Origin of the sequence: Streptomyces sp. NPDC093546 (assembly GCF_044765045.1) — a bacterium.
Classification (GTDB): Bacteria; Actinomycetota; Actinomycetes; order Streptomycetales; family Streptomycetaceae; genus Streptomyces.
Genome location: NZ_JBIWJG010000011.1, coordinates 170,465 through 225,161 on the forward strand (window position 1 = coordinate 170,465; position 54,697 = coordinate 225,161).

Here is a 54,697-nt window from a genome sequence, read left to right on the forward strand (position 1 = left end):
GTCGTACCGTTACCCTGCGCCCGGGCCCCGCGGTCGTGATCCGTCAGTAATCAAAGGCGCGCGCCGTGTTGACGCCGATCGCCGTCGACATGGCCTCCTCGTCGATGCCCTTCACGGCCGCCATCGCGCGGACCGTGATCGGAACGAGATACGGCGCGTTGGGCCGTCCGCGGTACGGCGCGGGCGTCAGGAAGGGCGCGTCCGTCTCCACCAGGACGAGGTCCAGCGGGGCGACGGCGAGGGCGTCGCGCAGCGGCTGGGCGTTCTTGAAGGTGACGTTCCCGGCGAAGGACATGTAGTACCCGGCTTCGGCGCAGGTGCGGGCCATGTCGGCGTCGCCGGAGTAGCAGTGGAAGACCGTCCGCTCGGGGGCGCCCTCCTCGGCGAGGATGCGCAGCACGTCGGCGTGGGCCTCGCGGTCGTGGATGACGAGCGCCTTGCCGTGCCGCTTGGCGATCTCGATGTGGGCGCGGAAGGAGCGCTCCTGCGCGGCCATGCCCTCGGGGCCGGTGCGGAAGTAGTCGAGGCCGGTCTCGCCGACGGCCTTGACCTCGGGGAGGGCGGCGAGCCGGTCGATCTCGGCGAGCGCGTCGTCGAGCGCCGCGTCCCCGCCGCCTTCGCGGGCCCCCTGCCGGGACCACCCTCCCCCAGAGCCTGCGGCCTGGGAGGTGCCCCCAGGGTCGCCGTGCACGATCCGCGGGGCCTCGTTGGGGTGCAGGGCGACCGCCGCCCAGACGGTGTCGTACGCGGCGGCCGTCTCCGCCGCCCAGCGGGACCCCTTGAGGTCGCAGCCCACCTGGATCACGGTCTCGACCCCGACGGCGGCGGCCTTGGTGAGGGCCTCCTCCACGGTGCCGGACTGCATGTCGAGGTGGGTGTGGGAATCGGCGACCGGCACCCCGAGGGGCTCGGGCAGCGGCGGCGGGGCGTCCTTCGAACTCATGCCCCGATCGTACGAGCAGCCCTGTGGCCCCCGGGACTAGCTACGGTGCCAGTGGCGCAGGAGGTCGCCGAGGTGCCAGTGGTGCGGTTCGCGCCGCGTCTGCTCCTCCGGGCCGCGCTCGGTCTTCGGCTCCTCGGCCTTCTGGCCCGTGGGCCCGGCCGCCGCGATCGGCTCCGCCTCCTGCCCGGTCTCCTTCTTCCTCTCCGTCGTCACGTACGCCTGCGCCATCAGGTCCAGCACGGACGACACCCGGCCGGACCGCATGATGCGGACGCGGTGGGACTCGCAGTTGGGGCACGTGGGGTTGGAGAGCGGCGAGGGGACCCGGCGCCCCTCGGCCTTGTAGACCACGAACTCGTGTCCGCGCGCGTCCGTGTAGTGCTCGATGTCGTAGGCCTCCTCCCAGCCGTATCCGCACTTCATGCAGGCGAAGGAGTAGGCCTCGTGGGCGACTGGAGGAGTGCTGGTGGTCTCGCTCATGCTGGCTCCTTTCCACTGCTGCCAGTGGACGCCTTTACGGGCGGGAGCGCATCGCCGCATGCCGGAAATTGGTCCGGCTTTGGGGCATCCCATGCCGAAAGGCCTGCCGAGCGGTCGGGGCTTTGCTTTTTACGATAGTCCTTTACTCCCCCGCGGGCCCCGCCGAGCTTCCGCGTGGGGCGTTCTTTGCCGCCACGACGGCATCGAACACCTCCCGCTTGGGCAGGCCCGCCTCCGCGGCGACCGCCGCGATGGCCTCCTTGCGCCGCTCCCCCGCCTCCTCGCGCAGCCGCACCCGGCGCACGAGCTCGTCCGCGTCGAGGTCGCCGGGCGCGGGCTCGGGGGCGCCCTCCACGACGATCGTGATCTCGCCGCGTACGCCGTCGGCGGCCCACGCCGCGAGCGCGCCGAGGCCGCCCCGCTTGACCTCCTCGTACGTCTTGGTCAGCTCGCGGCAGACGGCGGCGCGCCGCTCGCGGCCGAAGACCTCGGCCATCGCGGCGAGCGTGTCGTCGAGGCGGTGCGGGGCCTCGAAGTAGACGAGGGTGCGCCGCTCGGCGGCGACCTCGCGCAGCCGGCCGAGCCGCTCGCCGGCCTTGCGCGGCAGGAACCCCTCGAAGCAGAAGCGGTCCACGGGCAGCCCGGACAGCGCGAGCGCCGTCAGCACGGCGGACGGGCCCGGCACGGCGGTCACCCGGATGTCCCGCTCGACCGCGGCGGCGACCAGCCGGTAGCCGGGGTCGGAGACGGACGGCATGCCCGCGTCGGTGACCAGCAGCACGCGCGACCCGCCCGCGAGCGCCTCGACCAGCTCGGGGGTACGGGCGGACTCGTTGCCCTCGAAGTACGACACGACCCGCCCGCGCGTGTGCACGCCGAGCGCCTGCGTCAGCCGCCGCAGCCGCCGGGTGTCCTCCGCGGCGATGATGTCGGCGCTCTCCAACTCCGTGGCCAGCCGCGGCGGGGCGTCCGCCACGTCACCGATCGGGGTCCCCGCGAGGACGAGCGTTCCGGTTAGCGTTCCCGTTCCTGTCACAGGTGCCATCCTCGCAGCCCGGAGAGGCGACGCGCACAGGCGCGTTCCCTACGATGGCGCGGTGACCAGTACTGCTCAGAAGGCCCTGCGCGGACAGGGCGCCGACGGCATCGGGAGTCAGCCCTCCTGGCAACGGCGCCTGCGCCGCTTCGGCTACGCCCCGCGGCCGGTGCCCGGCCTGCGGGAGCGGCTGGTTCCCCCGTACACGCGCCCCTCGGGCCGGATGTGGACGGTCCTCGGGGTGCCGCCCACGGCGGCGGACGTGCTCGTGCGCCTGACGGCGTGGGGCGGGCCGCTGCTGGTGGCGCTCGTGGCGGGGGTGCTGCGGTTCTGGAAGCTGGGCGAGCCGCACGCGGTGATATTCGACGAGACGTACTACGCCAAGGACGCCTGGGCGCTGATCAACCAGGGGTACGAAGGGGCCTGGCCGAAGGACGTCGACAAGTCGATCCTGGCGAACCCGGACGCGGTGACCGTGCCGACGGACCCGGGCTATGTGGTGCACCCGCCGGTCGGCAAGTGGGTCATCGGGCTCGGCGAGTGGATCTTCGACTTCACGCCGTTCGGCTGGCGCTTCATGGTGGCGCTGCTCGGCACGCTGTCGGTGCTGATGCTGTGCCGGATCGGGCGGCGGCTGCTGCGGTCGACGTTCCTCGGGTGCCTGGCGGGCGCGCTGCTCGCGGTGGACGGGCTGCACTTCGTCATGAGCCGGGCGGCGCTGCTCGACCTGGTGGTGATGTTCTTCGTGCTGGCGGCCTTCGGCTGCCTCCTGGTCGACCGGGACCGGGCGCGGGCGCGGCTGGCGGCCGCCCTGCCGGTCGACCCGGACGGGGTGCTGCGGCCGGACGTGCGGATCGCGGAGACCGTGCGCCTGGGGTGGCGGCCGTGGCGGATCGGCGCCGGGGTGCTGCTGGGGCTGGCGTGCGCCACCAAGTGGAACGGCCTGTACTTCCTGGCGGCGTTCGGCGTGATGACGGTCCTGTGGGACGTGGCCGCGCGCCGTACGGCGGGTGCCTTCCGCCCGTACGTGGCGGTGCTGACGCGCGACCTGCTGCCCGCGTTCGTCTCGACGGTGCCGGTCGCGGTCGTGACGTACATCGCCTCCTGGTCGGGCTGGATCTTCACGGGCAAGGGGTACTTCCGGGACTGGGCCGCGAAGGACGGCAAGGACAGCATGTGGTCCTGGCTGTTCCCCGACTGGTGGCGCAGCCTGTGGCACTACGAGACCCAGGTCTACGACTTCCACATCCAGCTGACCTCGGGGCACACGTACCAGTCGAACCCGTGGAGCTGGATGGTGCTGGGCCGGCCCGTCTCGTACTTCTACGAGGACCCGGCCCCGGGCACCGGCGGCTGCCCGGCGGACGCCACGGAGAAGTGCGCGCGCGAGGTGCTGGCGATCGGTACGCCGCTGCTGTGGTGGGCGGCGTGCTTCGCGGTGCTGTACGTCCTGTGGCGCTGGTTCTTCCGCCGCGACTGGCGCGCGGGCGCGATCGTCTGCGCCTTCGCGGCCGGATGGGTGCCGTGGCTGCACTACGAGCACCGCACGATCTTCCTCTTCTACGCCGTGGTGTTCGTCCCCTACCTGTGCCTGGCGGTGGCGATGATGGCCGGCGCCCTGCTGGGCCCGCCGGGCCGCGACGGCTCGGCGGAGCGGCGGCGCACGGTGGGGGCCGTGGGGGTGGGCGTGCTGGTGCTGCTGATCGTGTGGAACTTCATCTACTTCTGGCCGCTGTACACGGGGCAGGCGATCCCGATGGACGAGTGGCGGGACCGGATGTGGCTGGATACGTGGGTGTGAGCCGGGGAACTGACGTTCCGTTCGGATAACAACCGGCACCGCTGTCAGTACCGTCCCGTAGGGTTACTGCCGTTTACGGGCGGAGGGGGGCTGCACGGATGCGCAGCGGAGCGAAAGTGGCCATCGTCGGCGGGGTGTTCGCCGTGGTGGCGGGGGGCGTGGGGTACGGCGGTTACAACCTCTGGAACGGGGTGATGGGGACGACCGCCGCGCCGTCGACGAAGGCCGCGCCCGGGGTGCGGAAGGCCGGCAGCGGTCCGGTCACCGCCGACGAGGTGGAGCGGACGGCGAAGGACTTCCTCGCGGCGTGGGCCGAGGGGGACGCGGACACGGCGGGCGGACTGACCAACGCCGCCGGCACCGCGGGCCCGGCCGTGCGGAGCTTCCGCGAGGAGGCCCACATCTCCAAGGCGGTCATCACGCCGGGCAGGGCGGTGGGGCCGAAGGTGCCGTTCACGGTCGACGCGACGGTGACGTACGAAGGCGTCTCCAAGCGCTGGACGTACGCCTCCGAGCTGACCGTGGTGCGGGGTGTCACGACGGGCATGCCGCTGGTCGACTGGCAGCCGGCGGTCATCCACCCGAAGCTCACCAAGGACGCCGCCCTGCGGACGGGCGAGGCGCCCGACCCGCCGGTGAAGGCGGTCGACCACCAGGGCCGCGAGCTGACGAAGGAGAAGTACCCGTCGCTCGGTCAGGTCCTGGACCAGCTGCGCGAGAAGTACGGCTCCGAGACGGGCGGCAAGCCGGGCGTGGAGACGTGGATCGAGCCGGCGGGCGAGGGCGCCGGTGAGGGCGCGGCGAGGGAGACGCTGCTGACGCTCGCCAAGGGCGAGCCGGGCAAGCTCCAGACCACCCTGGACGCCGACGTGCAGGCCGCCGCCGAGCAGGCGGTGGGGCGGTACGGCGAGTCGTCGGTGGTGGCGATCAAGCCGAGCACCGGCGAGATACGGGCGGTCGCCAACAACCGCAAGGACGGCTTCAACGCCGCGTTCCTGGGCCTCCAGGCGCCCGGCTCCACGATGAAGATCGTGACGGCGGCGATGATGCTGGACCAGGGCGTGGTCTCCGGACCGGGCGACCGCGTCGAGTGCCCTGCGACCGTCACGTGGGACGGGCGCCCCTTCCACAACCTCGACGACTTCGCCATCCAGGGCGGCACCTTCCGGGACAGCTTCCGCCGCTCCTGCAACACCGCCTTCATCAAGGCCGTCAAGCCGCTGAACGACAAGGGCGTCGCCGGTACGGCGCTGGGCGCCACGGCCCGTACGTACTTCGGCATCGGCGAGGAGTGGAACACCGGCGTCCGCTCCCTCGACGGCAGCGTGCCGCAGTCGGCCGGGGCCGAGACCGCGGCCTCGTACATCGGCCAGGGCAAGATAACGATGAACGCCCTCAACGTCGCGTCGATCGCCGCGACCGCGAAGAACGGCTCCTTCAAGCAGCCGGTCATCGTCCCGCGCGCCCTGCTCGACCGCGCGCCGGCCACCGCCCGGCCGCTTCCCGGCTCCATCGCGAGCGCCCTGCGCGACATGATGCACGCCACGGCGACCAACGGGACCGGAGCGCGGGCGATGTCCGGGCTCGGCACGAACGACAAGGGCGCCAAGACCGGCTCGGCGGAGGTGGACAACCAGGGCTCCTCCAACAGCTGGTTCACCGGGTACGCCGACGACCTCGCGGCCGCGGCGGTCGTCGAGTCCGGCGGCCACGGCGGCGACGCGGCGGGGCCGCTGGTCGCGTCGGTGCTGAAGGCGCGGTAGGGGGGCGGGGCGGCGTGACGCCGCTGAAGCCGGCCGAAGCAGTTGGCTGGAGTACGACCCGGCCCGCGACTGGCTGCCCGAACCTCCCTACGGGCTCCCGGCCCCGTTCCCGTCCACGGTGTCCTTCGCGACCAGCCTCCCGCCCGAGTAGCACAGCCGGTACAGGTCGACCTCCTCCAGCAGGTTGCCGTTCGAGCGGTAGAAGTCGCAGGTGGCACCGGGGGTGTCGGGCGCGTACGGGAAGGGCCGCGCCGGGAGGAGGTGCGTCAGCTCGGCGCGCGGGGTGCCGACCCGGAGCTCCTCGTAGCGCGACGGCGGCAGGACGCTGCCCGTGAGCTGGTACGCGAGGTACACGGCGCTCGGCACGAAGACGGCTGCCGCCGCAGCGGGGGCGGCGAAGACGGCCGCGAAGCGCCAGCGGGTGATGCGGCGGATGCGGGCGCGCCGCCGCACGGATTCGGGTACGGGGGCGGCGCACGGCGTGCGGTCCGCGTCAGGGGGCGCCGCCTGGGCGGAGGCGTGGTGCGGAAGGGTCGCGGCGACCTCGAAGCCGCCTTCGTACGGGCCGGCCCGCAGGGCGCCGCCCAGGACCGTCACCCGCTCGCGCAACCCCGCCAGACCGTGGTTGCCGCCCACGGCGTCGCGAGGCGGCGGCCCCGTCGGCGGCTCCGCGTTGACGACCCGTACGCGCGTGGCGTCGCCGGTGTGCGTGATGGTGACGCGGACGGCGCTGCCCGGCGCGTGCTTGGTGGCATTGGTGAGGGCCTCCTGCACCACCCGGTACACGGCCCGTTCGACGAGGGGCGATCGCGCGGGCGGCGGCCCGCTGCGCTCCCACCGCACCGGGACGCCGGAGGCGACCGCACGCCCCAGAAGCTCCTCCACCGTGTCGGCCGCGCCCGCCCGCGGGTCGGACCGCAGCACGGTGACGGTCTCCCGGAGGTGGTCGACGGCGTCGGATATGGTCCGCCGGAGCTCGGCGACGTCCTCGCGGTCCCTCGGAGTGAGGGTCGGTGACAGCTCCAGCGCCCCGGCGCGCAGCGCGACCAGGCTCAGGACGTGCCCGAGCGAGTCGTGCATGTCGGCGGCGATGGCCGCGCGTTCGGTCAGGCGGGCCCGCTCGGCGGCGAGGTGCTGCCGTTCCTCCAGGCTGCGGGCCAGCTGCCAGCCGCCCTCGGCCAGCTCCCGGCGCCCGCGCCAGTAGCGGCCGGCGAGCCAGGGCAGCAGGAGCACGGCGGGCAGCACGGTCATCGCGTAGAACCACCACACCGCGGGGGCCCGCAGGGCGGCGCACACGGCCAGGTCGGCCGTCAGGCAGCCCGCGAGCACCAGCAGCGGCGTGCGTGCCGTGGCGCTGCGGACCCCCAGCAGGAAGCTCATGCAGGCCAGCGTCAGCGCGTAGACGTTCGCCGGGCTCGCGGTCCCGGCGAGTCCCAGCGCGCACGGGACGTCGGCCAGGAGGACGGCCGTCCCGGGGCGGCGCCGGGCCAGCGGTACGGCCACGGCCAGCGCGAGCAGGGGGAGGACCAGGTCCCGGGTGGTGGACGGGGCTCGGGTGTCGCCGAACCAGAGGGCGCCGGCGGTCGCGAAGACCGCCCACAGGGCGATGTCGGCGACCGCCGGCCTCAGCGGTGCGTGAAGGCGCCGCATCGTCGGTGGGGGTTCCTCTCCTGGGGGCGCGGTGCGTGCTCTCACCGGGCCGACGCTACGTCACCCGTACGACGCCTGATCCGGTACCGGTACCGGATCAGGCGTCCCGGCGGCGCAGCACGTACAGCCCGGCGAGATGCGCGGCGAGCGTCCACGCGAGCATCACGAGGACCGCGGTGGCGGGGCCGTAGGGGGCGTCGGTGCCGCCCCGCATGAAGGCGGCACCGGCGCTGTGCGGCAGCCAGTCGTTGACCGCGAGCAGCGCCGGCCCGCCGAGCCCCACGAGCATGCTCGGCAGGGCCCACAGCAGGGTGACGAGCGCCATCAGCGCCCCGGCCGCGTTGCGCGTGGCGAAGGAGACGCCCACGGTCATGACGGCGATGAAGGCGTAGTACGCGCCGACGGCGAGCACATGGCCCGCCGTCTCGCCGGCGTCGAACGAGGCGCGGCCGGCGAACGGGTCCCACGCGACAGCCGTGCCCAGTGCGGCGCACACGGTACCGGCGGTGACGGAGACCAGCGCGGTGACCAGGGCCTTGGCGGCCTGGACGCGGCGGCGCACCGGTACCCACAGCAGGGACGAGCTCATGCTGGTGGTCGTGTACTCGCTGGTGACGGTGAGCATGGCCAGGATGACCACGGCGAACTGCACCAGCACCGTGGAGGAGATCGCCGCATGGCCGACGGGCTGGACGGGATGGTCGTTGATCCGCGCGATCGAGCCGTAGTAGAAGGTGAACACGCCGGTCACGGCGAGGGCCGCCGCGAGGCAGAGGTACGGGGCGCGCACCGACCACAGTTTGGTCCACTCGGCGCCGACCGCACCGCGGAACGGCCGGGCAGGCGGCCGGACCGGCGCATGAGCCGTGGCCGTGGCTGTGGTCGTCGTCGTGGTCGGGGTCGTGTCGTGGGCCGTCATCGTGTCTCCTCGTCGGTCCGTGCGCCGGTCGCGTACTCGACGCTGCGCGCCGTCAGGTCCATGTACGCCTGTTCCAGGGACACCTGGACGTCGCTCAGCTGGTGCAGCCGGACGCCGCAGCGGTGGGCGAGGTCACCGACCTGTCCGGCGGTCCGGCCCGTGACGACGAGCTCGTCCCGGGCCGCCGTGTCGACGGTCACGGTGACGTCCGCGTGGTCGGCCGCCAGGCGGCTTACGAGGGCGGCCCGTTCCTCGGGATCCGGTACGCGCACCCGCACGGTCGCCCGGGAGCTGCCCGCGAGGAAGTCCGCCATGGAGGTGTCGGCCAGCAGCCTGCCCCTGCCGATGACGACGAGGTGGTCGGCCGTCAGCTGCATCTCGCTCATGAGGTGGCTGGAGAGGAACACCGTGCGGCCCTCCGCGGCCTGGGCCCGGACGAGGTCCCGCATCCAGCGCACGCCGTCGGGGTCGAGGCCGTTGACCGGCTCGTCCAGGATCAGCGTGGCCGGGTCGCCGAGCAGCGCTCCGGCGACGCCGAGCCGCTGGGACATGCCGAGCGAGTACGTGCCGGCGCGGCGCCGCGCCGCCTTGGCCAGGCCCACGGTCTCCAGGACCTCGTCCACCCGGCGTAGGGGGATGCCGTTGCTGCGGGCCTGGGCGACGAGGTGGCTGCGGGCGGAGCGCGCCGGGTGGAGCGCCTTCGCGTCCAGCAGGGCGCCGACCTCGCGGACCGGGTGCCGCAGGGAGGCGTAGGGCCTGCCGTTGACGAGGGCCCTGCCCCGCGAGGGGTGGTCCAGGCCGAGGATCATCCTCATCGTGGTGGACTTCCCGGCCCCGTTGGGGCCGAGGAAGCCGGTCACCTTTCCTTCCCTGACGTCCAGCGTCAGGTCGTTCACGGCGACGGTCTCGCCGTAGCGCTTGCCGAGCCCTCTCAGGGTGATCACACCGGTTCCCTCTGTCGACTGGTCTGTTCCGAGGTACGGCTTCGACGCTAAGAGGGCTCCGTCCAGGGGCACATGGGCCGATCGTCAGGTCCTTCCTTCCGTTCGTCGGGGGTGGCGCTGCGCCCCCGGTCGGATTTCGGCGGGGGCCGGGCCGCGCGGCCCGGCCGGGTCCGTACGCTCGCCGTGTGGAAGAGACGACACCAGGTCAACGGCCGGTCCGCGTCCTCGTGGCGGACGACGAGACGATGGTGCGGGCCGGTATCCGGGCCATCCTGGCCAGGGACCCGCGTACGGAGGTGGTCGCCGAGGCGGCCGACGGGGCGGAGGCGGTCTCCCTGGCGCGCCGTCACCGGCCCGACGTGGTCCTCATGGACATCCAGATGCCGGGCCTCGACGGCATCGCGGCGGCGGCCCGCATCCATCAGGCCGTGCCGACGGCCGGCGTGGTGATGCTGACGACGTTCGGCGAGGACCACTTCATCCAGCGGGCTCTGGAGGAAGGCGCCAGCGGTTTCCTGCTCAAGGCGGACGACCCCCGGGAGCTGCTGAACGGGGTGCAGGCCGTGGCCGCCGGCGGCGCCTACCTGTCCCCCAGGGTCGCCGCCCGCGTCGTCGCCGGACTGCGCGCCCACCGGGCCGCCCGGCCCCGACGCCCCCTCGACCACCTGACGGGCCGCGAACGGGAGGTCCTGGCCGGCCTCGGCGCGGGCCTGTCCAACGCGGAGATCGCCGCGCAACTCCACCTGGTCGAGGGCACCGTGAAGGCCCACGTCAGCGCCGTGCTGGCCAAGCTCGGCGCCCGCAACCGCGTGGAGGCCGCCATCGCGGCGCACGAGGCGGGCCTGGTCCCGGGCCGGCCGTCCCGGCCCTTGTCCCTGCCTTTGTCCCCGCCCTTGTCCCCGCCCTCCCCGCACGAGAACTGAAGACGCGACAGTCCACCGGAAAGGACCATGAGTTCATGAGCCCCCAGGCCCGCGGTCTCCCCCTCTGGATACCCCGGCTCGTCCACGCCGCCGCCGCGGCGCACCTTCTCGTCGGCGTCGCCGCCGCCCGCTCCCACTGGAGCGGCATCGTCTCCGAAGGGCTGTGGAACACCGTCGCCAACGACGACGAGGGCCGCATGATGGCCCTCTGGTTCATGGCCGCCGGCCTCGCCTTCGTCGGCCTCGGCCTCCTGGCCCGCAGGTCCGTGAAGACCACCGGAGCACTGCCCCCCGAGCTCGGGTGGATCCTGCTGGCGCTCGGGATCCCGGTGTCCCTGCTGGAGCCGGTCTCCGGCGGCTGGTCCCTGATCGCGATCGGCCTGCTGGCGGTCGTGTCCTCGCGCCGGGACCGTGCGGCGTCGGCGTCGGCATCGTCATCGTCATCGGCGCTGTCGACATCAGCGGGAAGCCGTCAGGAGAGCCGCCCCGCCCCAGGCAACCCCGCACCCCGATAATCCGTCTAGATGATCGCGGCGCGCGGCTCCGCACCAGCCCCGCCGCCGCCATCGGGGACGACGTGACGCAGGCGGGGGCACCGCTGCGGGGGAAGCGGACGGGGAGCACGACGAGTGGACGAGATACGGGGGGCGGGGCTGCGCCCTGCCATCGGACGGGTGGCGACGCACGTGCGGCGGCGCGGGGTCCTCGCCGGGATGGCCGCCATCGGGGCGGCGGTGGCCGCCGGGATCACCGGGTGCACCGTGCCGACACCACGGCGCAGCGGGCCCACCGCCGATCCCGCGCCCGGCATGCCGATCGCCGGCTCGCGCCGCGCGCAGCTGATGCTGATCGCCGCGCACCCGGACGACGACCTGTACTTCATGAACCCGGACACCCAGCGGATGGTCGACGCCGGTGTCCCCCTCGTCTGCGTCTACGTCACCGCGGGCGAGCACGACGGCAAGAACCACATCCCCGGCCGCAAGGACATCACCGCCGACAAGTCGGCGTACTCCTCGGCCCGGCACCAGGGGCTGCGGCAGGCGTACGCGCAGATGCTCGGGCTCGACATGTTCACGCCGTGGCAGAAGGGCGTCCTCACCCTCCGCGGTGACCGGCGCGCCGAGATCAACACGCTGAGCCACGGCAACCGCCGCGTCGAGCTGGTCTTCCTCAACCTCGCCATGCACACCCCGCGCCGCTGGATGGCGCTGCCCAGCCTGTGGCACGACCGCCAGCTGGGCCTGCGGACCGTCGTCGCCGACGACTCCCCCGTACGCAAGGCCGACGACTACGACTACGACCGGCTCATCGACGTCCTCGTCGGGCTCATGGAGCAGTACCGGCCGACCGTCGTCCACACCCTGGACCCGGATCCGGACATCCAGCACAGCGACGAGAAGACCCGCAAGAAGGACTCCGAGCAGCCCGGCTACTCGGACCACGCCGACCACACCGCCGTCGCCTCCTTCAGCTGGGCGGCCATGGTCCGCTGGGTCGCGCACGCGACGGAGGGCGGCGGCTCGATACCGGCCTTCGTGGCGACGTCCTTCCGCGGCTACTACAACCGGCACTGGCCCAAGAACCTCCCCGAGCCCGTCCTCCGCGAGAAGGCCGCGCACCTCGTGCCGTACGGCGGCGACCCGTCCTGGCAGTGCGGCAACAGCGGCGGCTGCGGCGACTACAACGTCGGCGGCGTCCGCCCCCTCACCAACAAGAAGGGGTGGGTGCGGGCCACGCACTACCGCTACCCGGACCCCGGCCCGGTCGTCGTCACCGAGCCCGACGGGCGGCTCGCCGTGTACGGGGTGCTCGGCCTGCGCGCGGTGCGCTGGCGCGAGACCGAGCGCGGCAGCGGCCAGTGGGGCGACCCGGACGACCTCGGTGGCGGGCCGCTCGCGCCCGGGCTCGGCTCGGCGGCCCTCAAGGACGGCCGGCGGCTCCTCTTCGGCCTGCGCTTCTCGGCGCTCGGCGGGCACGGCGGCGCCAACAAGCGCGAGGTCGTGGTGCTGGAGCAGCGCACGCCGGGCGGGCCGTTCCTCGCCTGGCGCGGGCTCGGCAACCCCGAACAGGGCGACGACCGCGGCCGCCGGCTCGGCGTCCCGGTCGCCGTCACCGACGGCACCGACCGCGTCCATCTCTTCGTACGCAACGCGGAGAAAGGCGTCAGCACGCGCGTCCGGGAGCCCGACGGCACCTGGGGTCCCTGGCGGGACCTCGGCGGTGAGGAGATCCAGGACGGCCTGGCGGCCACGGCGGACCGCACCGGGCGCGTCCACCTCTTCGCCACCGCCCGGGACACCGTCCACCACTGGGAGCAGGTCGCGCCGGGCGGGCGGGTCACCTTCCGCCCGGACAGCGGGCTGCCCGCCTCCGGCGACCCGGTGGCGGTGGCCGCGGCGCCGGACGGCGGCCTGGAACTGTACTACCGCGCACCGACCCGCGAGCGGCTGACGGCGGTACGCGTCGACGGCGCGGCCGCGAGCCGTATCGCCTTCGACGGGTACGGGCCGGTCGGCGCGGTCGCCACCCCCGAGGGGCCGGTACTGGTCGGCAAGGACCTGAAGGGCCGCGTCCAGATCCGCACCGGCGGCGGGCGGCTGTCCACCCGTACGCAGGGGGCCGTGGCCCTGGAGTCGGCGACGCTGCACGCCCACCGGGAGCACGGCGTCATCGCGGTCGGTCTCGGCGCGGACGCCCACCCGTGGACCTGGGCCCCGGAGCCGCGTACGCAAGGCTGAACGGATACGCCGAAGGGCCCCGCACCTCTCGGTGCGGGGCCCTTGGCTTGCAGCTCAGCGAGCTACCAGGTCAAACCGTCAGAGTTACTTGACGATCTCGGTGACCTGGCCGGCGCCGACGGTCCGGCCACCCTCACGGATGGCGAACTTGAGGCCCTCCTCCATGGCGACCGGCTGGATCAGCTGGACGGTCATGGCGGTGTTGTCGCCCGGCATGACCATCTCGGTGCCCTCGGGGAGGGTCACGACGCCGGTCACGTCCGTGGTACGGAAGTAGAACTGCGGGCGGTAGTTGTTGAAGAACGGCGTGTGACGGCCACCCTCGTCCTTGGACAGGATGTAGGCCTGCGCCTTGAACTCGGTGTGCGGGGTGACCGAGCCCGGCTTGATGATGACCTGGCCGCGCTCGACGTCCTCGCGCTTGATGCCACGGAGGAGCAGACCGACGTTCTCACCGGCCTGGCCCTCGTCGAGCAGCTTGCGGAACATCTCGATGCCGGTGACCGTGGTGGTGGTCTTCTCGGTCTTGATGCCGATGATGTCGACGGTCTCGTTGACCTTCAGGACACCACGCTCGATACGGCCGGTGACGACCGTACCGCGACCGGTGATCGTGAAGACGTCCTCGATCGGCATGAGGAACGGCTTGTCGACGTCGCGCTCCGGCTGCGGGATGGCCTCGTCGACGGCGTTCATCAGGTTGAGGACCGACTCGGCCCACTCCGGGTCGCCCTCGAGCGCCTTCAGAGCGGAGACCTTGACGACCGGCAGGTCGTCGCCCGGGAACTCGTACTCGGAGAGGAGCTCACGCACCTCGAGCTCGACGAGCTCCAGGATCTCCTCGTCGTCCACCATGTCGGCCTTGTTCAGGGCGACGACGATGTACGGAACGCCGACCTGGCGGGCCAGGAGCACGTGCTCCTTGGTCTGCGGCATCGGGCCGTCGGTGGCGGCGACCACGAGGATGGCGCCGTCCATCTGGGCCGCACCGGTGATCATGTTCTTGATGTAGTCCGCGTGACCCGGGCAGTCGACGTGCGCGTAGTGACGCGACTCCGTCTGGTACTCGACGTGCGCGATGGAGATGGTGATACCGCGCTGACGCTCCTCAGGAGCCTTGTCGATCTGGTCGAAGGCCGAAGCCTCGTTCAGGTCCGGGTACTTGTCGTGCAGCACCTTGGTAATGGCGGCCGTGAGGGTCGTCTTACCGTGGTCGATGTGACCGATGGTGCCGATGTTGACGTGCGGCTTAGTCCGCTCGAACTTCGCCTTCGCCACGGGGGTCCTCCTGAGAGTGGTTCTGGTACGCCTTACTCATCGGCGCCAGGTGATCTTTGCTGGGTGGCCACCCGCCGGGAACTCTGCCTCGGGTTCGGGGCCGAGCCCCGGCGGATGGTGTCAAGCCTAAAGCGTGAACCGGTGAGAGTTACTCGCCCTTGGCCTTCGCGATGATCTCCTCGGCGACGTTCCGCGGAACCTCGGCGTAGGAGTCGAACTGCATCGAGTAGCTTGCGCGACCCGAGGTCTTGCTGCGGAGGTCGCCGACGTAGCCGAACATCTCCGAAAGCGGCACCAGGCCCTTGACGACCCGGGCACCGGCCCGCTCCTCCATGGCCTGGATCTGGCCACGGCGGGAGTTGATGTCACCGATGACATCGCCCATGTAGTCCTCGGGCGTGGTGACCTCGACGGCCATCATCGGCTCGAGGAGCACCGGGGACGCCTTGCGCGCGGCCTCCTTGAAGGCCTGCGAACCGGCGATCTTGAAGGCGAGCTCGGAGGAGTCGACCTCGTGGTAGGCACCGTCGAGAAGCGTGACGCGGACGCCCGTCATCTCGTAGCCCGCGAGGATGCCGAACTGCATGGCCTCCTGGCAGCCGGCGTCCACCGAAGGAATGTATTCCTTCGGGATGCGGCCACCGGTGACCTTGTTGACGAACTCGTACGAGGCGTCGCCGCCCTCGATCGGCTCGACCGCGATCTGCACCTTGGCGAACTGACCGGTACCACCGGTCTGCTTCTTGTGGGTGTAGTCCACGCGCTCGACGGCCTTGCGGATCGTCTCACGGTACGCGACCTGCGGCTTACCGACGTTGGCCTCGACCTTGAACTCGCGCTTCATGCGGTCGACGAGCACCTCGAGGTGAAGCTCACCCATACCGCCGATGACGGTCTGGCCGGTCTCCTCGTTGGTGTGCACCTGGAAGGAGGGGTCCTCCTCCGCGAGACGCTGGATGGCGACACCCAGCTTCTCCTGGTCACCCTTGGACTTGGGCTCGATCGCGACCTCGATGACCGGGGCCGGGAAGTCCATGGACTCCAGGATGACCGGGGCCTTCTCGTCGCACAGCGTCTCACCGGTCGTGGTCTGCTTCAGACCCATGACGGCGATGATGTCGCCGGCGCCCACCGACTCGATCTCCTCACGCTTGTTCGCGTGCATGCGGTAGATCTTGCCGATGCGCTCCTTCTTGCCCTTGACGGAGTTCAGCACCGAGGTGCCGGACTCCAGGCGGCCGGAGTAGATCCGGACGAAGGTGAGCTTGCCGAGGTGCGGGTCGCTCATGATCTTGAACGCCAGCGCCGACAGCGGCTCGTCGTCGGACGGCTTGCGCTTGACGACCGTCTCCGCGTCCTTGACGTCGTGGCCCTCGATGGCCTCGATGTCAACGGGGGAGGGGAGGTAGCGCACGACCGCGTCGAGCAGGGGCTGGACGCCCTTGTTCTTGAACGCGGTGCCACAGAACACCGGGGTGACCGTGGTGCCGGTGCCCTTGCCGGAGGCGATGGTGATACGACGGATCGCGGCGTACAGCTGCTCCTCGGACGGCTCCTGGCCCTCCAGGTACAGCTCCATGATCTCTTCGTCGTTCTCGGCGACGGTCTCGACGAGCTTGCCGCGGTACTCCTCGGCAGCCTCGGCGTGGGTGTCCGGGATGTCGACGACGTCGTACATCTCGCCCTTGGCGGCCTCGGCGGACCAGACCAGCGCCTTCATGCGGACCAGGTCGATGACGCCCTTGAAGTCCGCCTCGGCACCGATCGGGAGCTGCATGACGATCGGCTGCGCACCCAGGCGGTCCGAGATCATGTCCACGCAGCGGTGGAACTCGGCGCCCGTACGGTCGAGCTTGTTGACGAAGCAGATGCGCGGAACGCCGTAGCGGTCCGCCTGACGCCACACGGTCTCGGACTGCGGCTCCACACCGGCCACACCGTCGAACACCGTCACGGCGCCGTCGAGGACGCGGAGCGAACGCTCCACCTCGACGGTGAAGTCGACGTGACCCGGGGTGTCGATGATGTTGATGGTGTGATCGACGTCCTCGAGCGACCAGTGGCAGGTCGTCGCGGCGGACGTGATCGTGATGCCGCGCTCCTGCTCCTGCTCCATCCAGTCCATCGTGGCGGCGCCGTCGTGGACCTCACCGATCTTGTACGAAACGCCGGTGTAGAACAGGATCCGCTCGGTGGTGGTCGTCTTGCCCGCGTCGATGTGGGCCATGATCCCGATGTTGCGGACCCTGGCCAGGTCAAGCGAAGTGGTAGCCATAAGGCTTCAGTCTTCTCTCGGTCTCGATGTGGGTGCGACTACCAGCGGTAGTGCGCGAAGGCCTTGTTGGACTCGGCCATCTTGTGCGTGTCCTCACGCTTCTTGACCGAAGCACCGAGGCCGTTCGAGGCGTCCAGGAGCTCGTTCATGAGGCGCTCGGTCATGGTCTTCTCGCGACGGGCGCGGGAGTAACCCACGAGCCAGCGCAGCGCGAGCGTGGAGGCGCGACCGGGCTTGACCTCGATCGGCACCTGGTAGGTGGCGCCACCGACACGGCGGGACTTGACCTCGAGGGACGGCTTCACGTTCTCGAGGGCGCGCTTCAGCGTGATGACCGGGTCGTTGCCGGTCTTCTCGCGGAGGCCTTCCATGGCGCCGTAGACGATGCGCTCGGCGGTGGAGCGCTTGCCGTTCAGCAGAATCTTGTTGATGAGCGAGGTCACCAGAGGAGAACCGTAGACCGGGTCGATGATGACCGGGCGCTTCGGGGCGGGGCCCTTACGAGGCATTCTTACTTCTCCTTCTTGGCGCCGTAGCGGCTGCGGGCCTGCTTGCGGTTCTTGACACCCTGGGTGTCGAGCGAGCCGCGGATGATCTTGTAGCGAACACCCGGCAGGTCCTTCACACGGCCACCACGCACGAGCACGATGGAGTGCTCCTGCAGGTTGTGTCCCTCACCCGGGATGTAAGCCGTGACCTCGATCCCGCTGGTCAGACGCACACGCGCGACCTTGCGGAGGGCCGAGTTCGGCTTCTTCGGGGTGGTCGTGAACACACGCGTGCAGACGCCGCGGCGCTGAGGGGAACCCTCGAGTGCGGGCGTCTTGTTCTTCTCGACCTTGTCCTGCCGGCCCTTGCGGACCAGCTGCTGGATCGTAGGCACTACTTCTCCGGTTTCTGTGTGCCGTGTAGTAAAGCTAACCTGGAACGTTGCCGACCCACGCGGTCGGGTGTGTCGAATACTGCGGACTTCCGCCGCGAGGCGGAAATGGGCGCAGATTGCGGTGGCCGATGCTCGACTCGCCGTGCGGTTGAGGACACGCACAGGAGCCCAGGCACACCCCAGGCACAAGGTCTGAGCGTACCTACCGTATGGAGCTGGGTCAAAACAAATGACCTCGCCCGCCAGGCCCCGGCCGGCCTGTGCGAAAGCCCCTCGACCCGGGCCCGGGTCCGGCCGGGCGGGGGCGCCGTCTCAGGGGTGGTCGCCCGGCCTCCGGCGGCGCGCCGGCAGCCGCGGAATCGTGGGGACGCGGGAGCTGCGGGACTTGGCGACCAGCTTGGGCGCGCCGGCCCCGGCGCGGGAGGCGTCCGGGGCCTGATGCTGTACGTCGTCCTCGGGCGCGCGGGCCTGGTCCGGGACCTGGCGGTCGGGGCGGTCGCGGGGGTGCCGCGAGCCCTGGGGAGCCGTGGCGCCGTCCGGTGCCGCCGCGTCGGCGTTCGTTGCGCGCGAGCGCGAAGACGTGGGGGCCGGGTCCCTCCCGGCGTCGTCGGACGCGCTGCCGCGCCCCCGCTTTCCGCGGGCGGCCGAGGCGCTCACTTCGGCGCCGGGTCCGGGGGATTCCGGCGGGGTGTCCGGCCCGGCCTCGGCGGATTCGCCGCCTTCCGCCGGGCCCTCGCCCTGCGGGAAGGGGATGACCGCCGCCTGGCCCGGCGTACGGCCGACCAGCCGCAGGCGGCGGGACTGGGCGATGCGGCGCGCCTCCTCCAGGACGGGTTCGTACTCGTCGGCGGCGTCACGCCAGCCGTTGACGTACGCCTGGAACTCGCGGCGCGCCAGCTCCTCGCGCAGCAGGACCACGACCTCGTCGGGCGCGTGGCCCTCCAGGTAGCGGCCGAGGGTGGCGAGCAGGGCCGGCAGGTCGTCGGCCGGCTCGGGGAGTCCGCGGACGGGACCCCTGCCGGCCTTGGTCGGGCCGGCCTCGTCGTCGCACGGGTCGCCGGTCGGCCGGGAGCACCCCTCGCCCTCGACCATGACACTCTCTTTCGCAACCCGTCGCCGTCGGTTCCGCCGAAGACGCCGGTTCACGCTCCGCGCCGACGACGCCCATACCTACGGCGGTGCCCCCGGAGGCTCGGCCGCCGCCGGGGCAATGAGCCTGCGAAATCGTGGGGACAGGCGCGAACAAGCTTACGAGAAAGCGTACTCAGGCCTCACGGACACCCTTCGCGTCCGCCTGCCGGGCCCCCGGGTGCCCCTCTCTCTCGGGGCGGCCGGCGGGCCACTCCGGGAGGAACTGCCCGGCCACCCGGATGAACATGTCGCGCTGGTCGGGCGGGATGCCGAGCCCGGCCGCGGCCTGTTCGAGGGTGAGGGAGGGGGCTGCCGCCTCCTCGGCGGGCGGCACGTCACCGGGCAGGCCGGGCAACGGCAGGTCCTCCTCGGTGAGCCTGCCGGACTTGATCAGCATGTCGCGCACCGGGACGCGGAGCACGTGGGCGAGACGCCGCATGGTCTCCAGGTCCGGCATGCTCTGGCCCTGGAGCAGGCGGGTGATGGCCGCCCGGTGCACACCGGCCTCGTCCGCGAGGCGGGATTTTCCACCGCCGCGCGGGCTGTCGATGTCGTACCCCTGCCGCCGGATCACCCCTTCGATCCAGGCCGTGAACTCTTCCAGTTCGCTGACGGACATGGGTACGCCCTCCCTTCGAGGCGGCCACCAGACTATCGCGCTTGCGCGCACGGATTGCGCGCTTACGCGCACGCAATTGTGAAGGTTGCGTCGAGAAGTGGATATGCCCGCTTTCACTTTTAGTTGCGCGCTCGCTCGCAACATGTCAGTGTGCTGCCTCGCAACATACGTTTCGCTCACGCGTTCGCAGCGCACCAGGGGGGCCGCCGTCATGTCCGTACCGCCGTTCAACGCCCGTTCGTCGTCGTCCGCCGCGGAGCTGCGGGAGTACCTCGGGTGGCGGATGGACGCCGCCTGCGCGGGCCTGCCGCCGCAGGTCGTCTTCGCCCGGCGGCCGGCCGACGCGGCGCCCGCGCTGCGGGCGTGTGCGCGCTGCCGGGTGACGCGGGAGTGCGAGGAGACCGTGGACCCGTCCCGTACGTGGTTCGACGGCGTCAGCGCCGGGCGGCTGTGGCACAACGGGCGGCCGGTCGACCTGAACCGCGGCAACCGGGCCCGCGCCCAGGCCGCCTGACCTCCGCCGCAGCGCAAGACCCGCACCCGCGCCCGCACCACGCACCTCACGCGCCGCCGGAAGCGACCAGAACCGCCGAGCCGGCCGCAGCCACCCCTTACGTCCGCCACCGTCACGCCGGACCCGGGCACCTCCCGGTCGGTCCGCGCCGGCGGTCGCTCCGCGCCGACGCCCTCGCGGGCGCCCCGCAGGAGGGAGCACTCCATGTCCGCTCACCAGCCCACCACCACCCCCACCCCCGCCGCCGCCGCCGACGTCGTACGGGATGCCGCACTGTGGACCGCCATGCTGGTCCGCCAGTTCCCGGAACTGCTCACCGAACTGGCGCCGTCGCCGGGTCGCGGCGCCGCGCCCGGCGACCGTCCGGCCCCCGGGGCCGCGCAGCTCGCCGCCCGCGCCGCCCGGCTGCGCGCCGAGCGGCAGGAGGCGCTGCTGAACGAGCAGCGGCACGGCCTGTCCGTACCGGGCCACGTCGCCTCCCCCATCCGCCTCCACGTGTCCGACGCGATCCGGGACATCACCGACGGCGTGGTCGAACTGGAGGAGGCGGTGTACGACCGGCTGGGCCTGGGCCGGCCGCGCCGGGCCGACGTCGCGCAGCGGCTGCGGCGCATCACGGGGCTGCTCGGCCTCATCGCCGTCGACCCCACGCTCGCCGGCCACGTACGGGACGAGATGCGCCGCATGGCGAGGCGCTGCGCGCGGGCCCTGGGCGAGGCCGAGACGATGGTGCGCGTGTCCGGGCGCTGCCCGTGGTGCGACTCGGTGTCGCTGCGGGCGTTCCCGACGAGCCGGGCCGTGGTGTGCGTCAACCCCGGGTGCCGGTGCGGCCTGCCGGACTGCGACTGCGTGAGCGACCCGGCGTTCCGGCACCTGTGGGCGGAGGACGCCTGGCAGGACCTGGCCCGGGCGGCGGAGGTCGGCGTGGCGGAGATCGCCGCGCACATGGACGAGGCCGCGCCGGCGGCGGTGACCGCCGCGGTGCGCGACGGAGGTGCCCGATGAGCCGTACGCCGACCATGCCCCGCGTCCCGGTCCCGGTCCCGGCCGGAGCCGCGCTCGTCACCGGGCAGATGGCCGCGCAGGAGGCGGGGGTCGTGCCCACCACCATCCGCAAGTGGGTGCAGCTCGGGCACCTGGCCCCCGCGGGGCGGCAGGGCCGGGCGCAGCTCTACCGGCTGGAGGACGTCTTCGCCGCCGAGCGCTCCACGCGCCGCAAGCCGCGGACCGACCGGGCCTGAGCCGCACGTCGTACAGACGTCGTACGAGCGTCGAACGAACGGACGCCGGGGCGGCCACTCCTTCAAGGGAGTGGCCGCCCCGGCGTCTTCGTGCGTTCGGCCTGCGCGTCCCGGCTCGTCAGCCGTGTTCGCCGTCTTCCGCCCGGTCCGGCGGGCCGGGGATGCGCACCACGGACGCGTGCTGCGCGGGCATCTGCTGCGCGGGCGCGGGCGGCTCGGGGGTCAGCGTGGCCACGGCCTCCTGCCAGCCGCTGGAGAAGCCGCGCAGTTCGGCGTCGACCGTGAGGCGCGCGCCGACCTTGGCGATGACGGCGGTGAGGGCGCGCCCCACCCCTCCGGTGTACGTCCCCGCCGCGGCGCTCTCGACCGCGACCTCGACGACGGCGGCGGCGACATCGGCCAGTCGGTCCTGCGGGCTGTTCCTCATCGGCCCTCACCGCCGGCCGCCCGCCCGCTCCTCGTGTTCGTCTCCTGCACGCCCCACCACTCCTCACGCCCGCCCGGGTGCTCCGTACCTTCCGCGTCCGCGTCCGATCGACTCTTCTCGAACTCATGTTCGGTTAGCGAGCGTAGCGCAGATGAGGGAGGTCGCGGCGGACATACGGAGCGCGCGCCGCCGGAGCCCGGAGCAAGTTGGTTGCGGAGCCCGCGGGGCTCGATCACACTTGGAGCAGCGGCAGAGCTGCGCCCTCCACCAGGGCGGCGGTCCTGCCGCTTCGTGTTTTCCGCACACCTCTCCCGAAGGGAGCGTCCATGTGAGCCCTCTCGCCTTCCCCGACGCGGAACGACTCGTGGTCGACCACCTCAAGAACCGGGCGGAACTGACCGGTGTCGTGGTCGACAACCGGCCGCCCGCCGGATTCGACGGCACCCAGAAGGCCGTCCTCGTCTCCCGCGTCGGCGGCGCCTGGGTGGACGACCTCCACCTCGACCATCCGCTGCTCGACCTGGAGGTCTACGGGCCGGACAAGACCACCGCCCACACGGTGGCGCTCACCGCGCGCGCCGCACTGCTCGAAGCCGCCGGCACGGTGTACGGCGGCGCCGCCGTCACCGAGGTGGCCGAGGCGGACGGCCCGCGCTGGCTGCCCGACTACAACCGGCCGAACGCCAACCGCTACCTGTCGACGGTCCGGCTCTCCATCCGGCCCGCGTAACAGGACCGCGTAACAGGCAACACCGCAGCACCAGCACCACCCATGAACAGGCCCTGCCGCACCCGCGGCGGGGCCTTCTTCCTATCCGCAGCACCCTTCACTGAGGAGTTCTCATGCCCGCCAACAACGGAAACCAGATCCGCGTCGCCGGCACCGGCCGCATCCTCGTCGCCGCCGCCGGCGCCACCGGCCCGGCCGCGCCGAAGCACACCGCCGACGAGTGGGTGACCGGCTGGACCGAGCTCGGCTACACCAGCACCGACGGCATCAAGTTCAACAAGAAGGACAAGATCGACCCGGTCGACACCTGGCAGTCGGTCAGCCCGGCCCGCTTCATCTACTCGGACCGCGACCTGACGGTGAAGTTCCAGCTCCTGCAGTTCAACAAGGACACGCTGCCGTTCTTCATGGGCGGCGGCGCGGTCACCGCGGTGACCGCCACCGGGGCCGTCGACACCTACTCGTACGCGATGGGCGCCGAGCCGCAGAAGGACGAGCGCCAGCTCGGCATCGAGTTCAAGGACGGCTCGGACGTCACGTACCGCTTCATCATCCCGCGCGGCCAGGTCACGGAGACCGAGGAGATCGGCCTGACGCGCACCGGGGCGCTGAAGCTCGGCATCACCTTCACCGCCCTCGCGCCGGAGGGCAGCTCCACGCTGGCGACCTGGATCATGAAGGACAAGTCGTACGCGTAAGGGAGCGGCGCTCCCCCGGCGCCCGCCCCTCCCCCACGCCGGTGTCCGGCGCGCGGTCCCCCGTGGCCGCGCGCCGGGCGCCGGCGCCTTCGTTTCCCCCTTTCATCCCTCAAAGGAGCCCACGCATGTCCTCCTTCAACGTCAACGCCGCCCGCGCCCAGCGCCTGGAAGCACTCGGCCGTGCCTGGAGCTTCGAGCTCGACGACCAGACCTTCCAGCTGCCGACCGAGCTGTCCCGCTCCACCGCCCGCAAGCTGCGCGAACTCGACGACAACGACGTCGACGGGCTGCTGCGGCTGCTCCTGGGCGAGCAGCAGTACGCCCGCTTCGACCGCCTCGAGGTCACGATGCAGGACATCGCGGCGATCCTGGAGGCGTACGGCAAGGAGACGGGGCTCGGCCTGGGGGAAGGCTGAGCCTCGGCGTGCTCGTCGAGGAGCACGCCGAGGCCCTGGAGGCCGACCTGCTGCGCCACTACGGCGTGGACCTGCTCGACTGGCACCGCGGCCGGCTCTCCTCGCGCCGGCTCGCGGTGCTGGTCCGGCACATGCCGCGTGACAGCGCGCTCGCGCGCGCGACGCACGGCGAGGCGGCGGAGTGGGGCGTGAGCGACTACCTGCTCGCCGCCGCGGTGGACCATCTCGCCGAGTCCAACTGGATGTTCGCCACGGTCAACCAGGACGAGGACGCGGAGCCGCTGGAGTACCCGAAGCCGGTACCGCGGCCCGACGACAGCGACGGCGGGGAGGCCGAGGAGTCCGCCCCGCCGGAGGTCGTCGGCCCGACTCCGGAGGAGATCAGCCGCTTCTTCGCCTGACCCGGCCCGACGCGGACCTCGGCCGCCGGGCGCCCGGTGCGCGTCAGCTCTCGAACATCCCGACGGCCAGAAAGGCGCCGCCGAGAATCCCCAGGACGAGCTGTACGAAGAGATAGGCGCCGATGCTCACACCCGCCCAAGGAACCGGGCGCCTCAACTCGTACTGAGTGCGCGAACGCTTCGGGCGCTTCGGGTCGTAGACCACGGACACCTTCCGGCCCCGCTCCGGTACCGGCAGGGGATAGGGCTTCTGCCGGTATTCGTAATGCGACACCCCGGCGCTGTCGACATAACGGTACGCGCACGCCCAGAGCCCGTTGTTCCGGAAGGCTCGATCGCACGTCGCTTCCACCGGCACCCCCTTGCGGCGCAAGCGCAGGTGCACATAGAGCGAAGCCGCGGCCACGGGTGCGACGACCACGGCGGGCGAGAGCAGCAGAAGCCATGCGATCCACGGTCCGACGGACATGGTCTCCCCGAGGAAACGGCGGGCGTCAACCTCCCGCAACGGAAATAGAGGAAAAATGCCGCAACAAGGATCAGATAAACCGGTACTCGGCACCCCGCCATGGATCGATCCCAATGAGTCGCTGCGCTACAAGGAGATGTACCGCGAGCTCAGCCACACTGTCAACGGCTTGGCCACGAGTCTGGCCGTCATCAAATTCGACGTCACAGCGCTCGCCCTGGGGCTCACCGTGGTGAAGGCGGATTTCACGCTCTTCAAGGTGGACGAGAAGGGCATGACCTTCCGCGGAAAGCAGATCGCCACCTTCCCGTGGGCCGACCAGAAAAAGCACCTGGAAAACCGCATCGAACAGGCGGAGAGAACGGAACACAAGAAACTCAAGGCGCTCAACGAGGAGGTGGAGAAGCTCAAGGCGATCCGTCAGCGCGTAGACGAGAAGAACACCGAGGCACGGGCGTCGAAGGACAAGACCGTCGTCTACGAGACGCGCGCCGAACTGAGCAAGCTGATGCGCGATGCGGAGCGCACCGAAAAGCGCATACGCGAGAAGGTGGCCGAACTCGGCAAGACGAACGCCTTGCAGATGAAGCTCAACCGGATCAAGGAAATGGAGAAGAAGGCGGAAGAGGCCCGTAAAAACGTGGCGACGGACGCTCGCAAGACTCGGTCGGAAATGAACGGCCTCATACGCGAGATGCGCTCGGTACAGAACGGACTGCGCAACTTGTCCGGCTCCCTCTGATCAGGAAAGGTGGCACCCGACGTGTCATTGACCAGCAAGCTGCGCAGTGCGGCTTCGGCGACCCAGCGGTTGTCCCAGGTACTGGCGCAGGGCGGCAAAGCCGTCTCCGGCATGAAGACTTCGGCCCAACAGGGCACCGACGCCGTGGCGAAGCTGCGCGGCGGCGCCGACAAGGCCGGCTCGTCCCTCGGCAAGCTCCGCACCTCCGCGAACAATGGCAACAGCGCCGTCGGCAAGCTCCGGACCGGCCTGAACAACGCCAACACCTCCTTCGGCAAGGCCAAGGGCGGCACGGACAAGTTCAAGACCTCGCTCGACAAGCTCAAGGGCTCCGCCGACAAGGCGAAGAACGCCCTGCGTGACGTCAAGCGCCAGGCGGACGCCGTCGAGAAGTCCGTCGGCAAGGCCGGCAAGAACGCGGACAAGACCGGCAAGACCATGGGCGGCGGGCTCACCAAGGGCCTCAAGGGCGCGAGCCTCGCGCAGAAGGGCCTCAACCTGGCCATGGCGGCCAGCCCGTTCGGCCTCATCATGACGCTGCTCGCCCCGCTCATCGCCAAGTTCGTCAACGTCGACAAGATCGTCGCCGTCGTCACCAAGGGCTTCAAGTCCGGCATGAAGGCGATCCAGAACGCGGTGTCGACGGCGATCAGGGTGATCACGCCGATCCTCAAGGGCGTCGGCAACGTCATGCTCGCCCCCTTCCGAGCCTTCGCCACCGCCATCAACACCATCATCGGCGCGCTCAACGGCTTCAAGGTCTCGATCCCGAGCTGGGTGCCGAAGTTCGGCGGCAAGAGCTTCTCCATCAACCTGCCGAAGATCCCCGTCCCCCACCTCGCCAAGGGCGGCATCGTCCAGCCCCGCAACGGCGGCACCCTCGCCGTGATCGGTGAGGCCGGCGAACACGAGGCCGTCATCCCGCTCAGCAAGCTGGAGCGCATGATCGGCCCCGGCGGCAGCCGCGCCCAGATCGCCCGGCTCGCCGAGGCGGTCGAGCGGCTCGCCGACCGGCCCGTCCACGTCCAGGTCGACGGCCAGACCATCGCCCGCGCCGTGATCGCCGGCCACCGCCAACTCGCCCGCCGCTAGGTCGTGTCCGCACGGCCCCGGTAGTCACGACCAAGGAAGGAGGCACGTCCCATGCCAAGGAATCTCTGGGTCGGCCTGCCCGGACAGCTCCGGGAGATCAGCCAGGCGGCCACCGCCTTCGAACGCGGAGCGGACCTCGGCGTCTCCCAGTTCACCTCGCTGAGCGGCCAGATCACCACGATCGCGCCCAGGCGCGCCCCCCGCCGGATCAAGCTCACCTTCGACCGGCTCTCGCAGGACGACGCGACCCACCTGGACCGGCTGGCCCGCCGCATCGACGGCCCCGGCCCCGTCGACCTGCTCGACCCGGTGACGCGCAACCTGCTCGACCCGCTCCAGGCGGAGGGGCGCATCGCGTCCAGCAACCCGTACAGCGTCTGGTACACCTCCGTCAGCGGCAGCGGCAGGCTCGAGCTGTCGACGGCCGCCGGGGCGCTGCCCCAGACGTACGTCTGGAAGGCGGAGACCACCACGGCGCAGCTGAACTGGCAGCGCCGACCCCGGGCCGGCTTCCCGGTCGTGCCCGGCATGCGGGTGCGGTTCACCCTCCCGAAGTCGTGGCGGGTCGGCCCCTGCGCGACCCGCCTGCACTGGCGCGACGCGGCGGGCACCTATCTGTCGTCCGCGGCCGACACCGGGCACACCCTCGTGGCGACGGTCCCCGCGGGTGCCGCGCTGGTCACCCCGTCGGGGGTCGCCGGCGAGATCGGGACGTACGGTCTCGACGGTGCCGTCCTGACCATCGACGACGACCACGTGCCCACCGCCCCGGTGAACCTGCTCTCCGCCGACCAGGCCGCCGGCAAGGGGGCGCTGACGCAGTGGTCGGCGACGGGCATCACCCTGTCGACGGACGCCTCGGGGTACGCGGTCGCCTCCCTGGCCGCGTCCACCGCCGGAACGCTGACCTTCGTCAACGGCGCCCAGAAGGGGCACGCGCTGCCGCCGGGGGCCGGGCTGGTCGGCCTGGTGCTGCCCTCCGCGGTCCGCACCCGCGCCCAGAGCCTCGCGCTCACCTTCCACGACGCCGCCGGCGCGTCCCTGGCGACCGTCACCGGCTGGGCCCCGGCGGCCGTGCCGGCCGGTGCCACCCACGTCTCGGCCACGGTGTCCTTCGCCTCGGCGGCCACGGCGTTCCAGTCGCGGATCGGCCCGGCGAAGCTGCTGCACATCGACCCCACGGTGCCCCAGCTGCCGGGCGACGGGTGCCCGGTGATGGCCGTCACGGCCTTCACCGACTCCCCGGCCCGCCCGCTGCCGTACCGCAACGTCTCCATCGAACTGGCGGAGGTGGCCGGTGCGAGCAACTGACGAGAAGCTGACCGGCACGCTCGAGTCCGGCTCACGCGTCACGAACCACACCACCCGCCTCGGCGGCCAGGACGTGTCCGAGCAGGTCCAGTCGTGGCAGCTGGAGCGCAGCTTCAGCACCGATCTGCCGGACGCCATGCGCGCGTTCTCCGGCAGCTCCTCGGCGCAGCTGCAGCTCCAGCTGTCCGGCACCGGCGGCAAGTCGGCGCCCGCGCTGTACTCGCCGTGGGCGCCGCGCTCGACCGGTGACATCGCCCGACCGGGCCAGTCCGTGGTCCACCTGTACGGCACCGACGCCGGCGTCCTGCCCGCCTTCCGCGGCACCCTGCGCAACCGGTCCGCCGCCTCCGGCACGGACAGCGTGCAGCTGACGGCGCTCGACGGCGCGGAGCGGCTGCACGGCCCCGCCGAGCTGCCCAAGCCGTACGCCGGGTTCTACTGGAGGCGTCCGGTGGCCACCGCCACCTGGTGCGTCGACGAGCTGCTGCGGCAGGCCGGCGTCCACTCCTGCCCGCCGCCGCGCTACCCCGAGTTCGACCCGGACGCGCCGCTCACCCTGGTGTACGCCTCGCTGCACGGCGGGTTCGCCGCGACCTACGGCCAGCCGGAGGTCGTGCCCGACCCGCGGCACTACAGCTGGACCCGGCAGGGCGCCCCGCACGAGATGGCCCTCGTGCCGCACGCCGCCGCGCCGGACACCAACGCGATGACCGCCACCTGGTTCCCCCGCAGCCGGGTCACCGTTCCGGGCAGCCGGCTGTTCGCCGAGGCGTGGGTGAACAGCGCGGTCGGCTTCGGCAGCACCGTCGCCCTGGAGCTGGACCTCAACCGCACCGGCACCCAGACCGGCCGGCTGCGGCTGGCCGTCGACTTCTCGACCGGCCAGGTGTTCATGCACTCCGGGACCCGGGAAGGCGGCGGCTACTACTACTCCTGGGGTGTCTCGGCACTCAAGGAGAAGCCCGGTGTCTGGCACATCGGCGGCCTGTTCGACACCACGTCGACCGGGACGTCCGTGCAGCCGACCGTGCAGCCGTTCCTGACCGCGCCGGACGGGACGCACTACCCGTGCAAGCCGGTGACCTTCTCGCACGCCTCGTCCGAGCAGCCGGCCGCCGAGCTGTACCAGCTGCGGCTGGTGACGCAGCTCGCCGCCGAGGCGGTCCAGCTCACCAGCGGGCTGCCCGGCACGCCCACGGCCACGGAGTTCGACCAGAAGACGTGGGTCAAGGAAGCCGAACTGGACGACGCGGTCCTCCCGCTGTACGCGGTCCCGCGCGTGTCCGGCTCCCAGTGGGACGTGATCACGCAGATCGCCAAGGCGAGCATGTCGACGGCCGAGTTCGACGAGCGGGGCATCTTCCACTGGCGCAACTACACGCGCTTCGCGAAGGCCCCGACGTCGGCCGACCTGACCCTGACGTCGGTACGGGACATCGCGGCGCTCACCGTCACGGAGGAGATCGACGCCTGCCGCAACTACTGCGTCCAGCCGTTCAAGGACTGGTCGTCGGTGAAGGTCACCAGCGGTACGACCTACAACGACACCGTGGTGCGCGAGGTCCCCGGCAACAGCTCGGTGACGCTGAAGTACGTACTCGCCGAGGAGGAGTTCGACGTCGGTCCGCCGAACGTCGACGACGACCAGAGCGTCGCCCCCGGCTTCTCGGTGCGCTTCGCGGCCTCCAACGCGGCCGGCGCGGACGCCGTCAAGGGAGCCGTGGACATCCTCGCGCGGCGGGAGGAGGGATGCCTGGTCCTGCGGTTCACCAACCGCACCGGTCGGCGCCTGTACACGGTGACGGAGGACGGCAAGCCGTCCGTCCACATCCAGACGCTCAAGCCGTCGACCGAGGCGGTGGAGCGGCGGGCGACCTCGTGGATCTCCGGCAGCACCAGCGAGAGGTACCACGGGCGCCAGGAGTTCTACGCCGAGGCCAGCGACTGGATCCAGGACTACCGGGCGGCGCAGGAACTCGCCGACGCGATGCGGGTGGCGGGCCAGTACCCGGTGCCGGTGCTCGGCGAGGTGGAGGTGCTGTACGACCCGCGCATCCAGCTCGGTGACGTCGTACGCGTCGTGGACTCCACCGGCGCGGCGCTGGACACCCTCGCCTGGGTCGTCGGGATCAAGACCGGCTCCACGGCCGCCGGAACCGTACAGCAGACCCTGACGCTGCGCGGCACCAGGACGAACGGCATCCCGGCGGACGCCGGGCTGACGCCCGACACCGCCTCCGACCGCACCCCCGTCCCGGCGGGCGCCACCTACGCGGCCGTCGCCGCCGCCCATCCCACGCTGGGAGACCTCGCCGCCAGCGGTCTGACCTGGCGGCAGGTCAAGGAGAACTCGTGATGACCGAGAACACCGACACCGCGCCGGACCCGGTGGAGATCAGCACCGAGGCGCCGGGAGACCCGACCCACCCGATCGAGGTGCTCCTGGAGGAGCACGACCCGACCCCCGCTCCCCCGCCCCCCGTCCCGGAGGCCCCGGAGCCCGGACCCGACACCGCACCCGCCGTCCCCGTCTCCGGCGGTGGCCAGGAGGAGATCGCATGACCACCCAGTACACCCAGCTCAGCAACCTCCCCTACCCGCAGCCGAGCGACCCGGCCGACCTGCCCGCGCACCTCCAGTCGCTCGCCCAGACGCTGGACGGGCGCGCGGTGATGCGGTTCGGCACCGCCTCCGAGCGGGACACCAAGGTCACGGCGCCGGTGGCCGGGATGGTGGCGTGGATCGCCTCGCCGGGGCGCCTGATGTACTACACGGGCTCCGCCTGGGCGCCCGTCGGTCCGGTGCCGGTCTTCCGGGTCAACCTCGACGGCGGCAACACCACCAGCACCACCTGGGTCGAGACCCTGACCGGCGCGACGGGCGATCCGATGAACGCCACGTTCACCGTGCCCGCCTCGGGCCAGGTCATCATCACCGTGGGCTGCTACATGCACGGCACCGCCACCAATGTCGGCTGCTACATGTCGGCGAACGTCCGCAACTCCGCCGGGACCGTGGTGGTCGGAGCGTCCGACGACCGGGCGGCGCTGGTCAACACCCCCAACCGGTCCTCCGTCTCGACGCAGTTCCTGATCAGCGGCCTGGCCGTCGGTACGACGCACACCGCCACGCCCGCCTACCGGACGGCGAACTCGACGAGCACCGGCAACTACGACACCCGCTTCATCCGCATCGACCCGGTGATGTGACTCCCGCGGCCGCCGGCCCCCCCCCGCGCGCGGCCGGCGGCCCCCGGGGCCACCGGGCTCGCACGCCCCGCCCCCGCACGACGAGGAGACCCAAGCATGGCAACTCCCCTCTCCCCCGACCGGCTCCTCGCCGCCCTGCGCGCCGAGGGCGTCCGCGTCGTGGAACACCCCGGCTGGCGCACCCGCAACCGGAACCACAAGGGCGCCTGGGGGCCGGTGCACGGCGTGATCGTGCACCACACCGTCTCCAGCGGGTCCGCCGCCTCCGTGGCGCTGTGCCGCGACGGCTACGCCGCCCTGCCCGGCCCGCTCTGCCAGGCCGTCATCGACAAGGAGGGCACGGTCCACCTGATCGCCAACGGCCGCGCCAACCACGCCGGTACCGGCGACGGCGACGTCCTGCGCGCGGTCAGGGCGGAGACCGCCCCGCCGCCGGCGGCCGCCCAGGACACCGACGGCAACGCCCACTTCTACGGCTTCGAGTGCGTCAACCTCGGCGACGGCAAGGACCCCTGGCCGGCCGCCCAGCTGGACGCCATCGAGCGGGCCTCCGCCGCCCTGTGCCGCGCCCACGGCTGGTCGGCCGGCTCCGTGATCGGCCACAAGGAGTGGACCCGCACCAAGACGGATCCGCGCGGCTTCGAGATGCGTACGATGCGCTCCCGCATCGCCGCGCGGCTCGGGAAGCCGGCCGGCGGCCCGGGCACCCCGACCCGTCCGGGCACCCCCGCCACGCCCCGCTACCAGCCCTTCCCCGGCTCGTCGTTCTTCACCTCCGCCACCAGCTCCCCGGTGATCACCGCCATGGGCCGCCGGCTGGTCGCCGAGGGCTGCTCGGCGTACGCCGTCGGCCCCGGCCCGCGCTGGTCGGAGGCCGACCGCCGCAGTTACGCGAAGTGGCAGCGCAAGCTCGGCTTCACCGGCTCCGACGCCGACGGAGTGCCGGGCCGCGCCTCCTGGAACGCCCTGAAGGTCCCCTACACCCGCTGAGGAGCCCCCGATCATGACCGACGCCGCCAAGCGCACGGCCCGAACCATCCTCCAGACCGCCGTGGGCATCGCCGTCGTCCTGCCCGCGATCGTGGACGCCTCCGGTGTCCCCGCGACCCTCCCCTGGGTCGCCGGCGCCCTCGCCGTCGCCGGCGCGCTCGCGCGAGTCATGGCCCTGGAGGCCGTACAGCAGCTGCTGCCGTCCTGGCTGAGCAGCCCCTCGCCGGGAGCCGCCGATGACCGAGACTGACCGGAACGACCCCGTCGCGGTCGCCCTCGAACTGGAACGGCTGCGCGGCACGCTCGAAGCCGGGTTCGCCCGCGCCGACGGCTCACTCGCCCTGCTGGTCCAGCGCAGCGACCAGACCGACAAGCAGCTCGCCGACCACGAGGCCCGCCTCGACGCGCTGGAACGCACCCGCTGGCCCCTGGCCAGCGTCACGGCGCTCACCGCCGGAGCCGGTTTCACCCTCGCCCTGTGGCAGGCGGCGGGCCGCTAGGGAACGCAGGAAACGCCGAAGGGCGGCCACCCCGTACGCAACGGGGTGACCGCCCTTCGGTCGATCAAGCGACTCGCTTACTGGTTGTACGGACCGTAGTCGTAGTCCTCCAGCGGAACGGCCTGGCCGGAGCCGGTGCCGAACGGCGAGTAGTCGATGTCGTCGTAGCCGACGGCCGAGTACATCGCGGCCTTGGCCTCCTCGGTCGGCTCGACCCGGATGTTGCGGTAGCGGGACAGGCCCGTACCGGCCGGGATGAGCTTACCGATGATGACGTTCTCCTTGAGGCCGATCAGGGAGTCGGACTTGGCGTTGATCGCCGCGTCCGTCAGGACCCTGGTCGTCTCCTGGAAGGAGGCCGCGGACAGCCACGACTCCGTCGCCAGCGACGCCTTGGTGATACCCATCAGCTGCGGACGGCCGGAGGCCGGGTGGCCGCCTTCCTGGACCACACGACGGTTCTCGGACTCGAACTTCGACCGCTCGACGAGCTCGCCCGGCAGCAGCTCCGCGTCGCCGGACTCGATGATCGTCACGCGGCGCAGCATCTGCCGGATGATGATCTCGATGTGCTTGTCGTGGATCGACACGCCCTGCGAGTTGTACACCTTCTGGACCTCGCCGACCAGGTGGACCTGGACGGCACGCTGACCCAGGATGCGCAGCACGTCGTGCGGGTTGGTGGCACCCGCGGTGAGCTTCTGGCCCACCTCGACGTGGTCGCCCTCGGAGACCAGGACCTTGGCGCGCTTCGAGATCGGGTAGGCCGTCTCGTCGCTGCCGTCGTCCGGAGTGACGACGATCTTCTTCGTCTTCTCCGTCTCCTCGATCCGCACGCGGCCGGAGGCCTCGGAGATCGGGGCGACACCCTTCGGCGTACGAGCCTCGAAGAGCTCGACGACACGGGGCAGACCCTGGGTGATGTCGTCACCGGCCACACCACCGGTGTGGAAGGTACGCATCGTCAGCTGGGTACCGGGCTCACCGATGGACTGGGCGGCGATGATGCCGACCGCCTCACCGATGTCGACCAGCTTGCCGGTGGCGAGCGAACGGCCGTAGCAGAAGGCACAGGTGCCGACCGCGGACTCACAGGTCAGGACCGAGCGGGTCTTGACCTCCTCGACGCCCGCGTTGACCAGCGCGTCGATCAGGACGTCACCCAGGTCGACGTTGGCCGGCGCGATGACCTTGCCGTCCACCACGACGTCCTCGGCGAGCATCCGCGCGTACACGGACGTCTCGACGTCGTCCGCCTTGCGCAGCACGCCGTCCTCGCCGCGCTCGGCGATCCGCAGCTTGAGGCCGCGCTCGGTGCCGCAGTCCTCCTCGCGGATGATGACGTCCTGCGAGACGTCCACCAGACGACGGGTGAGGTAACCCGAGTCGGCGGTACGCAGGGCGGTGTCGGCCAGGCCCTTACGGGCACCGTGGGTGGAGATGAAGTACTCCAGCACCGACAGGCCCTCACGGAAGGACGCCTTGATCGGACGCGGGATGGTCTCGTTCTTCGCGTTCGACACCAGACCACGCATACCGGCGATCTGCCGCATCTGCATCATGTTTCCTCGGGCACCCGAGTCAACCATCATGAAGATGGGGTTGGTCTTGGGGAAGTTCGCGTTCATCGCCTCGGCGACCTCGTTGGTCGCCTTGGTCCAGATCGCGATGAGCTCCTGCGTGCGCTCTTCCTTGGTGATCAGACCGCGCTCGTACTGCTTCTGGACCTTCTCGTCCTGCTCCTCGTACCCCTTGACGATCTCCTTCTTCGCCTCGGGAACGACGACGTCGGAGATGGCCACGGTGACGCCGGAACGGGTCGCCCAGTAGAAGCCGGCCGCCTTCAGGTTGTCGAGCGTCGCCGCCACGATGACCTTGGGGTAGCGCTCGGCGAGGTCGTTGACGATCTCGGAGAGCTGCTTCTTGCCGACCGAGTAGTCGACGAAGGGGTAGTCCTCGGGCAGCAGCTCGTTGAAGAGCGCGCGGCCCAGGGTCGTCCGCAGACGGAACGAGTCACCCTGCTGCCACTCGGGCTCGCCCTCCTCCGCCACCGGCGGGGTCCAGCCACGCGGCGGGACGGTGCCGATCGGGAAGCGGATGTCGACCTTCGCCTGGAGCGAGAGCTCGCCCATGTCGAACGCCATGATCGCTTCGGCGGAGGAGTTGAAGGCGCGGCCCTCACCCTTGACCTCGCGCTCCTCCTCGTCCGTGGTCAGGAAGAAGAGGCCCAGCACCATGTCCTGGGTCGGCATGGTGACCGGACGGCCGTCGGCCGGCTTGAGGATGTTGTTCGAGGACAGCATCAGGATGCGGGCCTCGGCCTGCGCCTCCGCGGAGAGCGGCAGGTGGACGGCCATCTGGTCACCGTCGAAGTCCGCGTTGAACGCGGTGCAGACGAGCGGGTGAATCTGGATGGCCTTGCCCTCGACCAGCTGCGGCTCGAAGGCCTGGATGCCGAGGCGGTGCAGCGTGGGCGCACGGTTCAGCAGCACCGGGTGCTCGGCGATGACCTCTTCGAGGACGTCGTACACGACGGTGCGGCCGCGCTCGACCATGCGCTTGGCCGACTTGATGTTCTGCGCGTGGTTCAGGTCGACCAGGCGCTTCATCACGAACGGCTTGAAGAGCTCCAGCGCCATGGCCTTGGGCAGACCGCACTGGTGCAGCTTCAGCTGCGGGCCGACGACGATGACGGAACGCGCCGAGTAGTCGACTCGCTTACCGAGCAGGTTCTGACGGAAGCGACCCTGCTTGCCCTTCAGCATGTCGCTGAGGGACTTCAGCGGGCGGTTACCGGGACCGGTGACCGGGCGGCCGCGGCGGCCGTTGTCGAACAGCGCGTCGACGGCCTCCTGCAGCATCCGCTTCTCGTTGTTCACGATGATCTCGGGGGCACCGAGGTCAAGGAGACGCTTGAGGCGGTTGTTGCGGTTGATGACACGGCGGTACAGGTCGTTCAGGTCGGAGGTCGCGAAGCGGCCACCGTCCAGCTGCACCATCGGACGCAGGTCCGGCGGGATCACCGGGACGCAGTCCAGCACCATGCCCTTGGGGCTGTTGCTGGTCTGCAGGAAGGCGGAGACGACCTTCAGGCGCTTGAGCGCACGGGTCTTCTTCTGGCCCTTGCCGGTACGGATGATCTCGCGGAGACGCTCGGCCTCCTCCTCGAGGTCGAAGGACTCCAGGCGCTTCTGCAGCGCCGCGGCACCCATCGAACCGTCGAAGTACGTGCCGAAGCGGTCACGCAGCTCGCGGTAGAGCAGCTCGTCACCCTCCAGGTCCTGGACCTTGAGGTTCTTGAAGCGGTTCCACACCTCGTCGAGACGGTCGATCTCGCGCTGGGCGCGGTCGCGCAGCTGCTTCATCTCGCGCTCGGCACCCTCGCGCACCTTGCGGCGCACGTCGGCCTTGGCGCCCTCGGCCTCCAGCTCGGCCAGGTCGGTCTCGAGCTTCTTGGCGCGGGCCTCGAGGTCGGCGTCGCGGCGCTGCTCGATCTGCTGGCGCTCGACGGAGACATGGGCCTCCAGCGAGGGCAGGTCGCGCGTGCGGCGCTCCTCGTCGACGTACGTGATCATGTACGCCGCGAAGTAGATGACCTTCTCCAGGTCCTTCGGGGCGAGGTCCAGCAGGTAGCCCAGGCGGGACGGCACGCCCTTGAAGTACCAGATGTGGGTGACGGGAGCGGCCAGCTCGATGTGGCCCATCCGCTCACGGCGCACCTTGGCGCGGGTGACCTCGACGCCACACCGCTCACAGATGATGCCCTTGAAGCGGACGCGCTTGTACTTGCCGCAGTAGCACTCCCAGTCCCGGGTCGGACCGAAGATCTTCTCGCAGAAGAGTCCGTCCTTTTCGGGCTTCAGGGTGCGGTAGTTGATGGTCTCCGGCTTCTTGACCTCGCCGTGGGACCACTGACGGATGTCGTCCGCGGTGGCCAGGCCGATCCGCAGCTCGTCGAAGAAGTTGACGTCGAGCACTATGCGTCAATCCCTCTCAGGGTTTGAGTCTCAATCATGGTCTGTACGGGTCCGGGGCAGGGCCGGGGCCTCACGAGGAGGCCCCGACCAGACCCGTCAGACCTCTTCGACGCTGCTCGGCTCGCGCCGGGACAGGTCGATGCCAAGCTCTTCCGCAGCGCGGAAGACGTCCTCGTCGGTGTCGCGCATCTCGATGGACATGCCGTCCGAGGACAGCACCTCCACGTTGAGGCACAGGGACTGCATCTCCTTGATGAGCACCTTGAAGGACTCCGGGATGCCGGGCTCGGGGATGTTCTCGCCCTTGACGATCGCCTCGTAGACCTTCACGCGGCCGGTGACGTCGTCGGACTTGATGGTCAGCAGCTCCTGGAGGGCGTACGCGGCGCCGTAAGCCTCCAGCGCCCACACCTCCATCTCACCGAAGCGCTGGCCACCGAACTGAGCCTTACCACCCAGCGGCTGCTGGGTGATCATCGAGTACGGACCGGTCGAACGCGCGTGCAGCTTGTCGTCGACCAGGTGGTGGAGCTTGAGGATGTACATGTACCCGACCGAGATCGGGTCCGGGAACGGCTCGCCGGAGCGGCCGTCGAACAGCCGGGCCTTACCGGTCGGCAGCACCATCCGGTCCCCGTCGCGGTTCGGGATGGTGTGCTGCAGCAGACCGGCCAGCTCGTCCTCACGCGCACCGTCGAAGACGGGGGTGGCGACGTTGGTACCGGGCTCGACCTTGTCGGCGCCGATGGCCTGGAGGCGCTGCGCCCACTCGTCCGCGAGGCCGGAGACGTCCCAGCCGCGGCTGGCGAGCCAGCCGAGGTGGATCTCCAGGACCTGTCCCGGGTTCATTCGGGACGGGACACCCAGCGGGTTGAGGATGATGTCGACCGGAGTTCCGTCCTCGAGGAACGGCATGTCCTCGATGGGCAGGATCTTGGAGATGACACCCTTGTTGCCGTGACGGCCGGCGAGCTTGTCACCGTCGGTGATCTTGCGCTTCTGCGCGACGTACACGCGCACCAGCTGGTTCACACCGGGGGGAAGCTCGTCGCCCTCCTCGCGGTCGAAGACGCGTACGCCGATGACCTTGCCGGTCTCGCCGTGCGGCACCTTCAGCGAGGTGTCACGGACCTCACGGGCCTTCTCACCGAAGATCGCGCGGAGCAGGCGCTCCTCCGGGGTCAGCTCGGTCTCGCCCTTGGGCGTGACCTTGCCGACGAGGATGTCGCCGGCGACGACCTCGGCACCGATACGGATGATGCCGCGCTCGTCGAGGTCGGCGAGGACCTCCTCGGAGACGTTCGGGATGTCCCGGGTGATCTCCTCGGGGCCGAGCTTGGTGTCACGGGCGTCGACCTCGTGCTCCTCGATGTGGATCGAGGAGAGGACGTCGTCCTGCACGAGGCGCTGCGACAGGATGATCGCGTCCTCGTAGTTGTGACCCTCCCACGGCATGAACGCCACGAGCAGGTTCTTGCCCAGCGCCATCTCGCCGTTCTCGGTGGCCGGACCGTCGGCGAGGACCTGGCCCTCGACGACCCGGTCACCCTCGGAGACGACGACCTTCTGGTTGACCGAGGTGCCCTGGTTGGAACGGGCGAACTTGGCCAGGCGGTACGTGATGTACGTGCCGTCGTCGTTGGCGACGGTGATGTAGTCCGCGGAGAGCTCCTGGATCACACCGTCCTTCTCCGCCTTGACGACGTCGCCGGCGTCGGTGGCACAGCGGTACTCCATGCCGGTGCCGACGAGCGGGGCCTCCGCCTTGATGAGCGGAACGGCCTGGCGCATCATGTTCGCGCCCATGAGGGCACGGTTGGCGTCGTCGTGCTCGAGGAACGGGATCATGGCGGTCGCGACCGACACCATCTGGCGCGGCGAGACGTCCATGTAGTCCACGTCGTCGGGCGCGACGTAGTCGACCTCGCCGCCACGGCGGCGGACCAGCACGCGGGCCTCGGCGAACCGGAGCTCGTCGGTCAGCGGCGCGTTGGCCTGGGCGATGACGAAGCGGTCCTCCTCGTCGGCGGTCAGGTAGTCCACCTCGTCGGTGACCTGGCCCTCGACGACCTTGCGGTACGGCGTCTCGACGAAGCCGAAGGCGTTGACCCGGCCGTACGAGGCGAGCGAACCGATCAGACCGATGTTCGGGCCTTCAGGGGTCTCGATCGGGCACATGCGTCCGTAGTGGGACGGGTGCACGTCTCGGACCTCGAAGCCGGCCCGCTCACGGGACAGACCACCCGGGCCGAGCGCGGACAGACGACGCTTGTGCGTCAGCCCGGACAGCGGGTTGTTCTGGTCCATGAACTGCGACAGCTGGCTGGTGCCGAAGAACTCCTTGATGGAGGCGACGACCGGCCGGATGTTGATCAGGGTCTGCGGCGTGATCGCCTCGACGTCCTGGGTCGTCATGCGCTCGCGCACGACGCGCTCCATACGAGCCAGACCCGTACGGACCTGGTTCTGGATGAGCTCGCCGACGTTGCGCAGACGACGGTTGCCGAAGTGGTCGATGTCGTCCGTCTCGACCACGATGGTCGAGCCGTTCTCACCGACGGTCTCGGTCTCGCCCGCGTGGAGCTTCACCAGGTACTTGATCGTCGCGATGATGTCGTCGACGGTCAGGACCCCGGCGTCCAGCGGCTCGTCCGCACCGAGCTTCTTGTTGACCTTGTAGCGGCCGACCTTGGCCAGGTCGTAACGCTTCGGGTTGAAGTAGAGGTTCTCCAGAAGCGTCTGGGCGGCCTCGCGCGTCGGCGGCTCGCCCGGGCGCAGCTTGCGGTAGATGTCGAGCAGCGCGTCGTCCTGGCCCTGGGTGTGGTCCTTCTCCAGGGTGGCGCGCATGGACTCGTACTCGCCGAACTCCTGCAGGATCTGCTCGGTGGTCCAGCCGAGCGCCTTCAGGAGGACGGTCACGGACTGCTTGCGCTTGCGGTCGATGCGGACACCGACCATGTCGCGCTTGTCGATCTCCATCTCCAGCCAGGCACCCCGGGACGGGATGATCTTGGCGGAGAAGATGTCCTTGTCGGACGTCTTGTCGATGGAGGAGTCGAAGTACACACCCGGCGAGCGGACGAGCTGCGACACCACGACACGCTCGGTGCCGTTGATGACGAAGGTGCCCTTGTTGGTCATGAGCGGGAAGTCGCCCATGAAGACCGTCTGGGACTTGATCTCGCCGGTCTCGTTGTTGGTGAACTCGGCCGTGACGAAGAGCGGCGCGGCGTAGGTGAAGTCGCGCTCCTTGCACTCGTCGATGGAGTTCTTCGGAGGCTCGAAGCGGTGGTCGCGGAAGGTCAGCGACATCGACCCGGAGAAGTCCTCGATCGGCGAGATCTCCTCGAAGATCTCCTCCAGACCGGACTTGGTGGGGACGTCCTGTCCGGACTCCAGAGCCGCCTCGACACGAGCCTTCCAGGCGGCGTTGCCGAGCAGCCAGTCAAAGCTCTCGGTCTGCAGCGCGAGGAGGTTCGGAACCTCGAGGGGCTCCTTGATCTTTGCAAAGGAGATGCGCAGCGGGGCGGTGCTTGCGCCGTTGTTCGTATTCGCGGTCGAGGCGTTGCGCGAGGCGGCCAAGAGGGGGTCCTTCCGAGGGCTCGGACTCACTACGCGCGTACCGGTCCCCCACAGGACACGAGGACGAATTTTCCTGATGTCAGCCAAAAGGCCTGGTCAGGACAGTCGGACTCTGTGCTCTTGCGAGGGTATGCCCCTGGTGACGGGCAGGGAGCAGCTAACAGGCAGCGCAAAGGGTCAGTGTAGCCACTTGGCCCACTGATGTCCAGGGCGAGTAAATCGCGACCCTCGTTCTTCTCAACTCCCGGCACCTCGCGCTGTCGGCGCACATCGATACTGCCCGTTCGCCCGTCGATCCATGCCTCGGATGCGGATCGTTGTGACGACGCGTCCTGAGAATTGCGCGCGGCGTGCGGTTCGTCAAGGCCCCCGGGTGAGCGGGGCGCACGGCGAAGATCACCATACTCCGCGTGGGGCTCAGCGCAAGACAGGCGTCCCGAGCACGCCGAAGGGCGACCACCCGGTTGGGTGATCGCCCTTCGAAACGCCCCTGAGGGGCGTCAAGACGAGTCAGGAGACCCGCAAGGTCACTTGACCTCGACAGCCGCGCCGGCGGCCTTGAGGGACTCGGCAGCCTTGTCGGCCTGCTCCTTGTTGACCTTCTCGAGGACCGGCTTCGGGGTGCCGTCGACGAGGTCCTTGGCCTCCTTCAGACCCAGGGAGGTCAGCTCGCGCACGACCTTGATGACCTGGATCTTCTTGTCGCCGGCGCCGGTGAGGATGACGTCGAACTCGTCCTTCTCCTCGACCTCGGCGGCCGGGGCGCCCGGGGCGCCGGCGGCGGCAACGGCGACCGGAGCGGCGGCGGTGACGTCGAACTTCTCCTCGAACGCCGAGACGAACGCGGCGAGCTCGATGAGGGTCATGCCTTCGAACTGCTCGAGCAGCTCGTCCTGAGACAGCTTCGCCATGATGGCGGTCCTTCCACTAAATCGGCTGGTGCCGGGTGTACAAGTGAGGCGGGCGTACGTTGGGCCCGCTACGACCCGCGACGCGTCAGGCGGCGCGGATCAATGCGCGAGCCGAATTACTCGGCACCGCCCTGCTCGGCCTGCTTGGCACGGAGCGCGTCCACGGTGCGGACGAGCTTCGAGGGAAGCGCCTGGAAGAGCGCGGCAGCCTGGGACTGCTTGCCCTTCATGGCGCCCGCCAGCTTGGCGAGCAGAACCTCGCGGGACTCGAGGTCCGCGAGCTTCTTGATCTCATCGGCGGACAGCGCCTTGCCGTCAAGGACACCGCCCTTGATGATGAGGTTCGGGTTCTCCTTGGCGAAGTCACGAAGACCCTTCGCCGACTCCACCGGGTCACCGGTGACGAAGGCGACAGCCGTCGGGCCAGCGAAGAGCTGGTCCTCCAGCGTGATCCCGGCCTCACGGGCCGCAATCAGGGTGAGCGTGTTCTTCACCACGGCGTACTGGGCGTTCTCACCGAGCGAACGGCGCAGCTGCTTGAGCTGTGCCACGGTGAGACCGCGGTACTCGGTCAGCACAGCGGCGTTGGAGCTGCGGAACTTGTCCGTCAGCTCGGCAACCGCGGCAGCCTTGTCGGGCCTCGCCATGAGCCTCGGCCTCCTTCCGGGTGATTCGGACCGCATGGGCTGAAGGAAGGAGACTGGGCAAAACGAAACGCCCCGGCGCAGGCGCACGGGGCGTGACTCAACCGGCTGTGCTCCGTGAGGAGCGGCATCCGGGAGTACATCCACAGTCACCTGCGCGGGTCGTCCGCAGCTAGCGGATCCTTCGGCCACCGGACCCCTCGCGAGGGCACGGCAACGACCAGCGGTCTTTGGCTTCCTCGGAAGCGTACGCGAATGGTTCCCCGTCAAGCAAATCGGGCCGAACGGCTGACGGGCCCCTTCGCCTCCGGGCGCGAAAAAACCGGCCCCCACCGCTCCGGAGAGCGATGGGGGCCGGCTTCGTACGCGAGACCCGCGACAGCCGTCAGGATCAGACGGCGGCCGGGTCCTCCTCGACGAGGAGGTTGCGGGTGCGGTTCGGGTCCAGCGGGATGCCGGGGCCCATCGTGGTGCTCAGGGTCGCCTTCTTGATGTAGCGGCCCTTGGCGGCCGACGGCTTCAGACGGAGGATCTCGTCCAGCGCCGCGGCGTAGTTCTCGACCAGCTTGGTCTCGTCGAAGGAGACCTTGCCGATGATGAAGTGCAGGTTCGCGTGCTTGTCGACACGGAACTCGATCTTGCCGCCCTTGATGTCGGTGACGGCCTTGGCGACGTCCATCGTGACGGTGCCGGTCTTCGGGTTCGGCATCAGACCACGGGGGCCGAGGACGCGGCCGAGGCGGCCGACCTTGCCCATGAGGTCCGGGGTGGCGACGACGGCGTCGAAGTCCAGACGGCCCTTCGCGACCTCGTCGATCAGTTCGTCGGAGCCGACGATGTCGGCGCCCGCGGCCTCCGCGGCCGCAGCACGGTCACCGGTCGCGAAGACCAGGACCCGGGCGGTCTTACCGGTGCCGTGCGGAAGGTTCACGGTGCCACGGACCATCTGGTCCGCCTTGCGCGGGTCGACACCCAGGCGGAAGGCGACCTCGACGGTGCCGTCGAACTTGGTGGCGGCGGTGTCCTTGGCGAGACGGACGGCCTCGAGGGGGGCGTAGTTACGCTCCCGGTCGACCTTGGCGTCCGCGCCGCGGAGAGCCTTGCTGCGCTTCACTTCTTCTCCTGCGTAGTAACACCATGCGGCTGCGCCGCGTGGCAGGTGTGGAGTTGTGGTCGGGGCCAGCGCGGGCCCTCCCACAAAGGTCACAAGGGGGCTGATCAGCCCTCGACCGTGATGCCCATGGAACGGGCGGTGCCGGCGATGATCTTCTCGGCGGCGTCCAGGTCGTTGGCGTTCAGGTCGGGCATCTTGGTCGTGGCGATGTCACGGACCTGGTCGCGCGTGAGCTTGGCGACCTTGGTCTTGTGCGGCTCGCCGGAGCCCTTGTCCACACCCGCGGCCTTGAGGATCAGCTTGGCGGCCGGCGGAGTCTTGGTGACGAAGGTGAAGGAACGGTCCTCGTAGACCGTGATCTCCACCGGCACGACCATGCCACGCTGCGACTCGGTCGCGGCGTTGTAGGCCTTGCAGAACTCCATGATGTTGACGCCGTGCTGACCCAGCGCGGGGCCGACCGGCGGAGCCGGGTTGGCCGCGCCGGCCTGGATCTGGAGCTTGATAAGCCCCGTGACCTTCTTCTTCTTGGGAGGCATTGCTCTCTCCGGGTCCTAGTGAGAGTTTTCCAGCCACCGCCCGGATCATCCGGATGGAGGCATACCGCACCACGATAACGGGTATGGCAGTGCGGCCAAAAACCGAGCAGGTCAGAGCAGCTGCGACAGCTGATCTGACCTGACCGGAAACCTGTGGGGTTAGTTCTTCTGGATCTGGTCGAAGCTCAGCTCGACCGGGGTCTCGCGGCCGAAGATCTCGACGAGGCCCTTGACCTTCTTCGAGTCGGCGTTGATCTCGTTGATCGTGGCCTGGAGCGTGGCGAACGGGCCGTCGGTGACGGTGACCGAGTCGCCGACCTCGAAGTCCAGCACCTGGACCTCGACCTTGCGGGCCGGAGCCGGCTTGCCCTCGGCCTCGGCGGCCTCGCGGGCGGCCTTGGCCTCGGCCTCCGGGGCGAGCATCTTGACGATCTCGTCCAGGGTCAGCGGGTACGGGTCGTAGGCGTTGCCCACGAAGCCGGTGACACCGGGGGTGTTGCGGACGACGCCCCAGGACTCGTTCGTCAGGTCCATGCGGACGAGCACGTAGCCAGGCAGCTTGTTCTGCTTGACGTTCTTGCGCTCGCCGTTCTTGATCTGGACGATCTCTTCCTCGGGGACCTCAGCCTGGTAGATGAAGTCCTCGACGTTCAGCGAGACGGCACGCTGCTCCAGGTTCGCCTTCACGCGCTTCTCGTAGCCCGCGTAGGTGTGGATCACGTACCACTCGCCGGGCAGGCCGCGCAGCTCCTCGCGCAGGGCGGCGACCGGGTCGACGGGGGCCTCGGGCTCCTCGGCGGCCTCTTCGTCCTCGTCCGCGACGGCCTCGACGGCCTCGAGCTCGGACTCCTCGTCCGCGTCCTCGGCGGCCTCGACGTCGCCCTCGTCCTCGACGGCCTCGTCCGCGTCCTCGTCCTCGACGTGGAGCGCGGCCTCCTCGGCCGCCTCGCCGGCAGCGGCGTCCGCAGCTTCCGCCTGGTCCTCGTCGGCCGCCTCGACGACGTCGAGCTCGTCCTGGGCGGACTCGTTCAGGTTCGGGTCAGACACGGTGGCTGCTTCTTCCTGGATACAGATGGGGTGGAACATGCGAAAAGGGGCGCCGGGGTGGGCGCCCTCCGCGGGAATCAGCCGAAGACGTACTTGACTGCTTCCTGGAAGCCGAGGTCGATCACGGTCACGAGGCCGATCATGACGACGACGAAAATGATGACGACGGTGGTGTACGTCGACAGTTGGCTGCGCGTGGGCCAGACGACCTTGCGCAGCTCGGCGACGATCTGGCGGTAGAAGAGCGCGAGACGGCCCAGCGGGCCCTTCTTGCCGCGCTTGCCGCCCTTGCGGTTCTTCTTGGGCGCTTCGTCTTCGGCATCAGGCATGTCGATGGAGCCTACGGCGTCCGTCACGTCTCTCACCTGATTCCGGGTCGGCCGTGCCGCGCCCGGGTGGAGCCGCACGGCGGTGCAATGACATACATACCTGCGCACACATCCTGGCGGTGTGTGTAGCAGGGCCGGAGGGACTTGAACCCCCAACCGCCGGTTTTGGAGACCGGTGCTCTACCAATTGAGCTACGACCCTTTGTCGTTCTCCCCCAACCTACCGCATCCGTGGAAGTGGTCGGTGAGGGCCAACGAGCAGAGAGTGTACGTGGTCAGCGGCTCCGCGTCGAACAGATAGCCCCGGACACGGCCCGCCGGTCGCGGCGAAAGCCCCTGCGGAGGGGCCGCGGAAGGGCTGACGCACCGTTTGTCCGTACAGCGAAACCTGTGTACCGGGCCCCTCCGGGGTCTGGGACGATGGGCCGCATGAGCGCTGCAATCCCTCCCACCGAGCGCCGGGTCTCCGCCCGCATCGGCGCGATCTCCGAGTCCGCGACCCTCGCCGTCGACGCCAAGGCCAAGGCCCTGAAGGCCGCCGGTCGCCCGGTGATCGGCTTCGGCGCGGGTGAGCCCGACTTCCCGACGCCGGACTACATCGTCGAGGCCGCGATCGAGGCCTGCCGCAACCCGAAGTACCACCGCTACACGCCGGCCGGCGGCCTGCCCGAGCTGAAGGCCGCGATCGTCGCGAAGACGCTGCGCGACTCCGACTACGAGATCGACGCCTCCCAGGTCCTGGTGACCAACGGCGGCAAGCAGGCGATCTACGAGGCCTTCGCCGCGATCCTCGACCCGGGCGACGAGGTCATCGTCCCGGCGCCGTACTGGACGACGTACCCCGAGTCGATCCGGCTGGCGGGCGGTGTCCCGGTGGAGGTCGTCGCCGACGAGACCACCGGCTACCGGGTGTCGGTGGAGCAGCTGGAGGCGGCCCGTACGGAGCGGACCAAGGTTGTCCTGTTCGTCTCCCCGTCCAACCCGACCGGCGCCGTCTACAGCAAGGCCGACGCCGAGGCGATCGGCCGCTGGGCCGTCGAGCACGGCCTGTGGGTGCTGACGGACGAGATCTACGAGCACCTGGTGTACGGCGACGCCGCCTTCACCTCGCTGCCGGCGCTCCTGCCGGAGCTGCGGGACAAGTGCATCGTCGTCAACGGCGTGGCCAAGACGTACGCCATGACGGGCTGGCGCGTGGGGTGGATCATCGGCCCGAAGGACGTGGTGAAGGCGGCGACGAACCTCCAGTCGCACGCCACGTCGAACGTCTCCAACGTCGCGCAGGCCGCCGCCCTGGCCGCCGTCTCCGGCAGCCTGGACGCGGTCGCCGAGATGCGCGTCGCGTTCGACCGGCGCCGTCAGACGATCGTGCGGCTGCTCAACGAGATCGACGGCGTGGTCTGCCCGACGCCGGAGGGCGCGTTCTACGTGTACCCGTCGGTCAAGGGCCTGCTCGGCAAGGAGATCCGCGGCAAGCGCCCCGGAACGTCGGTGGAGCTGGCGGCGCTCATCCTGGACGAGGCCGAGGTCGCGGTCGTCCCGGGTGAGGCGTTCGGTACGCCGGGCTACCTGCGGCTGTCGTACGCGCTGGGCGACGAGGACCTGGTGGAAGGTGTCTCGCGGATGCAGAAGCTGCTGGCGGAGGCGCGCGACTAACACCGCCTACGGATTTTCGTAGGCGAAGGCGGGCTCCCTGTGGGAGCCCGCTTTTCCGTTCCCGCAAGCACCCGATCGGTGAAAGGAGCGAAAAGGGGGCTCCCGCGCGGTCGACCGGTTTGGCAGGATCCCCAGATGGAGCACGTTCTTCGAGATCTGCGGCTGCTGCCCAAGGCCCATCTGCACCTGCACTTCACCGGGTCGATGCGGCCCGCCACCCTGCTGGAGCTCGCCGACAAGTACGGCGTCCACCTGCCCGAGGCGCTGACCGGCGGGGAGCCCCCGAAGCTGCGGGCGACCGACGAGCGCGGGTGGTTCCGTTTCCAGCGGTTGTACGACCTCGCCCGGTCGTGCCTGCGCGAGCCGGAGGACATCCGGCGGCTGGTGCGCGAGGCCGCGGAGGAGGACGTCAGGGACGGATCCGGGTGGCTGGAGATCCAGGTGGACCCGACGTCGTACGCGCCGAGGCTGGGCGGGCTGATCCCGGCGCTGGAGATCATCCTGGACGCCGTGGAGAGCGCGTCGCGCGAGACCGGCCTCGGGATGCGCGTCGTCGTCGCCGCGAACCGCATGAAGCATCCGCTGGACGCCCGCACGCTGGCGCGGCTCGCCGTCCGGTACGCGGATCGCGGTGTGGTCGGGTTCGGGCTGTCGAACGACGAGCGGCGCGGTATGGCGCGCGAATTCGACCGGGCGTTCGCGATCGCGCGCGAGGGCGGGCTGCTGGCGGCGCCGCACGGCGGCGAGCTGACCGGCCCGGCGTCCGTACGGGACTGCCTGGACGACCTGGGGGCGCGGCGCGTCGGGCACGGGGTGCGGGCCGCGGAGGACCCGCGGCTGCTGCGGCGGCTGGCCGAGAAGGGCGTGGCCTGCGAGGTGTGCCCGGCGTCCAACGTGGCGCTGGGCGTCTACGAGAAGCCCGAGCACGTGCCGCTGCGGACGCTGTTCGAGGCGGGGGTGCCAATGGCGCTGGGGGCGGACGACCCGCTGCTGTTCGGCTCCCGGCTGGCGGCGCAGTACGAGATCGCGCGCGTGCACCACGGTTTCACCGACGAGGAGCTCGCCGAGCTGGCCCGCCAGTCGGTACGGGCCTCGGCGGCGCCGGAGGACGTCAGGGCGAAGCTACTGTCGGGCATCGACGACTGGCTGGCGGCCGCCCCGGGTGCGTGACGTGCTGCTGACCGGCCCGGGGCGGGGGGGGTCAGAGGCTGACGCCGACCGTCACCGGCTCGTTGACGAGCGTGATGCCGAAGGCGTCCCGTACGCCGGCGACGACCTCGCGGGCCAGCGCCAGGAGGTCCTCGGTGGTGGCCCCGCCGCGGTTGGTGAGGGCGAGGGTGTGCTTCGTGGAGATGCGGGCCGGGCCCGAGCCGTAGCCCTTGGTGAAGCCCGCCTTGTCGATCAGCCAGGCCGCCGAGGTCTTGACGCGGCCCTCCCCCGCCGGGAAGGCGGGCGGGGTGACGTCGGGGCCGAGGCGGTCGCGGACGCGGGTGAGGAACGTCTCGTACGCGGCCTCGTCGAGGATCGGGTTGGTGAAGAAGGACCCGGCCGACCAGGTGTCGTGGTCCTCGGGGTCCAGGACCATGCCCTTGCCCGCCCGCAGCTTGAGGACCGTCTCGCGCGCGACGGCGGCCGGGACGCGGTCGCCGGCCTCGACACCCAGGGCGCGCGCCGTCTCGGCGTACCGGATGGGGGCGCTCATGCCCTGCGCGTCCTCCAGCTGGAAGCGGACGCGCAGCACCACGAACCGGTCCGGGTGCGCCTTGAAGCGGCTGTGGCGGTACGAGAAGTCGCACGCGGCGTTCGGAAGGGTCACGGTCTCGCCGGCGCGGCGGTCGTACGCCACGACCTCGGTGATGGTGGCGGAGACCTCCTGGCCGTACGCCCCCACGTTCTGGATCGGCGTGGCACCCGCCGAGCCGGGGATGCCGGCGAGGCACTCGATGCCCGCGAGCCCGGCCTCGACCGTGCGCGCGACGGCGTCCGACCAGACCTCGCCGGCGGCGAGCTCCAGCCGCGTGCCGTCCAGGGAGAAGCCCTGCGTGGCGATGCGCAGGGCGGTGCCGTCGAAGCCCTTGTCGCCGATGACGAGGTTGGAGCCGCCGCCGATGATCAGCAGCGGCGTCCCGGCGGCGTCCGCGTCGCGCACGGCGGCGACGACCTCGGCGTCGGTCGTGGCCGTGACGAGACGGGTGGCGGGCCCGCCGAGCCGGAAGGTGGTCAGCGGGGCGAGGGGGGCGTCGTGGAGTTCCTGCACGGCCCCAAGACTACGGGTGGGGACCGACCGCGAGGCCACCTCGCCCCCCTCGGTGCCCCCGGGGGCGGCCGGGCGCGGGCCTCAGGCCAGCCGCACCACGGCGCGCGACATGCCGAGGACCTTCTGGCCCGCGCTCATCGCGGTGAGGTCGACCCGCACCCGGTTGTCGTCCAGCTTCGCGGCCACCTTCGCCGTGACGTCGATCACGGCGCCCTGGTCGTCGTTGGGGACGACGACCGGCTTCGTGAAGCGCACGCCGTACTCGACCACCGCGGCCGGGTCGCCGGCCCAGTCCGTGACCACCCGGATCGCCGCCGCCATGGTGAACATGCCATGCGCGATGACGTCCGGCAGGCCGACCTCCTTGGCGAACTTCTCGTTCCAGTGGATCGGGTTGAAGTCCCCGGAGGCGCCCGCGTACCGCACCAGCGTGGCGCGCGTCACGGGGAAGCTCTGCGCCGGGAGCTCGGTGCCGACCTCGACCTCGTCGTATGCGATCTTCGCCGTCATCGTCGCCTCACGCCTCCTCGGCGGCCCGCGCCACCAGCTTGATCCACGCCGTCACGACGTGCTCGCCGGCCTCGTCGTGCACCTCGCCCCGGACGTCCATGATGTCGTTGCCCGCGAGCGACTTGATGGCCTCGATGGTCGAGGTGACCGAGAGCCGGTCCCCCGCGCGTACCGGACGGCTGTAGGCGAACTTCTGGTCGCCGTGGACCACCCGGCTGTAGTCGAGGCCCAGCTGCGGGTCCTCGATGATCTGTCCGGCCGCCTTGAACGTGATGGCGAACACAAAAGTCGGCGGGGCGATCACCTCGGGGTGGCCCAGCGCCTTGGCAGCCTCCGTATCGACGTAAGCCGGATTCGCGTCGCCGATCGCCTCGGCGAATTCGCGGATCTTTTCCCGGCCGACCTCGTACGGCGCGGTGGGCGGATAGGTCCGCCCCACGAAGGACTGGTCGAGCGCCATGGGCTGGCTACCTCCTGCTGATGCTCCTGCCGACTGTGGCAATGATCGTGGTGACAAACGACGCGAGGCCGCCCCCAGGTGGGGACGGCCTCGTGTACGAGCCTGATTCAGCGCGTTTCGCGGTGCGCGGTGTGCGCGTTGCAGCGCGGGCAGTGCTTCTTCATCTCAAGACGGTCCGGGTTGTTACGCCGGTTCTTCTTGGTGATGTAGTTCCGCTCCTTGCACTCCACGCAGGCCAGCGTGATCTTCGGGCGGACGTCGGTGGCAGCCACGTGAGTGCTCCTATGACGGACGGATGGACGGGTGAACGCAAGAAAGAGTAGCCGATCGAAGGACCGACCCTACAATCGGCTACTTTGTGTAAGTAGCGGTGACCGGACTTGAACCGGTGACACAGCGATTATGAGCCGCTTGCTCTACCGACTGAGCTACACCGCTGTGATGCTGGATCCCCTCGCCCGAAGGCGAGGATCACCGACACCAGAGCCCCAATACGGAATCGAACCGTAGACCTTCTCCTTACCATGGAGACGCTCTGCCGACTGAGCTATTGGGGCGAGCGATGAAGACATTACACGGTCGGCCGCCGTTCGCCCAAATCCGATTCCGGGCGGCGCGACGCCTGCCGACTCCCCCACCCCGTAGGCCACTCGCGCCCCACGCCGGTACGACTATTGCGCTCCTCCTCGAAGCCCCGCGGAAGGGCCCCTAGGCTCGCCTCACGCTGCGTGATCTTGCGCGTACCCGCGCCCTGACGACCGATGTCCGGGTCGCGCCCGAGCCCCCGCCAGGAGCCAGAGGAGCCAGATGTCCTCCGACAGCCAGCAGCCGCACCCGCCCGAGGGCGCCACCGCCGACACCACCACGCTGCTGCTGTGCGGCGCCCGCCTCACCGACGGCCGGACCGTCGACGTACGGCTCGCCGGCGGGCGTATCGAGGCCGTCGGCACGGCGGGCAGCCTGCCCGCCGCCGGCACCGCCCGGGTCGACCTCGGCGGCTACGTGCTGCTGCCCGCCGCCGCCGAGCCGCACGCCCACGCCGACACCGCCCTGAGCGCCGACTCCCCCGGACCCGTGTCGTACGCCACCGAGGACGTCCAGCGCCGTGCCACCGAGGCCGCGCTGCTCCAGCTCGGCCACGGCGCGACCGCCGTGCGGGCCCACGTCCGGATCGGCGACGTGCAGGGCCTCGGACCGCTGGAGGCGGTCCTCCAGGCACGCCGCTCGCTGCGCGGGCTGGCCGACCTGACGGCGGTGGCCGTGCCGCGGCTGCTGACCGGCGTGGCGGGCGCGGACGGCCTGGCGATGCTGCGCGACGCGGTGAAGATGGGCGCCTCCGTCGTCGGGGGCTGCCCGGACCTGGACCCGGATCCCATCGGGTACGCGGAGGCGGTGCTGGAGGTGGCGGCCGAGCACGGCTGCCCGGTGGACCTGCACACCGACGGCGACGATCCGGCACGCCTGGCGCGGCTGGCCGCGCTGGCCGGCGGGCTGCGGCCCGGGGTCACCATCGGCCCCTGCGGGGCCCTGGGGCGGCTGCCACGGGACGCGGCGGCCCGGGCGGCCGACCGGCTCGCGGCGGCGGGCGTGACGGTCGTGTGCCTGCCGCAGGGCGGCTGCGCGGGGACGGAGGTGCGCGGCGCCGCGCCCGTACGGCTGCTGCGGGCGGCGGGGGTGCGGCTGGCGGCGGGAAGCGGGGCGCTGCGGGACGTGGCCAATCCGGTGGGGCGGGGCGATCCGCTGGAGGCGGCGTACCTGCTGGCCTCGCAGGGCGGGCTGGCGGCGGCCGAGGCGTACGCGGCGGTGAGCGGGGCCGCGCGGGAGGCGATGGGGCTGCCGGCCGTGCGCGTGGAGGCGGGTTTTCCGGCGGAGCTGCTGGCGGTGCGCGGGGAGCGGCTGTCGGGGGTGCTGTCGCTGGCGTACAGCCGGATCGTGGTGCACCGGGGGCGGGTGGTGGCGCGGACGAGCGCGGTGCGGGAGTACTGCGACTCGGCGGCGGCGCTCGAACTGCCGCGCCAGGGACGGCCGGACGCCCGTCCCTGAGCGCTTTCGGCTCCGGGGTCGTACGGTCGAGAGCATGCGCATTGTCATCGCTGGAGGACACGGTCAGATCGCCCTGCGGCTGGAGCGGCTGCTCTCGGCCGGCGGGCACGAGGCGGCGGGGATCATCCGCGACCCGGAACAGGCGGACGCGCTGCGCGAGGCGGGCGCCGAACCGGTCGTCCTGGACCTGGAGTCGGCGTCGGCCGACGAGGTCGGGGAGGTGCTGCGCGGCGCGGACGCGGCGGTCTTCGCGGCCGGCGCCGGGCCGGGCAGCGGCGTCGCACGCAAGGACACCGTGGACCGGGGCGCGGCGGAGCTCTTCGCGGACGCGGCGGAACGGGCGGGGGTACGGCGGTTCCTGATGGTCTCGTCGATGGGCGCGGACGCGCGGCGGCAGGGCGACGAGGTCTTCGACGCGTACCTGCGGGCGAAGGGCGCGGCGGACGACTACGTGCGGTCGCGCAGCGGGCTGGACTGGACGATCCTCAAGCCCGGCATGCTGACGAACGACGCCGGTACGGGGCTCGTCCGGCTGGAGGCGTCCACCGGGCGCGGGCCGGTGCCGCGCGACGACGTGGCGGCGGTGCTGGCAGAGCTGGTGGAGACCCCGGCGACGGCGGGGCTGACGCTGGAGCTGGTGAGCGGGTCGGTGCCGGTGGCGGTCGCCGTCAAGGCGATCGCGGGCGAGTGAGGGGCGTGGAAGCGGCGGCGTGCGAAAAACCCCCGTTGAACTGCGGTTACGCAGTTCAACGGGGGTTTCATCGCGTGGCGGCGCCAGGATTCGAACCTGGGTAGGCTAAGCCGACGGATTTACAGTCCGCTCCCATTGGCCACTCGGGCACACCGCCATGGGATGTCGCTGTGGAGAGGTCCGCCTTTCGGCGGTGCTCCGTGGCAACGACGTAAACAATACCTGATGCCAGGGGGTGCTGAGCCACCGGTTTGATCAGCAGGTGGGGCGGGTGTGGGTGACTAGGCTTTGAGGCACTGACACGCACCCGACCCAAGGAGCCACAGGACATGGCCGACTCCAGTTTCGACATCGTCTCGAAGGTCGATCGGCAGGAGGTCGACAACGCTCTCAACCAGGCGGCGAAGGAGATCTCCCAGCGCTACGACTTCAAGAACGTCGGAGCCTCCATCTCCTGGTCCGGCGACAAGATCCTGATGCAGGCGAACTCGGAGGAGCGGGTCAACGCCATCCTCGACGTCTTCCAGTCCAAGCTGATCAAGCGGGGCATCTCGCTGAAGGCGCTGGACGCCGGTGAGCCGCAGCTGTCCGGCAAGGAGTACAAGATCTTCGCGTCGATCCAGGAGGGCATCTCCCAGGAGAACGCCAAGAAGGTGGCGAAGATCATCCGTGACGAGGGCCCCAAGGGCGTCAAGGCGCAGGTGCAGGGCGAGGAGCTGCGGGTCAGCTCGAAGAGCCGTGACGACCTGCAGGCCGTGATCGCCCTGCTCAAGCAGCAGGACTTCGACTTCGCGCTGCAGTTCGTGAACTACCGCTGAGCCGCTGCCGGGGCCGCCGCTGAGACCGCCCGAGGCCTGGCCTTCGTGTCCGATTTCCGCCAGCGGTCGGCGCGGGCCCGGGCCCAGACTGGCGGTCGGGCCTCGTAAGGGGCCGAGCGCGAGGAAGGGAAGACCGAGCCATGACGGTGTACGCGTACGTCGACGGGCCGCTCGGCGCGATGCTGCTGGTCGGCGAGGAGTCCGCCCCGGACGGGGCCGGCACCGCGCTGGTCTCGCTCTCGCTGCCGGAGCACAAGGGCGGCGCGGTCGTCCAGGACGGGTGGCGACACGCGCCGGAGGCGTTCGAGGGCATCGCCGCGCAGCTCGCGGCGTACTTCGCGGGCCGGCTGACGCGCTTCGACATCCCGTACGCCGACGGGGCCGGCACGGCCTTCCAGCGGCGGGTGTGGCGGGCGCTGGAGGACATCCCGTACGGCGAGACCGCGACGTACGGGCAGATCGCCGCACGGGTCGGCTCGCCGGGGGCGGGAGTGCGGGCCGTGGGGACCGCGATCGGGCGCAACCCGCTGCTGGTGGTACGCCCGTGCCACCGGGTCATCGGCGCGGACGGGGCGCTGCGCGGGTACGCGGCCGGGCTGGAGCGCAAGGAGCGGCTGCTGTGCCTGGAAGGCGTGCGGGCGCGGTGACGGGCGGGGCCGACGGCCCGTTTCACGACGGCCTGTTTCCGCTGCGGCGCGAGCGGACGGAGGTCGCGCCGGGCGCGGTGCACGTGCCGGGGTGGCTGTCGGCGCGGCGGCAGCGGCAGCTCGTCGAGGCGTGCCGGGGGTGGGCGCGCGGGCCCGTACCGATGCGCCAGACGGTGCTGCCGGGCGGTGGCGTGATGTCCGTCCACACCGTGTGCGTGGGCTGGCACTGGCAGCCGTACCGCTACAGCCGCACCGCCGACGACGTGAACGGCGCCCGCGTGGCGGAGTTCCCCGACTGGCTGGCGGAGTTGGGGCGGGCGGCGCTCGTGGCGGCGTACGGGGATGAAGGCGGGGGTGAAGTCGGGGTCGGCGGCTACGCCCCGGACACCGCGCTGGTCAACTTCTACGAGCGCGGGGCCCGGATGGGCATGCACCGGGACCGGGAGGAGCGGTCCGGCGCTCCGGTGGTGTCGCTGAGCATCGGGGACCGTTGCGTCTTCCGGTTCGGGAACACCGAAACGCGCGGACGGCCCTACACGGACGTGGAGCTGGCGTCGGGCGATCTGTTCGTCTTCGGCGGGCCGTCGCGGTTCGCGTACCACGGCGTGCCGAAGGTGTACCCGGACACGGCCGACCCGGGGACGGGGCTCGCCTCGGGACGGCTGAACATCACGCTGCGGGAGACCGGTCTCTCCTGAGGGCGCGGCGCTCAGCGGGAGCGGGAGTGGCCGAACAGGATCCGGTAGGCGATCAGCAGCACCAGCGAGCCGCCGATGGCCGCCGCCCAGGTGGCCCCGTCGTAGAACTCGTTGGTGATCGGCCGGTCCAGGAGGCGGGCCGACAGCCAGCCGCCGACGAAGGCGCCCGCGACGCCGATGACGGTGGTGCCGATCAGGCCGCCGGGGTCGCGGCCCGGGAGCAGGATCTTGGCGATGACTCCGGCCAGCAGCCCGAGGACGATCCAGCTGAGGAAGCTCATGCCGGGAACCCGCCTTTCATACGGTGTTGCCCTGAAGGACGCCGCGGGGCCCCGGCGTGGTTGCGGGCGGCGTCAGTAGGGTGCGGCACATGACACGGGAGTTGCGGCGGTCGCTGGGCGTCTTCGACGCGGTCGTCATCGGGTTGGGCTCCATGGTCGGCGCCGGCATCTTCGCGGCGCTGGCACCGGCGGCCGGAGCGGCCGGCAGCGGGCTGCTCGCCGGGCTCGCGCTGGCCGCGGGCGTGGCGTACTGCAACGCCATGGCGTCGGCGCGCCTCGCCGCCCGCTATCCGGCGTCGGGTGGCACCTATGTGTACGGTCGCGAACGGCTCGGTCCTTTCTGGGGGTTCCTGGCGGGCTGGGCCTT

General features: G+C 70.8%; 56 protein-coding genes and 4 tRNA genes (1 of these 60 only partly in view). 29 read left to right on the forward strand and 31 right to left on the reverse strand.

Features of this window, described 5'->3' with window-relative positions; genetic code table 11:
• Positions 1 to 43: 43 nt before the first annotated feature.
• From ACIRNI_RS23665 to rsmI, 3 genes are all read right to left on the reverse strand, one after another.
• Positions 44 to 943 (reverse strand): TatD family hydrolase, encoded by a 900-nt coding sequence (locus ACIRNI_RS23665; protein WP_403554020.1) that lies wholly within the window; start codon positions 941 to 943, stop codon positions 44 to 46.
• A 36-nt stretch (positions 944 to 979) separates the two neighbouring features.
• Positions 980 to 1,423: a hypothetical protein gene (locus ACIRNI_RS23670; RefSeq protein WP_403554022.1), complete on the reverse strand. Its 444-nt coding sequence runs from the start codon at positions 1,421 to 1,423 to the stop codon at positions 980 to 982.
• A 142-nt stretch (positions 1,424 to 1,565) separates the two neighbouring features.
• The gene (gene rsmI / locus ACIRNI_RS23675) at positions 1,566 to 2,459 is read right to left on the reverse strand and encodes a 16S rRNA (cytidine(1402)-2'-O)-methyltransferase (RefSeq protein WP_403554024.1); all 894 of its coding nucleotides are present in this window, start codon (positions 2,457 to 2,459) and stop codon (positions 1,566 to 1,568) included.
• A 61-nt stretch (positions 2,460 to 2,520) separates the two neighbouring features.
• Between rsmI and ACIRNI_RS23680 the strand changes: the two genes are divergently transcribed.
• Positions 2,521 to 4,260, forward strand: a complete 1,740-nt coding sequence (locus ACIRNI_RS23680) for a dolichyl-phosphate-mannose--protein mannosyltransferase (RefSeq protein WP_403554026.1) — start codon at positions 2,521 to 2,523, stop codon at positions 4,258 to 4,260.
• A gap of 98 nt (positions 4,261 to 4,358) precedes the next feature.
• Positions 4,359 to 6,023, forward strand: a complete 1,665-nt coding sequence (locus tag ACIRNI_RS23685) for a penicillin-binding transpeptidase domain-containing protein (protein ID WP_403554028.1) — start codon at positions 4,359 to 4,361, stop codon at positions 6,021 to 6,023.
• An 87-nt stretch (positions 6,024 to 6,110) separates the two neighbouring features.
• On the opposite strand, the gene ACIRNI_RS23690 is transcribed toward ACIRNI_RS23685, so the two are convergent.
• The 3 genes from ACIRNI_RS23690 to ACIRNI_RS23700 form a co-directional block, all read right to left on the reverse strand.
• Positions 6,111 to 7,673, reverse strand: coding sequence for a sensor histidine kinase (locus tag ACIRNI_RS23690; RefSeq protein WP_403554030.1), 1,563 nt, complete (start codon positions 7,671 to 7,673; stop codon positions 6,111 to 6,113).
• 97 nt (positions 7,674 to 7,770) lie between these two features.
• Positions 7,771 to 8,592 carry an ABC transporter permease gene (locus tag ACIRNI_RS23695; RefSeq protein WP_403554032.1) on the reverse strand — a complete coding sequence of 274 codons (822 nt, stop codon included), beginning with the start codon at positions 8,590 to 8,592 and terminating at the stop codon, positions 7,771 to 7,773.
• Positions 8,589 to 9,536 carry an ABC transporter ATP-binding protein gene (locus ACIRNI_RS23700; RefSeq protein ID WP_403554034.1) on the reverse strand — a complete coding sequence of 316 codons (948 nt, stop codon included), beginning with the start codon at positions 9,534 to 9,536 and terminating at the stop codon, positions 8,589 to 8,591. Before ACIRNI_RS23700 ends, ACIRNI_RS23695 begins: the two co-directional genes overlap by 4 nt.
• 185 nt (positions 9,537 to 9,721) lie before the next feature.
• On the opposite strand from ACIRNI_RS23700, the gene ACIRNI_RS23705 reads away from it, so the two are divergent.
• From ACIRNI_RS23705 to ACIRNI_RS23715, 3 genes are all read left to right on the forward strand, one after another.
• Positions 9,722 to 10,459 (forward strand): response regulator, encoded by a 738-nt coding sequence (locus tag ACIRNI_RS23705; RefSeq protein ID WP_403554036.1) that lies wholly within the window; start codon positions 9,722 to 9,724, stop codon positions 10,457 to 10,459.
• Positions 10,460 to 10,494: 35 nt separating this feature from the next.
• The gene (locus ACIRNI_RS23710; RefSeq protein ID WP_403554038.1) at positions 10,495 to 10,974 is read left to right on the forward strand and encodes a DUF6463 family protein; all 480 of its coding nucleotides are present in this window, start codon (positions 10,495 to 10,497) and stop codon (positions 10,972 to 10,974) included.
• A 198-nt stretch (positions 10,975 to 11,172) separates the two neighbouring features.
• On the forward strand, positions 11,173 to 13,200 hold the full coding sequence (locus ACIRNI_RS23715; protein ID WP_403554133.1) for a PIG-L family deacetylase: 2,028 nt from the start codon (positions 11,173 to 11,175) through the stop codon (positions 13,198 to 13,200).
• 84 nt (positions 13,201 to 13,284) lie between these two features.
• On the opposite strand, the gene tuf is transcribed toward ACIRNI_RS23715, so the two are convergent.
• The 6 genes from tuf to ACIRNI_RS23745 form a co-directional block, all read right to left on the reverse strand.
• The gene (gene tuf / locus ACIRNI_RS23720) at positions 13,285 to 14,478 is read right to left on the reverse strand and encodes an elongation factor Tu (RefSeq protein ID WP_355361796.1); all 1,194 of its coding nucleotides are present in this window, start codon (positions 14,476 to 14,478) and stop codon (positions 13,285 to 13,287) included.
• 148 nt (positions 14,479 to 14,626) lie between these two features.
• The gene (fusA, locus tag ACIRNI_RS23725) at positions 14,627 to 16,753 is read right to left on the reverse strand and encodes an elongation factor G (RefSeq protein WP_403554040.1); all 2,127 of its coding nucleotides are present in this window, start codon (positions 16,751 to 16,753) and stop codon (positions 14,627 to 14,629) included.
• A 38-nt stretch (positions 16,754 to 16,791) separates the two neighbouring features.
• Positions 16,792 to 17,262: a 30S ribosomal protein S7 gene (gene rpsG, locus ACIRNI_RS23730; protein WP_031076642.1), complete on the reverse strand. Its 471-nt coding sequence runs from the start codon at positions 17,260 to 17,262 to the stop codon at positions 16,792 to 16,794.
• A 2-nt stretch (positions 17,263 to 17,264) separates the two neighbouring features.
• Positions 17,265 to 17,636, reverse strand: coding sequence for a 30S ribosomal protein S12 (gene rpsL, locus ACIRNI_RS23735; protein WP_003948652.1), 372 nt, complete (start codon positions 17,634 to 17,636; stop codon positions 17,265 to 17,267).
• A 312-nt stretch (positions 17,637 to 17,948) separates the two neighbouring features.
• The gene (locus tag ACIRNI_RS23740) at positions 17,949 to 18,728 is read right to left on the reverse strand and encodes a hypothetical protein (RefSeq protein ID WP_403554042.1); all 780 of its coding nucleotides are present in this window, start codon (positions 18,726 to 18,728) and stop codon (positions 17,949 to 17,951) included.
• A 172-nt stretch (positions 18,729 to 18,900) separates the two neighbouring features.
• Positions 18,901 to 19,386 (reverse strand): helix-turn-helix transcriptional regulator, encoded by a 486-nt coding sequence (locus tag ACIRNI_RS23745; protein WP_403554043.1) that lies wholly within the window; start codon positions 19,384 to 19,386, stop codon positions 18,901 to 18,903.
• A gap of 211 nt (positions 19,387 to 19,597) precedes the next feature.
• Here ACIRNI_RS23745 and ACIRNI_RS23750 point away from each other — a divergent pair, with 211 nt between their 5' ends.
• The 3 genes from ACIRNI_RS23750 (at position 19,598) to ACIRNI_RS23760 (ending at position 21,141) form a co-directional block, all read left to right on the forward strand.
• The gene (locus tag ACIRNI_RS23750) at positions 19,598 to 19,900 is read left to right on the forward strand and encodes a WhiB family transcriptional regulator (protein ID WP_403554045.1); all 303 of its coding nucleotides are present in this window, start codon (positions 19,598 to 19,600) and stop codon (positions 19,898 to 19,900) included.
• Between the two features lie 204 nt (positions 19,901 to 20,104).
• A complete protein-coding gene (locus ACIRNI_RS23755; protein ID WP_403554047.1) occupies positions 20,105 to 20,905 on the forward strand; it encodes a hypothetical protein in 801 nt (266 codons plus the stop codon).
• A 14-nt stretch (positions 20,906 to 20,919) separates the two neighbouring features.
• Positions 20,920 to 21,141 (forward strand): hypothetical protein, encoded by a 222-nt coding sequence (locus ACIRNI_RS23760; protein ID WP_403554135.1) that lies wholly within the window; start codon positions 20,920 to 20,922, stop codon positions 21,139 to 21,141.
• Positions 21,142 to 21,259: 118 nt separating this feature from the next.
• On the opposite strand, the gene ACIRNI_RS23765 is transcribed toward ACIRNI_RS23760, so the two are convergent.
• Positions 21,260 to 21,568, reverse strand: a complete 309-nt coding sequence (locus ACIRNI_RS23765) for a hypothetical protein (RefSeq protein ID WP_403554049.1) — start codon at positions 21,566 to 21,568, stop codon at positions 21,260 to 21,262.
• A gap of 328 nt (positions 21,569 to 21,896) precedes the next feature.
• Between ACIRNI_RS23765 and ACIRNI_RS23770 the strand changes: the two genes are divergently transcribed.
• The 4 genes from ACIRNI_RS23770 to ACIRNI_RS23785 all read left to right on the forward strand — a co-directional run bounded on the left by ACIRNI_RS23770 (position 21,897) and on the right by ACIRNI_RS23785 (position 23,813).
• Positions 21,897 to 22,298 carry a hypothetical protein gene (locus ACIRNI_RS23770; RefSeq protein WP_355361779.1) on the forward strand — a complete coding sequence of 134 codons (402 nt, stop codon included), beginning with the start codon at positions 21,897 to 21,899 and terminating at the stop codon, positions 22,296 to 22,298.
• Between the two features lie 113 nt (positions 22,299 to 22,411).
• Positions 22,412 to 22,996 (forward strand): phage tail protein, encoded by a 585-nt coding sequence (locus ACIRNI_RS23775; RefSeq protein ID WP_403554051.1) that lies wholly within the window; start codon positions 22,412 to 22,414, stop codon positions 22,994 to 22,996.
• Between the two features lie 125 nt (positions 22,997 to 23,121).
• The gene (locus ACIRNI_RS23780) at positions 23,122 to 23,412 is read left to right on the forward strand and encodes a hypothetical protein (protein WP_355361775.1); all 291 of its coding nucleotides are present in this window, start codon (positions 23,122 to 23,124) and stop codon (positions 23,410 to 23,412) included.
• A 65-nt stretch (positions 23,413 to 23,477) separates the two neighbouring features.
• Positions 23,478 to 23,813 (forward strand): hypothetical protein, encoded by a 336-nt coding sequence (locus tag ACIRNI_RS23785; RefSeq protein ID WP_403554137.1) that lies wholly within the window; start codon positions 23,478 to 23,480, stop codon positions 23,811 to 23,813.
• A gap of 43 nt (positions 23,814 to 23,856) precedes the next feature.
• Here ACIRNI_RS23785 and ACIRNI_RS23790 read toward each other — a convergent pair whose 3' ends face one another.
• Positions 23,857 to 24,282: a DUF3592 domain-containing protein gene (locus tag ACIRNI_RS23790; protein WP_403554052.1), complete on the reverse strand. Its 426-nt coding sequence runs from the start codon at positions 24,280 to 24,282 to the stop codon at positions 23,857 to 23,859.
• A 55-nt stretch (positions 24,283 to 24,337) separates the two neighbouring features.
• Here ACIRNI_RS23790 and ACIRNI_RS23795 point away from each other — a divergent pair, with 55 nt between their 5' ends.
• From ACIRNI_RS23795 to ACIRNI_RS23835, 9 genes are all read left to right on the forward strand, one after another.
• Complete coding sequence (locus ACIRNI_RS23795) at positions 24,338 to 25,024, forward strand: hypothetical protein (RefSeq protein WP_403554054.1); 687 nt, start codon at positions 24,338 to 24,340, stop codon at positions 25,022 to 25,024.
• A 21-nt stretch (positions 25,025 to 25,045) separates the two neighbouring features.
• Complete coding sequence (locus ACIRNI_RS23800; RefSeq protein WP_403554056.1) at positions 25,046 to 26,116, forward strand: hypothetical protein; 1,071 nt, start codon at positions 25,046 to 25,048, stop codon at positions 26,114 to 26,116.
• 51 nt (positions 26,117 to 26,167) lie between these two features.
• A complete protein-coding gene (locus ACIRNI_RS23805) occupies positions 26,168 to 27,427 on the forward strand; it encodes a hypothetical protein (RefSeq protein WP_403554058.1) in 1,260 nt (419 codons plus the stop codon).
• Positions 27,414 to 29,783, forward strand: coding sequence for a hypothetical protein (locus tag ACIRNI_RS23810; RefSeq protein ID WP_403554059.1), 2,370 nt, complete (start codon positions 27,414 to 27,416; stop codon positions 29,781 to 29,783). The genes ACIRNI_RS23805 and ACIRNI_RS23810 overlap by 14 nt, the downstream gene beginning before the upstream one ends.
• On the forward strand, positions 29,783 to 29,989 hold the full coding sequence (locus ACIRNI_RS23815; protein WP_403554061.1) for a hypothetical protein: 207 nt from the start codon (positions 29,783 to 29,785) through the stop codon (positions 29,987 to 29,989). Before ACIRNI_RS23810 ends, ACIRNI_RS23815 begins: the two co-directional genes overlap by 1 nt.
• On the forward strand, positions 29,986 to 30,636 hold the full coding sequence (locus tag ACIRNI_RS23820) for a hypothetical protein (RefSeq protein ID WP_403554063.1): 651 nt from the start codon (positions 29,986 to 29,988) through the stop codon (positions 30,634 to 30,636). The genes ACIRNI_RS23815 and ACIRNI_RS23820 overlap by 4 nt, the downstream gene beginning before the upstream one ends.
• Positions 30,637 to 30,732: 96 nt before the next feature.
• Positions 30,733 to 31,626 (forward strand): peptidoglycan-binding protein, encoded by an 894-nt coding sequence (locus ACIRNI_RS23825; protein WP_403554065.1) that lies wholly within the window; start codon positions 30,733 to 30,735, stop codon positions 31,624 to 31,626.
• A gap of 13 nt (positions 31,627 to 31,639) precedes the next feature.
• Positions 31,640 to 31,876 carry a hypothetical protein gene (locus ACIRNI_RS23830; protein ID WP_355366733.1) on the forward strand — a complete coding sequence of 79 codons (237 nt, stop codon included), beginning with the start codon at positions 31,640 to 31,642 and terminating at the stop codon, positions 31,874 to 31,876.
• A complete protein-coding gene (locus ACIRNI_RS23835; RefSeq protein WP_355366730.1) occupies positions 31,863 to 32,126 on the forward strand; it encodes a hypothetical protein in 264 nt (87 codons plus the stop codon). Before ACIRNI_RS23830 ends, ACIRNI_RS23835 begins: the two co-directional genes overlap by 14 nt.
• 77 nt (positions 32,127 to 32,203) lie before the next feature.
• Here the strand turns inward: ACIRNI_RS23835 and ACIRNI_RS23840 are convergent, their stop codons facing one another.
• The 9 genes from ACIRNI_RS23840 to ACIRNI_RS23880 all read right to left on the reverse strand — a co-directional run bounded on the left by ACIRNI_RS23840 (position 32,204) and on the right by ACIRNI_RS23880 (position 44,471).
• Positions 32,204 to 36,103: a DNA-directed RNA polymerase subunit beta' gene (locus tag ACIRNI_RS23840; protein ID WP_403554067.1), complete on the reverse strand. Its 3,900-nt coding sequence runs from the start codon at positions 36,101 to 36,103 to the stop codon at positions 32,204 to 32,206.
• A gap of 96 nt (positions 36,104 to 36,199) precedes the next feature.
• Complete coding sequence (gene rpoB / locus ACIRNI_RS23845) at positions 36,200 to 39,685, reverse strand: DNA-directed RNA polymerase subunit beta (RefSeq protein WP_355366724.1); 3,486 nt, start codon at positions 39,683 to 39,685, stop codon at positions 36,200 to 36,202.
• Between the two features lie 527 nt (positions 39,686 to 40,212).
• Positions 40,213 to 40,596, reverse strand: a complete 384-nt coding sequence (rplL, locus tag ACIRNI_RS23850; RefSeq protein WP_403554069.1) for a 50S ribosomal protein L7/L12 — start codon at positions 40,594 to 40,596, stop codon at positions 40,213 to 40,215.
• A gap of 116 nt (positions 40,597 to 40,712) precedes the next feature.
• Positions 40,713 to 41,243, reverse strand: coding sequence for a 50S ribosomal protein L10 (rplJ, locus tag ACIRNI_RS23855; RefSeq protein WP_355366718.1), 531 nt, complete (start codon positions 41,241 to 41,243; stop codon positions 40,713 to 40,715).
• A 388-nt stretch (positions 41,244 to 41,631) separates the two neighbouring features.
• Positions 41,632 to 42,354, reverse strand: coding sequence for a 50S ribosomal protein L1 (gene rplA / locus ACIRNI_RS23860; RefSeq protein ID WP_355366715.1), 723 nt, complete (start codon positions 42,352 to 42,354; stop codon positions 41,632 to 41,634).
• A 104-nt stretch (positions 42,355 to 42,458) separates the two neighbouring features.
• A complete protein-coding gene (gene rplK, locus ACIRNI_RS23865) occupies positions 42,459 to 42,893 on the reverse strand; it encodes a 50S ribosomal protein L11 (protein WP_003956479.1) in 435 nt (144 codons plus the stop codon).
• Between the two features lie 159 nt (positions 42,894 to 43,052).
• A complete protein-coding gene (gene nusG / locus ACIRNI_RS23870; protein ID WP_403554070.1) occupies positions 43,053 to 43,940 on the reverse strand; it encodes a transcription termination/antitermination protein NusG in 888 nt (295 codons plus the stop codon).
• A gap of 77 nt (positions 43,941 to 44,017) precedes the next feature.
• A complete protein-coding gene (gene secE, locus ACIRNI_RS23875; protein ID WP_355366709.1) occupies positions 44,018 to 44,296 on the reverse strand; it encodes a preprotein translocase subunit SecE in 279 nt (92 codons plus the stop codon).
• Positions 44,297 to 44,398: 102 nt separating this feature from the next.
• A tRNA-Trp gene (locus tag ACIRNI_RS23880) sits at positions 44,399 to 44,471 on the reverse strand.
• A 227-nt stretch (positions 44,472 to 44,698) separates the two neighbouring features.
• On the opposite strand from ACIRNI_RS23880, the gene ACIRNI_RS23885 reads away from it, so the two are divergent.
• Together ACIRNI_RS23885 and ACIRNI_RS23890 are read left to right on the forward strand one after the other, a co-directional pair.
• Positions 44,699 to 45,925: a pyridoxal phosphate-dependent aminotransferase gene (locus tag ACIRNI_RS23885; protein WP_403554072.1), complete on the forward strand. Its 1,227-nt coding sequence runs from the start codon at positions 44,699 to 44,701 to the stop codon at positions 45,923 to 45,925.
• A gap of 135 nt (positions 45,926 to 46,060) precedes the next feature.
• Positions 46,061 to 47,095, forward strand: a complete 1,035-nt coding sequence (locus tag ACIRNI_RS23890; protein ID WP_403554074.1) for an adenosine deaminase — start codon at positions 46,061 to 46,063, stop codon at positions 47,093 to 47,095.
• 31 nt (positions 47,096 to 47,126) lie between these two features.
• Here the strand turns inward: ACIRNI_RS23890 and ACIRNI_RS23895 are convergent, their stop codons facing one another.
• The 6 genes from ACIRNI_RS23895 to ACIRNI_RS23920 all read right to left on the reverse strand — a co-directional run bounded on the left by ACIRNI_RS23895 (position 47,127) and on the right by ACIRNI_RS23920 (position 49,709).
• Complete coding sequence (locus ACIRNI_RS23895) at positions 47,127 to 48,221, reverse strand: UDP-N-acetylmuramate dehydrogenase (RefSeq protein WP_403554076.1); 1,095 nt, start codon at positions 48,219 to 48,221, stop codon at positions 47,127 to 47,129.
• Positions 48,222 to 48,263: 42 nt separating this feature from the next.
• The gene (locus tag ACIRNI_RS23900; RefSeq protein ID WP_403554078.1) at positions 48,264 to 48,692 is read right to left on the reverse strand and encodes a MaoC family dehydratase; all 429 of its coding nucleotides are present in this window, start codon (positions 48,690 to 48,692) and stop codon (positions 48,264 to 48,266) included.
• Between the two features lie 7 nt (positions 48,693 to 48,699).
• Entirely contained in the window at positions 48,700 to 49,152 is a 453-nt protein-coding gene (locus ACIRNI_RS23905) for a MaoC family dehydratase N-terminal domain-containing protein (RefSeq protein ID WP_403554080.1), read from the reverse strand.
• Between the two features lie 107 nt (positions 49,153 to 49,259).
• A complete protein-coding gene (rpmG, locus tag ACIRNI_RS23910; RefSeq protein WP_003948671.1) occupies positions 49,260 to 49,424 on the reverse strand; it encodes a 50S ribosomal protein L33 in 165 nt (54 codons plus the stop codon).
• A 93-nt stretch (positions 49,425 to 49,517) separates the two neighbouring features.
• Positions 49,518 to 49,590: transfer RNA gene (locus ACIRNI_RS23915), tRNA-Met, on the reverse strand.
• 46 nt (positions 49,591 to 49,636) lie between these two features.
• A tRNA-Thr gene (locus tag ACIRNI_RS23920) sits at positions 49,637 to 49,709 on the reverse strand.
• 250 nt (positions 49,710 to 49,959) lie between these two features.
• Between ACIRNI_RS23920 and ACIRNI_RS23925 the strand changes: the two genes are divergently transcribed.
• Both ACIRNI_RS23925 and ACIRNI_RS23930 read left to right on the forward strand, forming a co-directional pair.
• Entirely contained in the window at positions 49,960 to 51,195 is a 1,236-nt protein-coding gene (locus tag ACIRNI_RS23925) for an amidohydrolase family protein (RefSeq protein WP_403554082.1), read from the forward strand.
• 34 nt (positions 51,196 to 51,229) lie between these two features.
• The gene (locus ACIRNI_RS23930) at positions 51,230 to 51,886 is read left to right on the forward strand and encodes an SDR family oxidoreductase (RefSeq protein WP_403554084.1); all 657 of its coding nucleotides are present in this window, start codon (positions 51,230 to 51,232) and stop codon (positions 51,884 to 51,886) included.
• Between the two features lie 75 nt (positions 51,887 to 51,961).
• Here ACIRNI_RS23930 and ACIRNI_RS23935 read toward each other — a convergent pair.
• Positions 51,962 to 52,043, reverse strand: a tRNA-Tyr gene (locus ACIRNI_RS23935).
• 172 nt (positions 52,044 to 52,215) lie between these two features.
• Here ACIRNI_RS23935 and ACIRNI_RS23940 point away from each other — a divergent pair.
• The 3 genes from ACIRNI_RS23940 (at position 52,216) to ACIRNI_RS23950 (ending at position 54,049) form a co-directional block, all read left to right on the forward strand.
• Positions 52,216 to 52,704, forward strand: a complete 489-nt coding sequence (locus ACIRNI_RS23940; RefSeq protein ID WP_355366684.1) for a YajQ family cyclic di-GMP-binding protein — start codon at positions 52,216 to 52,218, stop codon at positions 52,702 to 52,704.
• Positions 52,705 to 52,844: 140 nt separating this feature from the next.
• Entirely contained in the window at positions 52,845 to 53,351 is a 507-nt protein-coding gene (locus ACIRNI_RS23945) for a methylated-DNA--[protein]-cysteine S-methyltransferase (RefSeq protein ID WP_403554086.1), read from the forward strand.
• Complete coding sequence (locus tag ACIRNI_RS23950; protein ID WP_403554088.1) at positions 53,324 to 54,049, forward strand: alpha-ketoglutarate-dependent dioxygenase AlkB family protein; 726 nt, start codon at positions 53,324 to 53,326, stop codon at positions 54,047 to 54,049. The genes ACIRNI_RS23945 and ACIRNI_RS23950 overlap by 28 nt, the downstream gene beginning before the upstream one ends.
• Positions 54,050 to 54,060: 11 nt before the next feature.
• On the opposite strand, the gene ACIRNI_RS23955 is transcribed toward ACIRNI_RS23950, so the two are convergent.
• Positions 54,061 to 54,330, reverse strand: coding sequence for a GlsB/YeaQ/YmgE family stress response membrane protein (locus tag ACIRNI_RS23955; protein WP_355366675.1), 270 nt, complete (start codon positions 54,328 to 54,330; stop codon positions 54,061 to 54,063).
• An 89-nt stretch (positions 54,331 to 54,419) separates the two neighbouring features.
• Between ACIRNI_RS23955 and ACIRNI_RS23960 the strand changes: the two genes are divergently transcribed.
• Positions 54,420 to 54,697, forward strand: partial view of an APC family permease gene (locus ACIRNI_RS23960; RefSeq protein ID WP_403554090.1) — the 5' portion only. It continues 937 nt past the right edge of the window; 278 of the gene's 1,215 nt are visible here — the first part of the coding sequence; its start codon is at positions 54,420 to 54,422; its stop codon lies off the right edge, out of view.

Bases quoted from the DNA above. Each gene is read 5' to 3' on its own strand.
- ACIRNI_RS23885 (WP_403554072.1), top strand. From the start codon at position 44,699: ATGAGCGCTGCAATCCCTCCCACCGAGCGCCGGGTCTCCGCCCGCATC.
- fusA (WP_403554040.1), bottom strand. From the start codon at position 16,753: ATGGCTACCACTTCGCTTGACCTGGCCAGGGTCCGCAACATCGGGATC.
- ACIRNI_RS23685 (WP_403554028.1), top strand. From the start codon at position 4,359: ATGCGCAGCGGAGCGAAAGTGGCCATCGTCGGCGGGGTGTTCGCCGTG.
- ACIRNI_RS23820 (WP_403554063.1), top strand. From the start codon at position 29,986: ATGACCACCCAGTACACCCAGCTCAGCAACCTCCCCTACCCGCAGCCG.
- rpsG (WP_031076642.1), bottom strand. From the start codon at position 17,262: ATGCCTCGTAAGGGCCCCGCCCCGAAGCGCCCGGTCATCATCGACCCG.
- ACIRNI_RS23815 (WP_403554061.1), top strand. From the start codon at position 29,783: ATGACCGAGAACACCGACACCGCGCCGGACCCGGTGGAGATCAGCACC.
- ACIRNI_RS23755 (WP_403554047.1), top strand. From the start codon at position 20,105: ATGTCCGCTCACCAGCCCACCACCACCCCCACCCCCGCCGCCGCCGCC.
- ACIRNI_RS23695 (WP_403554032.1), bottom strand. From the start codon at position 8,592: ATGACGGCCCACGACACGACCCCGACCACGACGACGACCACAGCCACG.
- ACIRNI_RS23830 (WP_355366733.1), top strand. From the start codon at position 31,640: ATGACCGACGCCGCCAAGCGCACGGCCCGAACCATCCTCCAGACCGCC.
- ACIRNI_RS23740 (WP_403554042.1), bottom strand. From the start codon at position 18,728: ATGGTCGAGGGCGAGGGGTGCTCCCGGCCGACCGGCGACCCGTGCGAC.
- ACIRNI_RS23790 (WP_403554052.1), bottom strand. From the start codon at position 24,282: ATGTCCGTCGGACCGTGGATCGCATGGCTTCTGCTGCTCTCGCCCGCC.
- ACIRNI_RS23825 (WP_403554065.1), top strand. From the start codon at position 30,733: ATGGCAACTCCCCTCTCCCCCGACCGGCTCCTCGCCGCCCTGCGCGCC.
- ACIRNI_RS23805 (WP_403554058.1), top strand. From the start codon at position 26,168: ATGCCAAGGAATCTCTGGGTCGGCCTGCCCGGACAGCTCCGGGAGATC.
- rplJ (WP_355366718.1), bottom strand. From the start codon at position 41,243: ATGGCGAGGCCCGACAAGGCTGCCGCGGTTGCCGAGCTGACGGACAAG.
- ACIRNI_RS23665 (WP_403554020.1), bottom strand. From the start codon at position 943: ATGAGTTCGAAGGACGCCCCGCCGCCGCTGCCCGAGCCCCTCGGGGTG.
- ACIRNI_RS23710 (WP_403554038.1), top strand. From the start codon at position 10,495: ATGAGCCCCCAGGCCCGCGGTCTCCCCCTCTGGATACCCCGGCTCGTC.
- rplK (WP_003956479.1), bottom strand. From the start codon at position 42,893: ATGCCTCCCAAGAAGAAGAAGGTCACGGGGCTTATCAAGCTCCAGATC.
- ACIRNI_RS23670 (WP_403554022.1), bottom strand. From the start codon at position 1,423: ATGAGCGAGACCACCAGCACTCCTCCAGTCGCCCACGAGGCCTACTCC.
- ACIRNI_RS23940 (WP_355366684.1), top strand. From the start codon at position 52,216: ATGGCCGACTCCAGTTTCGACATCGTCTCGAAGGTCGATCGGCAGGAG.
- ACIRNI_RS23900 (WP_403554078.1), bottom strand. From the start codon at position 48,692: ATGACGGCGAAGATCGCATACGACGAGGTCGAGGTCGGCACCGAGCTC.
- ACIRNI_RS23905 (WP_403554080.1), bottom strand. From the start codon at position 49,152: ATGGCGCTCGACCAGTCCTTCGTGGGGCGGACCTATCCGCCCACCGCG.
- ACIRNI_RS23715 (WP_403554133.1), top strand. From the start codon at position 11,173: ATGGCCGCCATCGGGGCGGCGGTGGCCGCCGGGATCACCGGGTGCACC.
- ACIRNI_RS23765 (WP_403554049.1), bottom strand. From the start codon at position 21,568: ATGAGGAACAGCCCGCAGGACCGACTGGCCGATGTCGCCGCCGCCGTC.
- ACIRNI_RS23795 (WP_403554054.1), top strand. From the start codon at position 24,338: ATGCCGCAACAAGGATCAGATAAACCGGTACTCGGCACCCCGCCATGG.
- ACIRNI_RS23750 (WP_403554045.1), top strand. From the start codon at position 19,598: ATGTCCGTACCGCCGTTCAACGCCCGTTCGTCGTCGTCCGCCGCGGAG.
- ACIRNI_RS23745 (WP_403554043.1), bottom strand. From the start codon at position 19,386: ATGTCCGTCAGCGAACTGGAAGAGTTCACGGCCTGGATCGAAGGGGTG.
- ACIRNI_RS23925 (WP_403554082.1), top strand. From the start codon at position 49,960: ATGTCCTCCGACAGCCAGCAGCCGCACCCGCCCGAGGGCGCCACCGCC.
- ACIRNI_RS23775 (WP_403554051.1), top strand. From the start codon at position 22,412: ATGCCCGCCAACAACGGAAACCAGATCCGCGTCGCCGGCACCGGCCGC.
- ACIRNI_RS23930 (WP_403554084.1), top strand. From the start codon at position 51,230: ATGCGCATTGTCATCGCTGGAGGACACGGTCAGATCGCCCTGCGGCTG.
- rplL (WP_403554069.1), bottom strand. From the start codon at position 40,596: ATGGCGAAGCTGTCTCAGGACGAGCTGCTCGAGCAGTTCGAAGGCATG.
- ACIRNI_RS23890 (WP_403554074.1), top strand. From the start codon at position 46,061: ATGGAGCACGTTCTTCGAGATCTGCGGCTGCTGCCCAAGGCCCATCTG.
- ACIRNI_RS23760 (WP_403554135.1), top strand. From the start codon at position 20,920: ATGCCCCGCGTCCCGGTCCCGGTCCCGGCCGGAGCCGCGCTCGTCACC.
- ACIRNI_RS23945 (WP_403554086.1), top strand. From the start codon at position 52,845: ATGACGGTGTACGCGTACGTCGACGGGCCGCTCGGCGCGATGCTGCTG.
- ACIRNI_RS23780 (WP_355361775.1), top strand. From the start codon at position 23,122: ATGTCCTCCTTCAACGTCAACGCCGCCCGCGCCCAGCGCCTGGAAGCA.
- ACIRNI_RS23835 (WP_355366730.1), top strand. From the start codon at position 31,863: ATGACCGAGACTGACCGGAACGACCCCGTCGCGGTCGCCCTCGAACTG.
- ACIRNI_RS23955 (WP_355366675.1), bottom strand. From the start codon at position 54,330: ATGAGCTTCCTCAGCTGGATCGTCCTCGGGCTGCTGGCCGGAGTCATC.
- ACIRNI_RS23690 (WP_403554030.1), bottom strand. From the start codon at position 7,673: ATGCGGCGCCTTCACGCACCGCTGAGGCCGGCGGTCGCCGACATCGCC.